The organism is Spiroplasma endosymbiont of Cleonymus obscurus, assembly GCF_964273375.1.
Classification (GTDB): domain Bacteria; phylum Bacillota_I; class Bacilli_A; order Mycoplasmatales; family VBWQ01; genus Spiroplasma_E.
The window spans coordinates 749,729-807,399 of sequence record NZ_CAXWWA010000002.1; the positions used below are offsets into that span (position 1 = coordinate 749,729).

Consider the following 57,671-nt stretch of genomic DNA (forward strand, 5'->3'; position numbering starts at 1 on the left):
AGAAGTAATTGGTAAATATCATCCTCATGGTGATACAGCGGTTTATGCTGCTATGTGTAGAATGGCACAAGAGTGAAAGGTAGCATGACCATTAGTACAAATGCATGGTAATAAAGGTTCAATTGATGGTGATAATCCTGCTGCGATGCGATATACAGAAGCGCGTTTATCATTAATTTCAGAATTATTATTGAAGGATATTAAGAAAAATACTGTTAGTTTAATTAAAAATTTTGATGAATCAGAAACAGAACCAACAGTTTTACCTGCCTATTTTCCAAATTTATTAGTAAATGGTGCTTCTGGAATTGCTGTTGGAATGGCAACTAATATTCCACCTCATAATTTACAAGAAGTAATTAATGCAATTGTCATGAGAATTAATAATCCACAATGTAATTTAAGCGAATTAATGCGTGTTATTAAGGGTCCTGACTTTCCAACCGGAGGAATTATTCAAGGTATTAAAGGTATTAAAGAAGCTTATCGTTCTGGTAAAGGGCGAATTGCAATTCGTGCTAAAACTCATATTAATAATGAAGGTGAAATTCCACAAATAATTATTACCGAAATTCCATTTGAAGTTATTAAACAAGATTTGATTAAAAAAATTGATGATGTTAAAACATTAGCAAAAATTCATGGTATTAAAGAAGTACGTGATGAAACGGATCGTTTTGGTTTACGAATAGTTATTGATTTAGTAGAAGATAGTAAACCGCAAGAAATTTTAAATTATTTATTTAAAAATACCAATTTACAAATTTATTATAACTTTAATTTAGTAGCAATCGCTAACAAAAAACCAGTACAAATGAATTTAATTAATATGTTAGATTTTTATATTAATCATCAAATTGATGTTGTTACTAAGCGTTCACAATATGACTTAGCACAATTAGAACGAAGATTAGAGATTGTTAATGGTTTAGTTATTGCATTAAGTGAAGTTGATAAAGTAATTAAAATTATTAGAACATCAACTGACCGTATGCAAGCAAAATTAAATTTAATATCAGCTTTTAATTTTACTGATATTCAAGCAGAAGCAATTGTACAATTGCGTTTATATCGTTTAACTGCTACTGATATTCAATCATTAGTTTTAGAAAAAGCAGATATTGAAAGTAAAATTATTGTTTTACAAGAAATTCTTAATAATGAAAATTCACTACGTCAAGTTATTATTACTGAGTTAGAACAAATTAATTCTCATTTTTCTGGATTAAGAAAATCACAAATTCAAGGTGAAATTTCTGAAATTACAATTGATGAAAAAGCAACATTGCGACAAGAAAATGTATTTGTTAGTATTAGTTATGATGGTTGAATTAAGGTAATAAGTAGTAAAGTATTTTTACAAAATCTTGATTATCAAGATTTTGGACGTAAGCCAAATGATGTTATTATTGGTGGAGCAATGTTCAATAATTTTAATAATTTATTATTTTTTACAAATAAAGGTAATTATTTTTTAATACCAATTTTTAAATTAGAAGAAAATAAATGAAAAGATAATGGTATTCATGTTAATACGTTATGTAAACTTGAAGGAAATGAAAAAATTATTAGTGTTGCGCAAGTTAATAGTTTTGAACAGCCAAATGTAAATATAGTAGTCGCTACTAGATATGGTTTAATTAAAAGAATGCCACTTTTAGAGTTAGCAACTACTAGATTTAATAAAACCGCCAAATATGTTAAGTTAAAAGAGAACGATAGTGTTATTAGTGTTAATAGTACTACCGGTCATGATTTTATTGTTATTAGTACTCGCAAGGGTATGACTTTAAAATATTTAGAAACGAAAGTTCCATTATTAACTAAAACTGCAACAGGTGTTAAAGCTTTGAAAATTAATTCTGAAGAAGATGAAGTGGTAGGAATGGCTTGTGGTAATAGTAATGATATTTATGCAATGTTAACATCAGTTGGAACAATTAAACGAATGTTATTCAATACTATTGAACAAACTTCACGAACAACAAAAGGTAATAAAGTAATAAAAGTTCCTAAAAGTAAAAGTATTAGTATTATTAAAACCTTCTTATCACCAGCAACATCTTTTATTAATATATTAACGAAAAAAGAAAAATGATTAGTGATTAAAGCAAGTGACATTAATCTTAGCAAGGTAAATGAAGGAACTGGCAAAGTAGTTGCTGATGATATTATTGCTGGTGGTAATAATTTAGTGATTGATTTAAAAACTGATGTTATTGATGCTGATATATCATCAATATCAGAAAATTTTAATACAAAAGAAAGCAACAATGGTATTTAAAATAAACTTTTTTATTGAAAATTATGAACTTTTTTAAAGAATTAGTTTTTTGATTTTCATAATATAAATTTAAATAATAATTTTAGTTAAGAGTGAATAGGATAGGACTTATATCAATGCTATAATTATTATAGTAGTGATTTAAGGAGGAAGTATAGATGACAAATAATATTATTAAATATCAATCTCTAATTAATGGTGAGTTGTATGAAAATGGTAATTGAATATCAGTTATTAACCCCACTACTAATAAAATAGCAGGCCAAGTTCCTGCCTTAACTAAAGTTGAAATTAAAAAAGTATATGAATTTGCAAAATTTGCTCAAAAAAATTGAGAACAAATGCCTATTTTAAAAAGAATTTCTTTTTTAAATTTTTGAAAACAATTAATTATTCGCGATAAATTAATACTTGCTGAATTAATGACCAATGAAATTGCTAAAGGCACAAAAGCGGCTTGCAGTGAAATTGATAGAACAGTTGAATATATTGAATATACTTTACAAGAAGCATTACGTCTTCATCCTGAATCTTATACAGGTGATAGTTGAGGAAGTATGAACAAATTAGCTATTTTTGAATACGTACCAAAAGGAATTGTTCTTGCTATTTCCCCTTTTAATTATCCGATAAATTTATCAGTCTCTAAAATATTTCCAGCACTTGTGACCGGTAATAGTGTTGTTTTTAAACCTGCAACACAAGGATCATTGGTGGGATTACACTTAGCTAAATTAGCCAAAGAAGCTAACATTCCTAATGGTGTTTTTAATGCTATAAGTGGTAAAGGTAGTGAAATTGGTGATAGTTTAGTTGAAAATGAAGCAATTAATGTTATTTCTTTTACTGGTAGTGCTGTTGTTGGTAATCGTATTTCACAGAAATCTTTAAAAGCTGATTTGATTTTAGAATTAGGAGGTAAAGATCCAGCAATAGTGCTTAATGATGCTGATCTTGAAGATACAGCAACCAAAATCATTAAAGGTGCATTTAGTTATTCAGGACAACGATGTACTGCTATTAAGAGAGTGTTAATACAAAGAACAATTAGTAGCAAATTAATTCCAATTTTAAAAGAAAAAGTTGAAAAATTAACTGTTGGTTTGCCCACAGATGATTGTGATATTACTCCTGTTATTGATCAACCAACAGTTGATAATGCTAAAAAATTAATTAAAGATGCTTTAGATAAAGGAGCCAATTGTTTAATTGGTAATAAATTTAAAGAAAATTTAATGTGACCAACTATTATTACTGACGTAACAACAAAAATGAATTTAGCATGAGAAGAACCTTTTGCACCATTGTTGCCGATTATTATTTTTGATGAAGTAAAAGAAGCAATTAATATTACAAATGATTCACAATATGGTTTACAAGCTTCTGTTTTTACTACTAATATTAATAGTGCAATGAGTATTGGTAAATTATTAGAAGTTGGAAGTGTTAATATTAATGATCAGTCACAACGTGGTCCCGATCACTTTTCTTTTGTTGGTGTTAAGGATTCAGGTCTTGGCGTACAAGGTATTCGTCCTTCGTTACTTGCTTTTACTAGACCAAAAGGGATTGTTATTAATTGAAAAACAAAAATTTAAAAGAAAAAATAAAACTTATTTTAATAAAAAAATAAGTTTTATTTTTTTATTAAAATAGTGATAAGATAAAAATGTAATAAATTTTTGTCCTTGTTAATTAGATTTTTATTTTTTTAACATTCTTATATAAAAAGCATAATAAAAATATTACATATCATTGTAACTTTTATTTTAAAAAGTAAGTTATTAAAATAGTGCCGAGGATAAAGTACTGTTACATGAAATGCAAAAAATATGGAGGTAAATATGGCAAAACGAAAAATTGTCCTTGTTGGATGTGGAGCTGTTGGTAGTAGTTTTATTTACAGTGCCATTAATCAAGGTTTAGCCCAAGAATATGTATTAATTGATGCTTTTGAAGGTATAGTTGAAGGTAATGCGATTGATTTTGCTGATTGTCAAGCAGCTTTAGATCATCCTTTTATTTCAATTAAGGCTGGAAATTACAGTGATTGTAAAGATGCTGATATTATTGTTATTACTGCTGGAAGACCACAAAAAGATGGTGAAACAAGATTAAATATGGTAGCAGATAATGCCAAAATTATGAAGAGCATTGCTTTAGAAATTAAAAAATCAGGATTTAAAGGTGTTACTATTATTGCATCTAATCCTGTTGATATAATGACAACTGTTTATCAAAAAATTACACAATTTGATTATCATCAAGTATTAGGTTCTGGTACAATTTTAGATACCTTACGTTTACAATATTTAATTGGAGAAAAAATTGCAGTTAATCCAAAGTCAGTTGCTGCTTATGTAATTGGTGAACATGGTGATTCTTCAATGATTCCTTGAAGTTCGGTTTCGGTAGGTAATAAAACTATTTATCAACAAATTACTGAAGGTAGAATTAAAGAAAAAGATTTAGAAGAATTAAGAAAAGAAGTAGCACAAAGAGCTTATAAAATTATTAAATTAAAACGCGCAACTTTTTATGGTATTGGTGCAGCATTGGCATTATTAGTAAGAAATATCCTTGAAGGACAAAATCACGTTTTAGTAGCGGGTGCTTATTTACAAGGAGAATATGGACAGCAAGGTTTTTATATTGGTGTACCAACAATACTTTACGAAAAAGGTTGAAAAAGAGTAGTTCAGTTACCATTAACGAAAGAAGAGCAAACGGCATTTGATAAATCTTGTGCAATTATTAAAGAAACTTTAGAACAGCTTTTGCTGCTATTAAATAAAAGATAGGAGTAGTTTATTCGTGAATACAAGTGTAGAAAATATGAATAATGAAGAAACATTAACAAGTATTGAAACTTATATTGCTGTTTATAAGTATGCATTAAAGAAAGCACAAAGTCCGTTATTAAAAACTTTTTTAATGGGTATTGCGGCCGGACTTTTTGTTGGTATTGCTTATATTGCGGCTATTTTTGGTAGTAGAGGATTAAGTGATAATGGTATTAAAAATTTAACATTTGGTTTTATTTTTACTTTAGCAATTACTATGATTGTCTTTATGGGTGGTGAACTTTTTACTTCTAATTCCATGATATTTATGCCATTAATAAAAAAACAAGTTAAGTTAACAAGAATGTTAATTAACTTACTAGTAGTATTAATTGGTAATTTTATAGGTTGTTTTATTCTTTCATTATTTACATGATGAGCAGGATTTTTTGATAATCAAGCTTTTTTGGATAATGCTGTTAGTATTTTTAATCATAAATTAGTAATGTCTTGATGAAAAGCCTTTTTTAGTGGTATATTATGTAATTTTTTAGTAGCAGGAAGTGTTTATATTTCTCATGCCACTCGTTCATCTACTGCTAAATTTTTATTAATAGGATTAGTAATTATGGTTTTTGCCTTATCTGGTTTTTCTCACGTTGTAGCAAATTCTTATGTTTGAGGATTAGGACCTTTGTTTAATATTTATGGAATTCATAGTGGATTTAATGACTTTTTACAATTTGGTTATCAAGTACAACTTCCAACCTTATTTGGTAATTTTATTGGTGGTGGTATTTTATTACCTGGTATGTATTATTTAATCTTTAGAAAAGAATTACCAAAAATAACATTATAAATATATTATTAGTTTAATATAAAAATTAATCCTTTACTTTAGTTTTAAGTAATGGATTTATTAATTTTATGAAAATAAATTAATTGTAAATAGAAGTTATTTGATAAGCATATTTTAAAATTTGTCAAATTAAAGATTTTAAAAAGGAGAATGGTTTTGATAAAAAATATTTTTTAGAAAATAGATTAGAATACTTTAATATTAATTTTTTATTTTTTATTTTTTTTTGAAAATTAAAATGTAATTAACTTCTTAAATTTAAGAAGTTAATGGGGAAAAAGGGGGTTTTCATCATGAAAGCATTATTAAAAACATTAAGTGTTTTAACACTTGCAACAACTGTTAGCAGTTTAAGTAGTATTTTAAATACTAATAATATAGGTACGAATGCTAATCAGTTACAAGATTTAAAATGTAATCTTCAACAAAATAAAGATGATATTTCTTTAATTAATTTGAATAAAAAAGGTAAATTTTATTTTTTTAATAATAATCTTGGTTTAGTGATTAATGGAAATCAATTATGATTTTTAGATAAAGATAAGAAGTTTCAAGAAATTTCTAATCCTGATCATGTAAGATTCACTGAATTCACTAATGGTCAAGGAGGAAATTACGGAATTTTAACAGAAAAATCGAGGCTTTTTAATAATCTGTGTATCTTTGTTTTGCAAAGTACTAGTTCAGATTAATTCTGTCTTCAAATTTTATCATAAAATGAGCAATTGCTGTATTTCAATTTTGAATGGGCATTGTTCATTTTTTTGTTATATTTTCAATTGCTAAGTAAAATATTTTGAAAACTGCCATATCATTTGGAAAAACTTTTTTATTTCTGATGACTTTTCGTAATTGACTATTAACAGATTCAATAGCATTTGTAGTATAAATCACTCTTTTGATTTCTGGAGGATAACTAATAAAAATCATTAAATTATCTCAATTTTTATATCAAGATTTAGCAATTTGAGGATAGTGTTTATTTCATTTACTTTCAAATGATTCTAAAGCTTGCATTGCTTGTTCTTCACTACATGCATTATAAATTGGCTTTAAATCTGTAACTAGTGATTTTCGATGTTTGTATGAAACATATTTTAAACTATTTCAGATTTGATGAACTATACATAATTGATGTTCAGTTTTAGGATAAACTGATTGTATTGCTTCTGACATGCCTGTTAAGTTGTCACTACAAGCAATAAGAATATCATTTAAGCCACGATTTTTCATTTCTGTGAAATTTGCTAATCAAAATTTAGCGCCTTCATTTTCACTAATTCATAAACCTAAAACATCTTTTTTACCTTCTAAATCAACACCTAAAGCTATATAAACTGATTTGTTAATAATGCGTTTATCTTGTCGTACTTTAACTACTATACAATCAAAATAAACAATGGGATAAATGCCTTCTAATGGTCTATTTTGTCATGCTTTGACATCATCAATCACATCATCAGTAATTTGTGACTAATAACACTTTCACTAATATCAGCACCATGATATAACTCTTGTAACTGCATTCTAATATCTGATAATGTCATACCTTTTGCATATAAGGAAAGAACTTGTTGATCAAAACCATCAAATCTTCTCTGTCTTTTTGGCACTATTACAGGAGTAAAATTACTATTACGATCTCGTGGTACATCAATCTCAATTTTACCTTGTTGAGTTATTAATTTTTTTGAACTTATACCATTACGAGCATTGTCACTATTACTATGTTGATTTTTTTCATATCCTAAATAATTTTGCATCTCAGAATTCAACATTTTTTCAACTAAACGTTTTGTTAATTCTTTATATAAACCTCCTTCTTTAAAAACTGTTGTTAAATCTTCAGTATTTTCTAATAATAAATCTACTGCTTTTGATATTGGATCATTATTATTAAAGTTATCTTTTTTAGCCATCTGTAACTCACTCTTTCTAGTCATTTAATTATATTTACTAGAATTAATTAAACATAGTTATTTTTGTAAGTTACACAGATTACTAAACATTACCGAAAAATCTACCAAAAACCTGTATTTATTAACTTCTAATGGTGTTTTAACTTCATTAAAAATAGAAATATTTAAAGAATTTAATCTTTATGGCAAGGTAACAGCAATTAGTAATACAAAATTTTTAATTGAAACAAAAATTTTAAATCACACTATACTTACTCTTGGAGAAGTAAAAGATCAAAAATTAATGCCATTAAAATTTGTTTCTTTATTTCATACAATAAAAGAAATTAACTATATTCGTGATGATGAAGTTATTATTAAGTCAGATAATGGAGACTATAGTCTTTTAATAAGTAATTCCGATTTTACTATTAATAAATTATCGTGAACAGCAAAATATTTTTTTAAAACTAATAGGGAAGTTTGAGTAATTAAAGATGATAATAATCAAGTATTAATTTATGATTATGTAAGTAATACATATTCTGAATTAGATCTTTATGGAATTGATATTATTAGATTAAATAGTAAAACATATATTTTAAAAGAAGATAGTAAAAATATTCAAATTATTGATTCATCAGGTCAAGTTATTAAAGGAAAATATAATTTTGAAATTTCTGATGATTATGATTTATTGAATATTAATAGTCAATTATTACTTTTATTTGATCGACAACAAAAAATGACAGTTAGAATAATTGAGAGAAATCTTAATTCTGAAAATGAATTAGTTGTATTAAAAACAATAAATTTAACTAATGAAATAAGTGAAATAAAATTATTAAATAATCAAGAAAATAAGGGTAAATCTTCAACTAATTTTTTCGTTAAAACATTAAATAATACAAATTATGTTCTTAATATTGATGCAAATATAAACAAAATTGAGAATTTAGAAGTTAATACTAAAAGTATTCCTGATGGAATGAATGGCGAAATTAATTGATATAATAAAACAGTTAGTATTTTTACACAGTATAAAACTGATGACTTAGAACCTGTTTAGAATCTTTTTAATAAAACTGAAATAAATGAAAGAACAACCATTTGTAAACTAGTATTTAGTTTTCTTTCACAATTTTTTCATAATCTTCTGTATTGGAATGGCAACCCTTTTTAGGACTATTTTTTGGTAGACATTTTTTCATGATATTTAACTGGAGTTAGGTAGTTTAAAGTGCTGTGGATTCGTATGTTGTTGTATCAATTGATATAATCAAATAATTCTAATTTTAATTGGATTAATGATGTAAAATTTTTATCATTAATAAATTCAGTTTTGAAAGTTTTGAAAGTTGCTTCAGCAACAGCATTATCATAAGGACAACCTTTTTTGCTTAAAGAACGGGTAATATTGAATGCTAATAAAAGTTTATCAATAGTTTTATTATTGAATTCATTACCGCGATCACTATGAAATATTTGAATATCTTTTAAACAGCGATTTGATTGCATAAATGCTTGATATACTAATGATGCATCTTTTTTAGTACACCTACACTATGTCCAATAATTTCGCGGTTAAATAGGTCGATTAATAAGCAAATATAGTTTCACTTACCATTAACTTGAACATAAGTTAAATCACTAACAATAACTTCATTTTTAAGCCTATTATTAAAGTTTCTATTCACAAGATTGCTTATTTGGCTATCATTGACTTTGTTATGATGATTTTTAAATGATAATTTAGTGTATTTTGATATTAAATTATGCTGATTCATAATTTCTTTAATTTTTTTGCGTGATAAATAAATTTCTTTATTTTCTAGACTGACTTTTAATCTTCTTGTTCCATAAACTTCTTTATTTTGTTTAAAAGCACTAATAACAGCTTCATCATACATATTATTTTTGATTTTATCTTCTTTTTTCTTTAAATTAAAATAATATGTTGATTTAGAAAGTTTTAAAAAACGACAAATTGGACGAATTTTATATTTAGATTTATTATTTGTAATAATCTCTACTTTCTGCCTATTATTAGTGCTGCTTGCTTTAAAATATCATTCTCCATTCTTAATTGTTTTAATTCTTTATTTGCTTGAATTAATTGTTTTTCTAAATCCGAAAGATTATCTTTAGTTTTAAAACTGCCTGAATTTGTAAATTGCTTAATTCATTTATAAGTAGCTGCTCTTGTAACGTTGTATTCTTTAGCAAGGCAAGATACTGATTTGCCATTTTGATATAAAAATACTATTTGTTTTTTAAATTCATCATTATATGAGTTAATATTGGCCATAATTATATTTCCTTTCTTTTAACTAATTTGTTCACTTGTCTACGTAATTAGTGTCCAATAAAGTGTAACCCATCCAAAAAAGTCATATTTTCTCCAATAGAAACAAATTCAGTACCTAAAGCAAAATCAATCACATTTACACAATCAATATTGGTAAAACCAAAGATTTTCATTACCTCCATATTGCCTTTTTTCAAAAGGGTCCTACAACCGTGCTTTACAATCCAATCAGTCTGATTGTTTTTACCATATCATTCCTTTGCAATTTTTGTAACCAAGTCAGGATGTGTTTTAGAAATATCATTTAGAACCTGTTTAAAATCTTTTAGAGAAATAGGGTAAAATGATTATATATTTTAATATAAGAGGTATATATGCGTAAAAATTATCCTAGTAATGTTAGCAAAGAGCAATTTGAAAATATAAAATCAATTTTAGAAAATACTAAAAAGAGAACTAAACCAAGAAGCTTAGATTTATATGAAGTATTTTGTGCAGTTTTATATGTATTAAAAAGTGGTTGTCAATGAAGAATGTTACCAAAAGATTTTCCAAAATGACAAATTGTATATTATTATTTTCAAGTTTGAAGTAAAAATAATGGTAAAGAACCTAGTGTATTACAATTAGTTTTAAAAAAAATTAGTCATGGCATTTCGTATCAATAATGGTAGAAAAGAACAAACTAGTTTTTGTATAATTGATTCACAAAGTGTTAAAAATACAGATACTACTAAAAACAAAGGTTATGATGCTGGTAAAAAGATTTCAGGAATAAAGCGTCATATTGCTGTTGATTCTCAAGGTTTACCACATGCAATTTACATAACCACAGCAGAAAAAACAGATCGTAACAGTGCTATAATAATGATTGAAAATGAAAAAGAGAATCTTTCTGCAGTTCAAAAAATACTAGTAGATGCTGGTTATACTGGTGAAAAATTTGCTTCTAAAATTAAAACAATTATAAATGCAAATGTTGAAGTTATAAAACGTAATGAATTACATTCTTTTGTAGTATTACCAAAAAGATGAGTTGTAGAACGAAGTTTTGCATGATTAGAAAAATGCAGAAGATTATGAAAAAATTGTGAAAAAAAATTAAATACTAGCTTACAAATGGTTGTTCTTACCTTTATTTCAATTTTATTGAAAAGATTCTAAACAGGTTCTTATATTGATATCAAGTGTTTTAAATAATATTATTTAAATAATTACCTAGTTACTGATATTTTTTATTTTTAATATTAGTAACATTTTTTCATATAAGGAAGTTTAAAAATAATTCCTTTATTTAATTGAACTAACTATTTAATTATGCAATAATATTGTATTGTATATAACTCAATTATTATTAAGGAGGCGCACAATGCGTGATGGATTAACTTTAAGATGTGAAGTTTGCAAAGAAGAAAATTATATTGCTGATCGTAATAAAAAAACTAAGCCTGAAAAATTAGAAACAAAAAAACATTGTTCTCGTTGTAATCAACATACACTACATAAAGAAAAGAAATAAGTTTTACTTATTTCTTTTCTTTAATTTGCAGTACAATATACTTAGTTATTAATTAATGATTTATTAAAAGGATTGAATTTAAAATGAAAAATTTAAATAAAAAAGAAATTATTGAAACAATATTAACCAAAAATAAAATAGATGCTATGTTATTTTATTCTCCCGAAAATCGCTTTTGATATAGTGATTTTATTTCAACGTTAGGTTATTTATTGATTAGCAAAAATGATGCAAATTTATTATTAGATGGAAGATATATTACTGAGGGAAAAGAAAATGCCAAAAATGTTAAATGCATTCAATTTAGTAATATTTTTTCTTCATTGAAAGATTTATTAAAATCACAAAAAATTAAAAAAATTGGTTTTGAAGCAGAATATATTACTATTGCTCAATTAGAAAGTTGAAAGCAAGAAATTAAAGATATTGAATTTGTTCCAATTTATGTTAGTTCACTAAGAATGATTAAAGATGAAATCGAAATTGCACGAATTGCAAAAGATTGTGCTATTGGTGATTTGGCTTTTAATGAAGTTTTAAACTTTATCCGACCTGGTGTTAGTGAAAAAGATGTTGAAGATATAATATTACGTTCATTTGTTAAAAATGGTGCAACAAAAGCATCATTTGATACTATTGTTGCTTCTGGAGAAAGAGGAGCAATGCCTCATGGTAAAGCTAGTAATAAAAAAATTGGCAATAATGAGTTAATTACTTGTGACTTTGGTTGTGTATATGAAGGTTTTTGTTCAGATATGACTAGAACTTTTGCGATTGGTAAAGTTAATCCAAAATTAATTGAAATTCATGAAATAGTTAAGTCAGCACAAATGGCAGGAATTAAGGCTGTAAAGCCGGGTATAGCTATTGGTGAAATTGATAAGATTTGTAGAGAATATATTAAAGAAAAGGGTTATGAACAATATTTTACTCATGGTACTGGTCATGGACTTGGTATTGAAATTCATGAATCACCTTGAGTTATTAAAAATGAATCTACTATTTTAGTTCCGGGAATGGTTATTACTGTTGAACCAGGTATTTATATTCCTAATTTAGGTGGTGTTAGAATTGAAGATGATATTTTAGTTACCAAAGATGGTTATCAAATTTTAACAAAATCATCTCGTGAAATTGATATTTGAAAGGAGAAAAAATAAAAATGATTAACGTTAATGATTTTAAACCAGGAATTACTTTTTTACATAATAAAACTGATATTTTAATAGTTATTGAATCAGCACATTCTAAAAGTGGACGTGGACAAGCGCATGTGAAAGTAAAAGCAAAAAATTTAAGAACACAAGCTATTATTAGTATTACTTTTACTGGTGGTGATACAGTTTATCCAGCTATTATTGATAAACGACCAGCAATTTATAGTTATGATGATGGTATGTATTCAGTTTTTATGGATAATGAAGATTATAATGAAATTAGGATTGATCAATCACGCTTATCATGAGAAAAAAAATTTTTAGTTCCTGGTAATGAAGTATCATTAAGGGTTTATAAAAATTTAGAAATATTAGGTATTGATTTACCTCCTTCGGTAGTATTAGCGGTTGTTGATGCTCCACCAGGAGTAAAGGGAAATAGTGTTTCTAATACAACAAAAACAGCTATTTTAGAAACTGGTTTACAATTACAAGTACCAATGTTTATTAATAATGGTGATAAAATTGTAGTAAGTACAGATGAAGGGAAATACAAAACTCGCGCTTAAGAAAGGTGAATATTATGGAAATACTTATTGAAGAAAGTAAAGTTGGAACATTAAAATTATCTTCGTTAATTATTAAAAAATTTATTTATATGTTATTAATTAATGATAACTATCAATTAACATTAGAAGATGTTGAAGTTCTAATGTTAGAAACAAATGATATTACTGCTATTAATAATAATATTGTTGTGCGAATAAAATTAATTGTTAATCCAAATGAAGATTTAGTAAATTTAAAAAATAAAATTAATAATTTAATTTTAAGACGTACTGAATCAGCTTTAAATTTATTTTTATTAAATATTCATATAATATTTATTGCTCAAACTAAGGAAGTAGAAATCAACAATGCAAGAACAAAAGAAGATAACCCAGCATCATAAAAGAATTGGCATGATGGAAGTATTATATCAATATTTCCTTGAAGGCCAATCACAACAATCGTTTAAACAATTTCTTTTTGAAGAAGAAGGTAAGAGTTTAATTACTGAACAATGTGAGATATTAAATAAAATAATTGATTATGAATATGATTTAATAGATTTAATCAATAATAATTTAAAACAAGGATGAGATTTTGAAAATTTAAAACCAATTGAACAAGCAATTTTAATTTTAGCAGTGTATGAAATTGTCCATACTAAAACAGATAAAAAAATTATTATTAATGAAGCTATTATTATAACTAAAGCTTATTGTCCAAATGATGCTTATAAATACATTAATGGTGTTTTAGATAAAATAAATAAGTAATTATAACTAGTATATGATTGAATTTAGTTAATAACTATATTTCTAATATAAATATATTATATTATTTTAAAGATAATTTTTTATTTTATAATCCAATATTTTTGTTCAATATAACTATTTTTTTAAAATTAATAGTTAAAAAATAAAAAAATAAAGTATAATATACTTTAATAAACTTAATAAACTTAATATAAGTTTTTACCCATTGTTTTTTTAAAGCAAATGGGTTCTTTTGTTTTTAAAAAGGAGAAGTATATATGCCATTAACTAAAGAAGAATCTTTTTTAATATTAGATAAAGAAATTAAAGAATTAGATGAAAAAATATCTTATATTGATAAAAAAAATACAGAATTAAAATTAAATATTTCATTAATCAAAGAGGAGGAATTTTTTACATTAGATGAAGAAATCAATGAATTAACTGGACAAATATTTGATGAAGAAGATAAAAATATAAAATTAATTGGAGAAATTAAAGTATTAGAAAAAAATATTAAAGTTCTAGAAAAACAAAAAAACCAAAAAAATTGAAAACTAACTTTTTTAAATGTATTTACTTTTGGTATTTTTAAATATTATAAAAATAAAAATATTGATAAGCAAATTAAAGAAATAAAAATTAATAGAGAATGTTTGAAACAAAGGATAAATAATAATAAAAATATTATTAAATTGTTAAAAATTAAAAAATTAAAAATTATTAAAAAAACTAATATTCTTTTAAAAAACTTATTTTTTGTTAACAATCGATTAATTAAAATTAATAAAGAATTTTTTCAACAGTTAGATAATTTAAAAAATCAAATAGCAAAAAAATAGTAGTTCCTATTAATAATGATTCTTCATTAGAACAAAATTCTTCTGGATATAATAGTGCTGATGATAGTGATATTGAAGTACTTTCTGAATCTGAGAAAAAAGATGATATGTTAAAAGTATCTTTAAATAAAAAAATTATTTTTAGTGAAGAAATGGAAGTAGATGTTACTGTTAATAAATTAAATTTTAATGATGATGATAGTGATATTGAAGTACTTTCTGAATCCGAGCAAGAAGATGATATATTTTTAAGTAAAGATAGTGGTTTTAATGATGATGATGGCAGTGATATTGAAGTACTTTCTAAATCAGTGGAAGAAGAGGATGCTAAAATATTTGGAAGTTGTTGTTTTAGTCAAAATTTAATAAATAATTTCGCGAAAAGTTTTTCTACAGTACCTCCTATTTTAAAAAAAGTATTTTAACTAGTTAAAATACTTTTTTTAAAACATATTAGTGAAAAAAATAAAAATAATAATTAAAAATAAAAAAGTAAGTATAATTTAGTTTATAAACTAAATATAGTTTTTAACCTATTGCTTTATTTATAAGTAAATGGGTTTTTTTAATTTTTAAAGGAGAAAAAAATGTTAATTGAAAAAATTAACATATTAAAAAAAGCAAAAGAAGACTTGGATAAAGAAATATTTTTTATTGAGAAAAAAAGTGAATAAATTGTTGAGCAAATTGAATCTTTAGAAAATAAAATTAAACGTTTAAAAAAACTAAAAAAATCAAAAAAAAATACAACTATTTTCAAATATTAATAAACAAATTAAAGAAACAGAATTAAATATAAAAGATTTAATAGAAGAAATTGATGAAAATGAAAAAAATGCACAACCATTTAAAAATTCAAAATTAAATATTTTAAAAGAAATTATTGATTTACAAGGTCAGTTATATGAAAATAAAGTTAAGAGATATAAAGAAATATTTGAACAATTAGATTTTATTTTAAAAAATAAAAACTTTGAAGAATTAGAACATTCTATATATCCATCTAAGAACCTGTTTAAAATCTTTTAGAACCTGTTTAAAATCTTTTCAATAAAATTGAAATAAAGGCAAGAACAACCATTTGTAAGCTAGTATTTAATTTTTTTTCACAATTTTTTCATAATCTTCTGCATTTTTCTAATCATGCAAAACTTCGTTCTACAACTCATCTTTTTGGTAATACTACAAAAGAATGTAATTCATTACGTTTTATAACTTCAACATTTGCATTTATAATTGTTTTAATTTTAGAAGCAAATTTTTCACCAGTATAACCAGCATCTACTAGTATTTTTTGAACTGCAGAAAGATTCTCTTTTTCATTTTCAATCATTATTATAGCACTGTTACGATCTGTTTTTTCTGCTGTGGTTATGTAAATTGCATGTGGTAAACCTTGAGAATCAACAGCAATATGACGCTTTATTCCTGAAATCTTTTTACCAGCATCATAACCTTTGTTTTTAGTAGTATCTGTATTTTTAACACTTTGTGAATCAATTATACAAAAACTAGTTTGTTCTTTTCTACCATTATTGATACGAAATGCCATGACTAATTTTTTTTAAAACTAATTGTAATACACTAGGTTCTTTACCATTATTTTTACTTCAAACTTGAAAATAATAATATACAATTTGTCATTTTGGAAAATCTTTTGGTAACATTCTTCATTGACAACCACTTTTTAATACATATAAAACTGCACAAAATACTTCATATAAATCTAAGCTTCTTGGTTTAGTTCTCTTTTTAGTATTTTCTAAAATTGATTTTATATTTTCAAATTGCTCTTTGCTAACATTACTAGGATAATTTTTACGCATATATACCTCTTATCTTAAAATATATAATCATTTTACCCTATTTCTCTAAAAGATTTTAAACAGGTTCTAAGAAAAATCCTTTTGAAGAAGATGGTGATACAGAATTATTTGATAGTATTAGTTTCTCAGTAATTCAAATTAAGGATTTAGAACAAAAAATATTTGATTTTGAAGAAAAAAATAAAGAAATATTAGATAAAATTGATTTACTTGAACTTGATATTAAAAATTTAAGAGAAAAAAAAGCAGAAAAAAATTGAAAATTAACTTTTTTAAATGTATTTACTTTTGGTATTTTTAAATATTATAAAAATAAAAATATTGATAAGCAAATTAAAGAAATAAAATTGAAAACAAGAAATTTAAGAGAAGAAATAAATGAAAATGAAAAAAATATTAAACCACTTAAAGTTTTAAAATTAAATATTTTTGAAAATATTATTAATTTACAAGTCAGTTTGATTAATAAAATTACAAATGAAAAAAATGAAGAAATTTTTGATAAATTAAATTTTATTTCAGAAAATGAAATATCAAAGCAATTTGATGAAGACAATCCTTTTTCTAGTAAAAAACAATTAATTTCAAGAGTTAATAGTCAATATAGTGATCTTGGTTTTGAAACAGATATTGAAAAAAATCAATCTTGTTTTAGTTTGCCAAATGAAGATAAAGCAGAAGAAAAATTAAGTTCTTCTTTGAAATCAATAAATTCTTTATAAGAAAAAAAGATTTTAGTTAAAAATGAATTTAAAAAGTTATTATTTAAAATAACTTTTTATTTTTATATATTAAATATAATTAATTATCAATGATATTATTGGCAATTAAATATAATAAATAAGTAACATTATGTACTTATTTATTTCAATGTTATAATTATTTTAAGATTAAATTTAAAAATATATAATTAGATTGGAAGTAAAAAATGATTCCCGAATATCGATTATTTAACCATCTTTTGCTTTTAAAAAGTAATTATTTTTTTAAGCGCGAAATTAAAAAAAAATTAGGTCATTTAAAAGCAAAAGATTATCGTAATACTTATAACTTAATATTTAATAGTAATCAAAATTTAATGTTTATGAAAATAGTAAGTGTTTATTTATATTTTAATAAAATTTCTTATAAAGAATATTTAAGATTAGTTGCAAATTTTATATTAACTATTTCTGCTTTAATTCCTACTTTTAAGCGTCAAGAAAAACAGTTAGATGATTATCAAAATGCCAAGGAACTTTTATTATTACTTGGATGTAAAGACCAAATAAAAGTTTGGTTTGATGATACTTCAAAAGTAGTATTACCTGATTTTTTGGTAAATAATTCTAATTTGAAAAAAGAAAGTTTGCTCATAATTAAAAGATTGGTAAATATTAGTGGTAATATTTTTATTAATTTAACTAAGAATGAAACAAACATAAAAAATAATTATGAGTTTGGAAGTTTATTAATGTTATTTTACTTGTTGGATTTAGAAACTAGAAAAACATTGCTGACAAAAGATAGTACTGATTTAAATTTAAAAGCTTTTTTTTCATATGAAACTTTATTTACTAATAAGTTGATAATTTTAGATGAATTGGTTAAATGTGCTATGCGCTTAGAACAAACTAATTTTAATTTTTATATTAGAATAATGAATTATTCTTTGTTAGGAAATTATCAATAAATTAAGGAGAAAAAATATGAATAATTATGATATAAAAGTTGAAAATATTAAAAGTAAATTTTTAAACATTAATAAAGATATTATTATTGCTTTACCTTCTATTTATGATCAAAATATTGCTTATGAAGTTTATTTAGTTTTTGATGGTAAAGATATGTTACTTAATAGTAATAGTAATATTTTATTTGAAAATAATAGTAATTGTATTTTTATTGGTATTGGTAGTACCAATAATATGACTCGTTTTAATGATTTAGCAACTTATACCAATGATGATGTAAAAATATTAATGACAAAATATTTTCCTGAATTAAAAAAAAGTAACATTGATTTTCTTGGTGGTAATGGTAAAAATTACTTAGAATTTATTATTAATGAGGTTATACCATTTGTTATTAAAAAGTTTAATTTAAAAATTAAAAATTTAAATGCCATTGGTTGTTCTTTGGGAGCATATTTTTGTTTACAAATGTTATATTTATCAAAATTACAATTTACAAAATTATTATTATTTTCGCCAGCAATTTGATTTAATTCACAAATTATTGAAGATTTAAAAACTAAAGTTTTAAATAATAATCAACCTTTAATAGTTGAACTATGGGTAGGAAAAAAAGAACCAAAGTTTTTTGAAGGCAAATTAGTAACAAATTATGAAAGTAATACTATTGAATTAAAAAAAATATTAACTAATAGAAAAATTACTACTAATTTAGTAATTGATGAAAATGGTAGTCATGGTTTTAAATGATGAATTAAATATATTAATGAAAATCCTTTAATTCTTATTACCTAATTGAAACTATGGTTTTTCTTTTTTTCTAAAAATATTATTAATTTTTAGAATTAAAATAATACTTGCAAAAAATAATACAATAGTATTAGTTGTAATAATAGCAGGTTGATTAGACAATATTGCAAAAATAATTCATGTTATTGCTGATAGTACAAAAATAATATACATATATAATGATAATGATTTTGTATCTCTGGTGCGAATTATTTTAAAACTTTGAGGAATTAAAACAATACTAGTTAAAATTGCTCCAATCCAAGATAAAATATTACTATTACTATTAAGTAACATATCTTTCTCTCCTAAATTCTTAGAACCTGTTTAGAATCTTTTTAATAAAACTGAAATAAATGAAAGAACAACCATTTGTAAACTAGTATTTAGTTTTCTTTCACAATTTTTTCATAATCTTCTGTATTTTTCTAATCAAGCAAAGCTTCGTTCTACAATTCATCTTTTTGGTAATACTACAAAAGTATGTAATTCATTGCGTTTTATCACTTCAACATTTGCATTTATGATTGTTTTGATTTCAGAAGCAAATTTTTCACCAGTATAACCAGCATCTACTATTATTTTTTGAACTGCAGAAAGATTTTCTTTTTCATTTTCAATCATTATTATAGCGCTATTACGATCTGTTTTTTCTGCCGTGGTTATGTAAATTGCATGTGGTAAACCTTGAGAATCAACAACAATATGACGTTTTATGCCTGAAATCTTTTTACCAGCATCATAACCTTTATTTTCAGTAGTATCTGTATTTTTAACACTTTGCGAATCAATTATACAAAAACTAGTTTGTTCTTTGCGATTATTGTTGATACGAACTTTTTTAACTAATTTTTTTTAAAATTAATTGCAATACACTAGGTTCTTTACCATTATTTTTACTTCAAATTTGAAAATAATAATATACAGTTTGTCATTTTGGAAAATTTTTTGGTAACATTCTTCATTGACAACCACTTTTTAATACATATAAAATTGCACAAAATATTTCATATAAATCTAAACTTCTTGGTTTTGTTTTCTTTTTACTATTTTCTAAAATTGATTTTATGTTTTCAAATTGTTCTTTGGTGACATGACTTGGATAATTTTTATGCATATATACCTCTTATTTTAAAATATATAATCATTTTACATTATTTTCGAAAAGATTCTAAACAGGTTCTTACTATATTTTAGTATTCTAAATGTTATTATAAGATATTAATGGTTAAGTTGATAGTAAAAATAATAATTTTAAGTATAATTATTTTAATTAAATTAAATTAAGTATCACAATTGTTTTGTGTTTGCTTTTATATTTTTTTATGTTAAGATTTGTTTGTTATTAAAAAATATAAAATTGGTTTTTAAAAACCTAGAATTCAGGAATTTTATATATGGATATTCAACAAGATTTTTATGTTAAAAAGATTTTTTATGCTTGTTATGTAAAAAATATAGTATTACCTATTTCTTTTTTAAATAATATTGGAAATGTTAGTGGTAAATCTTATATTGGTAATAAACAAAAATTAAGAAATAATACTGTTCGTACTAAAAATAATTTAATTCAAAAAGCCTTACATAATTTTTATGATAGTAAAATGTTGAGTTTTGTTACTTTAACTTATAAAGATAATATACAAGATATTAAAAAAGCAAAGAAAGATATTCGTTTATTTTTTCTTAAATTAAAGAAATGATGAAATGACCCTAAACGTTTTGAACATTTAGGGGAGTTAAAATATTTTTATGTTTATGAGTATCAATCTCGTGGTGCTATTCATTTTCATATAATTTTTAATAGAAAGATACATAAGAGTATGTTATTAGAATGATGAACTCACGGTTTTAATGATTTAAAAGTCGTTAAAAAAGGTACAAATGAATTTGTTATTAAATATTTAGGAAAATATGTTACAAAAGCAATGGATGATGTTAAATCTATAAATCAGACAGATGTAGGTGTAAGAGCGTATGCTTTTAGTCGTAATTGTAAAAATCCTATTATAGTTCGTGGAATTAAAAAAATAACAATTGGAGATATAATTAAAGCAAGTTTTAATGCAACAAATGTATTTTATTTTAAAACTCAAAGAGATAGTAATGGTGATACTGTTATGATTGGTGGTATTATTGAAAGTACTGTTGTTAATGATTATTTTAAAGACTATGAAGATTATGAACGATATGTATATTTAAGTGCTTTATCGTATAAAGAATATTTGCGGACTAGTGAAATTGGTTATTTAATTCAAAGAGATAAAGATGTTTTGACTTGGTCAGAGAAAATTTTTGGTAATAAAGTTGAGAAAATTGATTTTAAGAAAAGAGTTTTACATTAGAAAAAAAACTAATTTTTTCTATAATTTTACTTGTATATATATATATATATATATATAATGGTTAATGGCACTAATAATTACCTGAATTCTTATTAGTGCTTTTTTTTATTTGATTTTTATTTTTTTGTGTTATACTTAATTTGTAAGTATAGGTTTACCCTACTATGCTTAACTTATTAAATTTTTAATTTAATGAATTCAGGAGGTTAAGTATTTTTTTATGTTTAAAGTACAGTTAGTTAATATTGAAAAAGGGCGTATTATTCCCGATAAAAATAATAAAGGTCAAACATTGAAGTTTGATGTTTTGAAGTTTGTAGAAATAAATAAACAAACGAGTGTACCAACTGGTCAAACACGTGATAAATGATATAATCTGGAATTTGCTAGTGATTTTAATAATTGTTTATCTACTGTTGATTTAAAAGTTGGTAATTTTTATTCACTTGAACTTGATTTAAGCGGTAATATTAAAAAACTTTCTAATTGAAAATAGTTATTTATTAAAAGGGTAATTTTAAATAGTTATTAATATGTTAGGAGTTAATTAAATTATGGCTAAAAATGATAATTGTTCATGTGAACAAGCATTTCATTTAGCGATTTATATGTGTAAACTTTGTGACCAAGTTATTTGTCCTAAAAGAGTTTTGCAAAACTTATATACTAGAAAATATTATTGTCCAAATTGTATATTAGATATTGCTTTAAATAAATCAATGAGACAACAAGAAAGTAAGTTAAATTATGAGACATAAGTGTAGTGATTGGACTTATGAGCGAGTATATGGTTGTGAAATGTGTTACAGAGTTGCTAATGAAATGGAACGAATAAGAAAAGAGAATAAAAGAAAAAAGTAAAAATTAAATAAGCTCCTTATTAGTATATAAAGTAAGGAATTTTATTTATGCCTAATGAATTAGAGCAAACTAGTAATTATACTTTAACTAAAATTTTAAGAACTGGATTAAGTCCAATAAGTGCTATGGTAGGTGTTAGTGCTTATTATGGTCAATATTTAAAAGACCCAATTTTAGGTTCTATTAATTCTTTGTTATTTAGTAAAAAGTTAGGAATTGATATATGGAATATTAATCAAAGACCAACTACTAAAAATAAAGTTATTAATAGTTATAAAAAGATATTTTTAGGTTTAGGAACAATTGGTTTAATTAATTATGCTAAGTTTGTTCAGTATGTAGATAAGTCTGTGTCTTTATTTAGAGATGAGCCTTGTTTTTGGCCACCTTGCCCTACTGAACCACCTAAACCAACGTATCCACCATTTACAACTGTTAAACCGATAATTGATGTTCCTTTTGTAGATTGAGATACTTATATATCTTTAAATAGTTTTGGTATAGCGAATGTTATTAGTGGTTTAACTGAGTTAATACCTAATAGATTTGAAACTATACGTAAAATAGCAAATATGGGTACTGGTGGATGTTTGATTAGTAGTGGTGTTGCTATGGGTATTAATAATAATTTTAATAATTATTTTGCTATTCCTACGATTATTGCTGGTGCAAGTGAGATTATTAATACTTTATTATTGCCATTGGGAAGTACACATAATAATACTGAATTACAAGAAGTATTTACAGATGAAAGAGCAAGATTGATTAATGGCAGTGTTAATGATTATCAAAGTACAGATGACGGTATGGTTGATGTTGATTTAAATGATGATAGTATGTCAGAGATTAATTTAGATAGAGCAAGTTTAAATTGGGATTATTCTTATGCTTATACACTAGGTGGTGTTTAAAGTGAAAATATATATGTGATGAATTTTAAAATTTATGGCATTAACTGGATGTATTACATTTAGTATATTTTTAGGATTAATTCCTAGCATTATAGTTTTAGGAATTGTTGCAATTAAACCAGTATCTATCTTAATTGGTATTGTTGTGGGTTATATTGGTATTCCATGAAATAATATTAAAAATAAAATAACAAATTGAGTTTTTAAGAGAAAAGAAAATAAATTTATTAAAAAGAATGATTTAAAAGTTGAAAGAAAAAGATATGAAAAACAAAAATTAGAAAGAAAATTTCAAAATTTAAATAATCAAGTAAAAGAATTAAAACAAACATTAGAATTTCAAAGTAAATTATTAGAAATTAATAATGAAAATTTAAGAAATAATGAACAAAATAAAACTATAAGAACATTTATTTTATAAGGAGTGAATTAATTTTATGAAAAAAGATAAATGAAAAAATATGCCAAGACAAAAGTTGCATAAGAAAAAAGTAAAAATAAATTTTGACCAAAGATTAAGTGAAAATATGAGTTTTGATAGTTTTTTAGGAGGTAGAAAATAATGGTTAAATGAATAGTTGTGATAATTGCTGTTCTTGGTACTTCTTGGGCTTTTAAAGGTACTATTAAAAAGTTAGTTTGAAAATTTAAACATAGAAAACATAATGTAGTTGACCCAGATTGTTGATATTGTAAAGAACAAAAGCGTAAAGAAAGAGCAAGAAAAGAGTTAGAGGAGGGAGGTGATTAGTATGCCAAAAGGATTAAGTGCTTTAATAGAAATGATTGGAGGTATTGGCCAAAAATTATTAGAATCTTTTAGTTATGTTTTTAACTAAGTATTTGCGGGTGATTCTATAATGACAAATTGACCGGTATTAATTCCAATATTTATGATGGTCTTAGTATTTATTAAAGAATTTATTGGACATATTATTCGTGGATTTAGATAGAAAAAATTAAAGTTGTTTTTAGGAGGTAATAGTTATGATTAAATTATTTTTTGCAATAATTTTTGTTTTTCCTTTATTAGGTAAACTTTTACCTTCTTTAAATAATATTGTGCAAAATATTTTGCAAAGTTATATTACTGATTTTTCTGGTTTACATAATTTGTCTTTGGTTATTAAAAGTTTTATTTTTGGTGATAGTTCACAACAAATAGTTTCAATGCCAGCACCATTGTTAGCAATTATTTTAGTACTTTTTACTTTTTCATTAATTTTAAAATTATTAAAAATAATATAGGAGTAGTTTATTATGGGTGTTGCTTTTATTTCAAAAGTTTTAGAACTATTTGGACAAATTTTTATGAAATTTTGAAATTTGCCAATGGCAGATTTAGGTTTTAATTTGGGAACTTTTGTTGTTTTTATTCTTTTAATAAAGTTTGCTATGTCAGTTTTTTTAAATATTGACATTCAGCCAGTTTCTACATCGGGGACTGTAAAGCAAAGTTATAGAAATATTAAAGGTAGTTCAAAATTTGTTGGTAAAAAAATTGCTAAGGTTCATAGTAAACGTATTGATAAATTAAAAGAAAAAAATAAAAAACAAGGTAAGTTTAAAGGTGGTGCTGGTGGTAATAAATTTACTGGAACATCTAGTGGTTGAGGAGTTGGTAATTAATTATGAGTGATTTTGTGAATAGTATATTGCATTTAATTTTTATATTTTCTAGTAATGATATTGGTATATTTTTAAATCAAACTAATATTACTGATGAAGTTTATATTTTGTTTAATTTGACTTTTTGGTTGGTATTAGGTGTATTTTTTAATTTTATTTATCGTAGTATTAAATTTATTTTTAGGTCATTGTTTGGGTAGGTGTTAAGTATGAGTGTTTGAGATATTTACAATAAAATACATCAATGTATAGTTGATTATTGAACTATGTTTATAGGAAGTCCAGTTGACCAATTTACTACTATTTTATGAAATTTAGTAGTTTATGGAACGCAGTTTTTTATTGGATTTATTATATTTTATGGTTTATGATGAGTTTTAAGATGTTTGTTTGGTAAATAATTATGTGATTTAAATTTGCTAAATTGTTTTTTGTTGTAAATACTTCTGTTCAAGCACCAACTAGTTTAATTGCTTCAAATGACCCTAATGTTGTTAATTATGTTATTACAAAAGAAATGGTTAAACATGTTAAGTATCATAATTTTGATGATTGAGCAACAATACCATGAAATTCTGCTTATTTTGACATTGACCAACCGGATTTAAAATTAGTTAGTGGTGAATATATTGGTAATCAGGGTACTTATATATGTTCTTATTATAGTGATACAGTTGGTGTTCCAAAACAACAGATAAATATGGGGTCTGGCGTTTATACTTTTAATAGAAAACAATTGGATGAATTTTCACGTATTATGTTTAATCATAATTATGTTTCAGAAAAGAATACTAATCATTTGAATTTTGTTAATAACGATAGGAGAGTTATAAATTTTCAAACACAGTTAAATTTTGAAATTGATAAACCTTTGAGTTTTTATATTCAAGGATTTATGTTTTATTTTGAATATGAACGTTTTAAAACTTTTACTGCTAATTTTACTTTTAGTTTTTTAGATTATGTTGGTAATACAAAGTATGTTTTTAAAGGTAAAGTGGATAATGATATTTATCAACAAGATTTATATAATTTTGTTACTTTGCCTATTCGTGTACCAAATTTAAAACATTTAACAGTATTTTTTGACGTTCACGGTGATTCATATTCTTATATGTCACCACAGTTAAATCTTGGTCAAGTTAATATTTTTTCAAGTGAAAATATAACGCCAGTGCCAGCAAATAGTCCTTTTAATCCCGAATATGAAAGACCAAGTTGATATGATGTCTTTGGACATTTACGTAATGCTTTTAGATGAGTACTTTATGGTGTTGTTGGTAAAGTTTTACCAGTTGAACCATTAAGACAATTTCTTTTTACAACAGATAGTTTATTATGACATATTTTTTCAGATACGATTAGTACTGCTTTAAATGTTGATGTTGTTAGTGGAATAGAAAATATTATACCTTTATGATTATTTGTTAGAGCAATTAGTTTAATTATAGGTTAGGAGTTTATTATGCCTTGATATGGTTATGTGTTATTAGTTATAGGTTTGATTATAATTATTTATCCAATTTTTATAACTATTCGTAATGTTAAAATTTTAAAACGAGTTGGTAGTTATATTATTTCAGCACCTCCAAGAACTGGCAAATCTGCCCTTGCTTGTTGTTTAGCACAAACTCATAAGAAACGAGTAGTTAGAGAGTCCTTTCCCTATTAAGTTAAAGACTGGTTATTCTTATTTGGTTAATTATAACGATGTTTTTACTTTTAATCAGTTAGCAAGTAATTATGCTTTTGAGGAACAAGATTTAATAATTTTAGATGAATTAGCATTAAAAATAAATTCTAATGATTTAGGAGTACAGTTTAAAAATCAACAAGAAAGTTTAGGACAATTTTGTAAGTTAATAGGTCACATGTTTAATGGTACAATGTATTTGATTGAACAACACCCCGATAGAATACCAAAACAAGCAAGAGAAAAAGTAGAATATATAGTTCAAGTTAAAAGAATGCGTGTTTTATTATTTTTTGTTGTATTTAATATTAATTTATATACTAATATTGAGGATTATAATAAAGTAGTATTTTCACGTCGTAGAACAAAGAAAATGATTAAAAAAGGTATTATGCCTCCAAGTTATAGTGGTGAAGCAATGGCTATGACTTTATTTTTTCCTAGACATTGGTTAAAGAGGTATAATTCACGTGCTTTACATTATGTGTATGAACTTAAAAGTGAATTGTCACCTAAGAAATACCTTAAAGAAGCAAGTAGTATTGATATGAATTATAATGATATTAAGTCTGCTGGTTTGGATAAATTGGATAATATTTTAAAGAAAAAAGATAAACCTAAAAATAAAGATAAATAAAAATGATTATAGTCCCAGTGAACCTACTGGGACTATAATTTGGGTGAGCCACGTAGTGGCGAGGGACGCGAAGTCCCTATATACTTGATAAATTAATATATGGGAGGAAAAATGAGCAGAAATAATAGTATTATAAAGTTTAATGAGAATGAATTAAAAATTATTAAAGAAAATATACATTCAATTTATAACAAGATTTTAAATACTTCCTTTAAGCGAATGTTTATAAGCAATGTATATAAAATTATTGCTTATATTATTTTGGCATTAGGTTTTTTTACTATTATGTTAGGGATAATTTTTCTGAGTAGTTTATTACCTGAAAAAGTGTCTAGCACATTTTATTTAGTAATAGTTATTATTGGTATTATTTATGTTGGAACATTGTTAGTAACAGTTGGACAAACTTTTTCTAAAAAAATAAAACGAGAATTTTTAGAATATAATATTAATTATTTAAAAATGGCAGTTAATTCTACTTTTAAAGCAGTTGAAATTACTAATGTTACTAATAATTTTACCATTGTACCACAAAAATTCTTAGTTATTGGTAGTGATTTTAATCATCGTGTTTGAACTGAAAAAGTTATTATTGGTAGTATTAATGATAAAAATTTTAATTGTGGAACAACTTTAGAAAAGATTACTAGAACTTACAAGACAGGAAAAACTACAACTACTAGTACTACATATAATCGATATCTTTATTTTACGTGTTTAATTGATATGCAAGATGTAATAACAACGATTGTTCCTGAAACATTAGGTTCAAGAATTATGGGTTCAAATCGTGGTGATCAACTTGAATCAGCAGCATTTGAAAAGTTATTTGCTCTTGATTATAGTGATCCAATTAAGTTAAGAAAGTTATTAGTGCCGAAAGTAATGAGCAAAATGGTTGATTTAGCAAATACACAAGAAAAAATACCACGTATTTATGTTAATAAAAATCAAGTCACTCTAATGCTTCCTTATATGAATATTGGTTCTGATAATAGTTCTACTGCTAATTTATTAAATTTAGTTATTGCTAATAGTGAAGAAAAATTATTAGAAAATGTTGTTGAAATGTTAAATTTTACATTAGATATTATAATAAACTCTTATCAATGAGTAGTAAGTTTAGATTTAAGTAAGGAATTATTATTTAAATAATTAAAAAATATTAAAAGTGATTGGGATTCCCAATCACTTTTAAATTTAGATTATTAATCTTGTCATTTTAATTTGCGAGCAGCAATTCCCATAAAAATTGCTAGTATTATTAAACTAATACCTCCATATAAATACATTTCTCATGTCATTTTAAATGTTCCATTTCAACATTCAAAGTAAGGCAAAGTAGAGTATTTAAATGGTGAGAAATAACTAATAATATTTAATACTTTACTACTTGTAATTCAATCAATAGGCATAATTGAGCCACTTAAGTAAGCAACAGGTAAATATAATACGTTGGCAACAGCAATAAATGAAGTAATAGTCTTAAATAGTGATGCTAACATTATTCCTAAACCAATAGTAGTAATAAAAATAATAATAATTCATGGAATAGAAGCACCAATTTGAGTAGGAAGAGCAATAACACTTCAGCCATACGTACCACCAAAGTAAATGCCCCCTCATAATAATGTTCATAAGAAAGAAATTATTGAAGCAAATACACCGATGATAATTACAGCAGTAACAAAAAATAAAGGATGAATATTAGTTGCACCAATTCTTTTTAGTAATACAGATAATTTAAATTCAATAATTGTTTGAGGAATAATAAATATTCCAACTGAAATAATATTAACAATCGCAATACCAGCAATCATTTGTTTAACAGCAGTAATGGTGCTAGCAACATCAGCACCAGTATGCCGTATTGATTCTCCTTGAATTCCCAAAATTAGAATTGGATAAACAATTAGAAAAAATGGGACAAAGAAGCCTTTTAGATAATATTTAAACATTAAATTCAATAACGGTATTTGTTTAGAAGGGCGTGTTTTTGCGGCATTTACAATTTTGTTTGGATCTTGCTGACCTTTTTTCTTAGATAATGCTTCTTTTTCTGCAGCAATAGTAGGTTTTTTATATTTTTGAAATTGTTGAGATGTATAGTTATGAACTGAACCATATTCTTTAACGACTTCTTTAACAGTCCGTTTTTCAATAATGTCACCATCATGCATATAAATGATACGTGTACAGAAATGTTCAATTTCACTCATGTTATGAGTAACTAAAATCATTGCTACATTTTTTTCAACAATATTTTTTTGTAAAAAATCAAATATTTCTTCCTTAACTTCAATATCTAAACCAGTTGATACTTCATCTAAAATAACCAAGTCAGGTTTATGAATAACACTTAATAATATATTAAGTCGTTGTTGTTGACCACCAGATAGAAACATAATATTTTTATTTTTAGCAGCTGATAATTGATAGGTATTTAATAATTCATTTAATTGACCAACATTGATTTCGATATTAAATGTTTCTAAATAATAAGTAAGCATATCCATAACAGTAATCCCTGGTGGATATTTTGATTCTTGAAATTGAAAACCAATAACAATGCCTTCTTTTTTTTCAATAACTCCTGAAGTTGCATGTCTAATACCAGCAATAATTTCTGTTAGTGTTGACTTACCACTACCATTTGCACCAATGATTCCAATTCGCTCACCAGCTTTAATTTGAATATTTATTTTATTTAAAACCGTTTTATCACCGTATACTTTAACAATGTCAGTAGCATTAATTAGAAAGTCACTATTTTTAACTCTTTTTTCATGTGTTGTTTCTGTTAAATTTGTTTTTGTTTCTTTTTCTAACATTTTTTATTTCCTCTCCTTTCAATCTAAACTACTATTTTCACTATCTAAATTTGGTTCTAATAAATCATTATATATCATCTTGGTGCTGTTAACAATTAAAATATGAGTAAATAATTTTTATTTTAGTTAAGTAATATTATTAATATTTTTTAAATATGTTTTTAAAAGTTATCTTTTTATAAAAAATTGAATTAATAGTATTATTTATAACACTATTTTAAAATAGTGTATTATTACGATAATATTAAAAGAATATAAATTTTTAACCCTTTACTTTATTTTTGAAAGTAAGTGGTTTTTTTATCTCTAAAAAGAAAGGACAGTATATTATATTTATTATAGTAAAAATTGTCTTAAAAATTAATCAAATATTTTAGAAAGGAGAAAAAAATGAAACCTTTTTGACCAAGAAAAGATAAAACAAATATTAATAATAATGAAGAAAAATCTAAATTAATTTTTTTAGAAAATAAAAGTACACACATTTCTATTTTAAGTTATTTTGGTTTTAATGATTTTAATCATGAGACTTATTTTACTGATTTTGTTGCTGAAAATAATGCTAATTTATATAATACTCCATTGGATATTAATAATGAAACTATTAAACAATATTTAATTAAACAAGAATTTTATAGAAAGAATTGAAATTCTATTTTTAAATTAAGCAAATTAGGAATTAGTGGTTATTTAATTTATATTGCTAATGATGATTTATATTTTCAAGTAGTAGATATACAACAAAGAATTTATGATATTACTGGTAAATTAATTCAATGTACTATTTTTTATGATAGTTATCAACAAAATGCACAAACAGTAAGATTATTTGAAGTTTATAAATTAAATAATGAACAAGTAACTATTAATCGTGCAATTTATAGTATTAGTGATAATAAAAAACAATTTCCTTTACCTTTTAAAGAATATAGTAATAATCCTAATTTAGAACAAGAACAAACATTAAATATTAATTATATTCCAATAGCAATTATGAGAAATAAAGCAAATGAGTTAGCAGATTGTAATAAAGTAATGGATAAAATTAAAGCATTAGATGTTATTTATGAACAAATTGTTTTAGATACTATTTTAAATTCACCAAAGTTTATTTTTGACCAAACTTATGGTAATGCTAAATCTACAATGGATGAAGCCGTAAGAACATTAGTTACTAACAACTATATTTGAAAAACTACTGGTGATAATAATGAAAAAAGTGAAAATATTAATATGACAAGTAGTAATTTTAAAGGTAAAAATTTAACTGATATATATGATTGAAATATTAATGAAATATTTAAACGTTGTGGTATTCATATACCAAGTCAAAAGAAATCAGCACAACAATCGGTTCCCGAAAGTACAGCGGTAAATATTTCAACTATTAATTATATTGAACAAAAATTATGACAATTTAATATTGATATTCTTAAATTTATTCAAATATTAGTACGTTTAGATAAAGATTTATTAAATAGTAAAACATTTAATATTAATGATGAACAAGAAATTAATAACTTAACAGTTAAATTAAAATTATTTAATCCAGAAAATAACCAATTAATAGGAGAAAACAATGGAAAACAACAACAAACCACAAACGAAGTTTCCACAGAAACAAACTAAACTTAATCAAGCAGAAATAGAAAATGATTATTTAATTGATAATATTCCTTATGATTTTACTAATATGATGAGTGCTACTAGTGACCCTGATATTAATAGAGCATACGATGAATTTAAAAAAAGAAAAATTTATATTTATGAAATTGAACGTTTATTTAAAAATAATGAAAATAATAGTTTAAGATTTTCAGCAAATACTATTAAAATAGGTTTTATTGATATTGATAAAGTATTAAAAACTACTGCTGTTGAAACATCTGATTTTACTATGCAATTAAATCAAAGAGCAAGTACTAATATTAATGACAATACAATTGAATATAGTATGACTGATATTAAAAATTTAATATTTCAAGAAATAAATTTATTAAATCAATTTAAGTTATATGCAGTTAGTATAAATGAACCATTAACTGAAAATAATATTGATAATTTATATATTATTAATAATTATTCAGAACCTTATCAAAATCCAAAAACTAGAAGTACTAAAAGTATTACTATTATTAAAATTAAAGACTTTAAAACAAGAGATGGTTATCCAATTATTATTAAATTACAAAAACCACTAGATAAAGACACCAAAGTTATTGGTTTAAAAATTAAAGCACCTAGAAGCATGATTTTTGGCAATATAAAGGTACTTGGTGAAGTCGACAATATGGGGGGGGAGGTATACCCCCAAAGTTATTTGTCAAAGATAAGATAGCATTTCCGCTATTATCAATGCCTATTGAAACTCAACCAAAAGTTAGAATATTACAACAATGATTTAGTGAACAAATATTACCTTGAAATTTAGCAAAACAATTTATAGGGCAAGAAAAATCAGTTTTAGATTTAATTGCTATTGGTGGTGGTAGAGAAACAAGAAAAGAAATTATTAATAATGCAAGAGTAACTAATGCTAAAATTGGTTATGATGTTTCTAAAAATTCAAAAGTATGACCATTATCTGATGAACTAGAATTAAAAGATAAAAAATTAGAGTCATGATTTTTAGTAAGTGACTATAATTTATTTATTTCTACAACAAATAAATTTCATGATGTTGAACTAGAAATAAAAGATAGACCACCAATTGATAGTTTACAAAAAGTATTATTAGATATGTTAACTTATACATATACTTATAATAGAAACTTTGATGGTGCATCATTAAGTAATGTTTTAAAAGAAATGAATGATTTAGATAAAATTCGTGCTAAGTTTGAAGGACAAAAACCAAATGAAGTTATTACTAATTTATTTAAACAATGAGAATTAGATTATCCTAACTATACAAATTTACCACAAGTTAAAATATTAAAACAAATAGTTATAATGCTATCAAAAAATATTTATTCAACCATGTCTATTAATAACGGTTTAAATGATGACTAGAGGCTTTTATGTAATCTGTGTATCTTTGTTTTACAAAGTACTAGTTTAGATTAATTCTATCTTCAAATTTTATCATAAAATGAGCAATTGCTGTATTTCAATTTTGAATGGGCATTGTTCATTTTTTTGTTATATTTTCAATTGCTAAATAAAATATTTTAAAAACTGCCATATCATTAGGAAAAACTTTTTTATTTCTGATAATTTTTCGTAATTGACTATTTACAGATTCAATAGCATTTGTTGTATAAATCACTCTTTTAATTTCTGCAGGATAACTAATAAAAACCATTAAATTATCTCAATTTTTATATCAAGATTTAGCAATTTGAGGATAGTGTTTATTTCACTTATTTTCAAAGGATTCTAAAGCCTGCATTGCTTGTTCTTCACTACATGCAGTATAAATTGGTTTTAAATCTGCAACTAGAGATTTTCTATGCTTATATGAGACATATTTCAAACTATTTCTAATTTGATGAACTATGCATAATTGATGTTCTGTTTTAAGATAAACTGATTGTATTGCTTCTGACATGCCTGTTAAATTATCACTGCAGGCAATAAGAATATCATTTAAGCCACGATTTTTCATTTCTGTGAAATTTGCTAATCAAAATTTAGCGCCTTCATTTTCACTAATTCATAAACCTAAAACATCTTTTTTACCTTCTAAATCAACACCTAAAGCTATATAAACTGATTTGTTAATAATGCGTTTATCTTGTCGTACTTTAACTACTATACAATCAAAATAAACAATGGGATAAATGCCTTCTAATGGTCTATTTTGTCATGCTTTGACATCATCAATCACATCATCAGTAATTTGACTAATAATACTTTCACTAATATCAGCACCCTGATATAACTCTTGTAACTGCATTCTAATATCTGATAATGTCATACCTTTTGCATATAAGGAAAGAACTTGTTGATCAAAACCATCAAATCTTCTCTGTCTTTTTGGCACTATTACAGGAGTAAAATTACTATTACGATCTCGTGGTACATCAATCTCAATTTTACCTTGTTGAGTTATTAATTTTTTTGAACTTATACCATTACGAGCATTGTCACTATTACTATGTTGATTTTTTTCATATCCTAAATAATTTTGCATCTCAGAATTCAACATTTTTTCAACTAAACGTTTTGTTAATTCTTTATATAAACCCCCTTCTTTAAAAACTGTTGTTAAATCTTCAGTATTTTCTAATAATAAATCTACTGCTTTTGATATTGGATCATTATTATTAAAGTTATCTTTTTTAGCCATCTGTAACTCACTCTTTCTAGTCATTTAATTATATTTACTAGAATTAATTAAACATAGTTATTTTTGTAAGTTACACAGATTACTAAACATTACCGATGACCTATAAATTATTATTACCTTATTATTTTGAATTAAAATCAAATCCTATACATTCTACACCTGATAAGATTTGACAATCTCCCAGATAATTTTTATAATTCTATAGTATTGCAAAACTTTGATGTAATGTTATCATTTTGGTCTTCTCAAACAATATTTATTGTTAATATTTGATTTTTATTTTCTTTAATTTATCATCAAAAAGAGCAGACAAATAGATTCACTAATATTTATAGTCAAATTAATTTAACACAATATACATAACTATTACTGCCCTTATTTTTTGAGCGGGGATATTTATTGATAGTGTTTCAAAGTTAGATTTAGAACTTAATTGATTTTGAAAATTGAATAATTTATCTTTATTTTGTTCCTTTTTAGATCATTTAGTATCACCAATATTGATGATTATTTTTTTAATTTTAACGTTTAGAAAAAATAAATTTAATATCAATATTAAAAAACAATTTATATTAGTAGTTATTTATCCAATTATTTATCTAACTTATATTTATATTAGAGCCGGTATTTTACAAGCAAATGATGTTAAAAATTTTATTTATCCTTATAATATTCTCAACTTTAATTATTCAATTATTGGAATTCCATTATGAATTAATAGTATCTTAGTTATAATGTTAATTATTAGTACTATTATTAGTACTACATTATTTTATTTGTGAATTAATAAATTTTATTATAAAACAATTAAAGAACAAATAATAATGCAAATAAAGTAATATTTCTGCTAAATCTTAACAATAAATATTAAGCTGATTCATGGTAAAATATAAATATATATTTTAATATTTTAAAATAGGTGAGGTAAGATGGCATTCTTAAAAAGAATCGAAGCATATGGTTTTAAGTCATTTGCAGAACCTTTAACAATAGAATTTGATACTAATATTGTAGGTATTGTTGGCCCTAATGGTTCTGGGAAGTCTAATATTAATGATGCTATTCGTTGAGTTTTAGGTGAACAATCAGTTAAATCATTACGTGGTGAAAATAGTGAAGATATAATTTTTAATGGTGCTAAAGGAAAACAGCCATTAAATAGTGCTCAAGTTACTTTAGTTTTTGATAATACTAATAAAATATTTAAAGTTGATTTTAATGAAGTACAAATTACTAGAAAAACTTTTCGTAATAGTTCAGAAAATCAATATTACATTAATAAAGCTCGTGTTCGTTTAAAAGATGTACAAGAAATTATTATGGGTACAGGTTTAACTAAAGGTTCACTTGCAATTATTAGTCAAGGTAATGTTTCACGATTTGCTGATTCTAAGCCAGAAGAAAGAAGAACTTTATTTGAAGAGGCTGCGGGTGTTTCAAAATACAAAAAGAGGAAAGAAGAGTCATTACGTAAATTAGAGCGTACTAATGAAAATTTAGTTCGAGTTAATGATATTATTAGTGAAATAAGTAGAAAAATTGAACCATTAGCAAAACAAGCACAGAAAGCTAAAACTTATGTTGAATTACGTGATAATTTAAAAAAATATGAAATTACTATTATTGTTAAAGATTTGGAGACATATCATAATCAATTAAAACTTACAACATTCAGTATAAATGATAATGAAATTTTACAACAACAACTTAATTTAAATATTAGTAAGAATGAACAACAATTAAAATTTTTAAAAAATAAAAGTTATGATTTAGATAAAAACATTAATAGTTTAGAAATGAATTTATCTAATGTTAATAGTTTATTGCAAGTTTTAGAACAACAAAAATCGTTAATGAAAACAAAACAAAGTGAAATAAAAGATCAAACAGAAGTTGAAAAATTAAAAAATGAAATTGAAACTTTGCTTACTATTATTGAACAAAAAACTTTTTTACAAAAAAAAGAACAAGAAAATTTTGATAAAATTAATAATTTATTTGAAGAACTAAATGTTCAACATCAAGATTTAATTTTAGGACAAAATAATATTCATCGTGGTTTAGGTGAAAAAAAAGCACAATTAGAATCGGTAATTAATTATCAACAACGACAAAATCAAAAATATTTGGGTGTTCAAACAATTTTAAATAATAAAGATAAACTATATGGCATCATTGGAGTAGTGAGTGATTTAATTTCGGTGCCCGATCTTTATAGTGAAGCGATTGTTAAAGTATTGGGCAATACTTTAAAAAACATTGTTACGGCGACTAACAAAGATGCAACCAAGGCTGTTGAATTTTTAAAACAAAATAAAGCGGGAATTGCCACTTTTTTACCTTTAAATTCAATTCAAGTTCGAACAGCGACTAAAGAAGATAAAATTATTGTTAATAGTAAATCAGGTTATTTAAGTTTTGCTCATCATTTAGTTACAGCAGTTGATAATAGAATTCAGCCGATTATTAATTTTCTTTTAGGTCGTACTATTATTTGTGAAGACTTAGAAAGCGCAAGAGTTATTTCACAATTAATTGCTGCTAAATACCAATGTGTAACTTTAGATGGTCAATTAATTAAAGCTGGTGGTGCTATTGTTGGAGGTTATCAACATCAAAATAGTATTAATGTTTTTAAAGAAAAGTTAATAGTTTCTGAATTAAAAGAAGAAATTAAATCATTAGAACAACAATTAGTTAATATAAATGTCCAAAGAACAAGTATTGAAAGCGAATTAAATAATTATCAAGGTCAAAAGTTGACAATTACTTTAACAATAAATAAACTGATTAGTGAAATTAGTGAAATCACTAATCAATCACAATTATTAACTACTCAATATCAAACATTAACTGGTAAAAAATTAGATATTGATACTACAAACCAATTAAATGATATTTTTATTCAATATGAAAATTCTAAATATGATCAAGCAACAATAAAAAGTCAACTACAATTAATTCGTAAACAGAAACATCAATTATTAGAACAAATGCAAAATTTAGAAAATGAATTATATAGTTTAAATCAAGAACATTTTATGACTAGTGATAAATTAAATAATCAAAAGCTTGAACAAGTAAAAATGGAGTCAAAAGTAGAACAACATTTAAGACGTTTAGTTGAAACTTATAATTTAACTTATGAATATGCTAGAGAACATTATAGTGAACCATTAGCAGATGAACAACAAGCACGTAATTTGGTACAACAATTACGTAGTGAAATTGAAGATTTAGGATTTGTAAATATTAATGCTATTGAAGAATTTGAAAATGAAAATGAACGTTATTTACGTTTAAAAACTAAACATGATGAATTACAATTAGCATCACAATCGTTGTTAACAGCCATTGATGAAATGGATAATGTTATGGTAACGCAATTTGATGAAACAATCAAAGCTATTAATATGGTATTGCCCGAAACATTTCAAACTTTATTTGGTGGAGGAACTTGTAGTTTACGATATACATCACCTGATGATATTTTAAATACAGGTGTGGAAGTGCTTGCTAATCCTCCTGGTAAAAGAATTAGTAATTTAAACTTATTATCAGGTGGTGAAAAATCATTAGTTGCATTAGCAGTATTATTTGCTATTTTAAAAGTCAAGCCGTTGCCATTGACAATATTAGATGAGGTTGAAGCACCATTGGATCCAGCAAATTTAGAGCGTTTTGCTAGATATGTTCGTAGTTTTTCACAATATACACAATTTATTATTGTTACTCATCGTCCAGGCACAATGGAAAATTGTGATGTATTATATGGGACAACTATGCAAAATCAAGGAATTACGAAAATGGTAGCCATTAAATTAGCAGATGCTAAAAAAATTATTGAAAGCGATAAATCAGTGAAAAATGTTAATTATGTCGTTTAAACTTTATGTTATATTAAAAATAAATTTATTAAAAACAGACCTATTTCATAGGTCTGTTTTTAATAAATTTAAGTATTATTATTTTTTTATTGTGATGAAACATTAACGATTCATGTTGGTGTTAAACCAACCATATCAATAACAACTCCATTACCATTATCATAGTCAGAAATTTGTCATATGTATCATTGTGCAATTAATATTGCTGCAACTGCACCAATTATTGGAGCTAATGCTGGTAAGGCAACACCTAGGACAGCAGAGACTGCTCCTATTCCCAAACCAATCGCATTATTTAATTTTTATGTAATGTATCATGATTTAATCCAATAACATGGTAAGCAAAATAATATTGACAATAGTTTTCGCCGCCTGCATATGTTGCTACGTTATTTTTTGTTAAATATTTTCAAACGTTATTTTCAGCAGTAATATTAGATAAATCAACATTACTTACTTTTTTTATATCTTGGTTTAAAATAGTATTAACAGCTTCTGTTTTTTGATTAGTCTTTAAGTTACTACTTAAATTTCCTACAGTTGTACCAAGTGTTAAAACACTTAGGGCAGTAATTAAATTTTTCATTTTAAACACCTTCTTTATATATATGTAATAAATTAAAAGGATATTTTGGATTAATAATAGTTTCTATAAATTTTAGGAATGATAATATTAATCCAAAACTTGGAAATATTTTCTATCCATCTTAATATTAACACTTTAAGTATTAATATACAAGGCAAGAAAAATCAGTAATATATTAATTAATATATTGTTATAATATTATTTTTAAATTTTGGTAATTTATTAGGATTAGTAATTCCTGAATAATTTGCAAAGTTACTATGTTCTCTTACTTTATTTACATTTCATTTTGAAAGGTCTTGGTTAAATTTTTTAGCACCATAAAACATAAAATTCATATATACTGCATTAGAAGTAATTCAATTTGAAATGTTTTGATTGATGAGGTTGCACCATAAAACATAAGACTAAAACGGTTTATATTAGAACCTGTTTAAAATCTTTTTAATAAAATTTAACTAAAACAAGGAATAATAATTTATAAGTAGGTATTTAATTAACATTTTATTTTCTTTTTCATTTTTTCGTTAAAAAGATTTTATCATTTGATGACTTATCGACTAAAAATCTATTTTTTATTATAAAATAACTATCATAATGTTCTTCTTATTAAAAATTAATCAAAAAAGATTTTAAACAGGTTCTTAGATACATTTCATGTTGAAAGGTCTTGATTGAATGAAGTTGCATTTGCAAACATAACAAAAGTACTTTTTACATTAGAAACATTTCAATTAGTAATATTACTATTAAATGAAGTGGCTCCATTAAATGTAAAATTCATATTTGTTATATTGGAAGTATCTCATGTTGAAAGGTCTTGATTGATGAGGTTGCACCTGTAAACATATTTTTTAAAGATGTGATTTCTGGTGGTAATTTGTCAGGTACTTTTTCAATTGTTCTTGGCATTCTAACAACTTGAATTTCTCCTAATATATTTTTATAAAATCCAATTTGAATAATTTCTTTACTATTTATCTTTGATAAGTCTTTTTCACTAGTTGTTATTTGTTTGCCATCTTTGTCAATATAAATTGTGTCTTGTTGAGTTTTATTTTGAATATAGTTAGTTGTAATATTATTTTTTTGTATAGTTGAGTTTAAGAAACTTGCTAAATTTCCTGTGGTTGTTGCAAATGTTAAAAGACTTACTGCTGTTAATAATGTTTTCATTATGAAAACCCCCTTTTTATTTTTTCCAATAACTTCTTAAATTTAAGAAGTTAACTACATTTTAGTGTTTTTAAAAATAAATGCAATTAACTATTTTTGTATATTTGTATTAATAACAAATTATGAAATACTACAATAACTATTATCTTTGTTTGTTGAATTTTGTTTATTTTGTGTATCATTAGCATTTATTTTATTAACATCTAATTTGTTCACTTGTCTACGTAATTAGTGTCCAATAAAGTGTAACCCATCCAATTTTTTTCTCTTTCTTTTAATAAATCTTGTGTGTAATATATATTAACTATTTCAGTTATTGATGGCATAATTTTAATTCCCCTTTATTTTTTTAAAATTAAAAATTCAATTACTTTAAAACTAAAGTTAATTATAAACTTATATTATGTAAGTTTATAATTGAATTATATATTTAAAATATATATTTTAAATATATTTTTGTACAAAATTAAAATTTAAATCTAAGTTATTAAACTTATTTCATTAGTTGTTATAATTGAAATATATTTAATATAATTTAGAGGGGTATTTATTATGGATTTTTATATTATACTTTGAATATTTTTAATATCATTAACTATTAATTTTATTTTCTTTATGATATCTTTTATTTTTAAAACTGCTATTTTAACTGATATTATTTATTGTTTAAGTTTTATTTGTTTAAGTGTGATCATCGTTGCGTGAAAGCAAAATTTTAGTCCTGTCCAAATTTCGTTGTTTGTTCTTTATAATATTTGAGCTCTAAGATTAGGTAGTTTTTTATTATTAAAAATTATTAAACATAAGGTTGAATATCGTTTTGATAAAATTATTATTAATTTTTGAAAATTTAGTATTTTTTCAATTTTACAAGGAATTTCAGTTTTTATGATTAGTATTCCTACGGTTTTTGCATTAAGTCTTGATATTGTTTATTTTAATAGTACATTTAATAATTACTTACTTATTTTTATTATGCTTGCTATTTTATTTTTAGTTATTGAGACAATTGCAGATTGACAAAAGTTTAGATTTTCCTTAAAGAAAAAACATGATTTTTTTTTATTAATTATGGTTTATGAAAAGATTGTCGTCACCCTAATTATTTAGCAGAAATTGGGTTTTGATATATGATGACAGCATTGTTTATTTGTGATTTATTATTTAAAAATATTAATAGTGATATAAATTATTTATTTCATTTATTATGATTATTAAGTCCGTTGTATTTTAATGTTGTAGTAATTAATATTACCGACATACCAATATGAGAAGTAAAACAATGACAAAGGTTTCACTCTAATGAAGATTATTACAAATATTTAAATGAAACTAGTTGTGTAATGTGTTATATCGGTAAAAAAGTTCCAATTAATAAAGTGAAAAAATTAATATATAAAAAATAAGAACATATGTTCTTATTTTTTATATATTAATTTATTAAATTCTTTTTATTGCACTATTAACAAAATCTTCATTTGGATCAAATTTAGTTTCGTTATTAATATTTCATAATTTTTCTTGCTCTGTTTTAGTAACTTTATTAGGCATTTGTATATCAAGAATAACATGTAAGTCACCACGTTTACTACTATTAGGGTAATAGAATCCCTGATTTTTTAAAGTAATTTTGTCACCGTATTGTAGTCCTAATGGTAATTTATGTTTAATTATTCCTTCAAAGGTAGGAATCATAATAATATTTCCCAAAATAATATCTAAGTAAGATACTGGTAATTTAATATACATATCACTACCTTGACGATCTAAGAAAGCGTGTCGCTTAATATTAATACCAACAAATAAATCGCCTTGAGTACCACCATTATGACCAATTTTACCTTTACCTTTAATTCTAATTTGTTGACCATCAAAAATACTGCGAGGAATATCAAATTCTAATTTTTGATTTTCAATATAATAGCGATGTCCTTTGCATTTTAAACATTTTTGACGAATAATTTTACCAAGTCCTTGACATTGGTTGCAAACACCTTGATGTCTAAACATACCTAATGGTGATTGTTGAACATATTCAAGAACTCCTTTACCTTTACATTTATCACATGTACTAATATCATTAGGAGTTCTAGCACCAGTTTCTTTACAATCCTTACAAGCAACATCAATGTTAATACTAATGGTCATTTTTTTGCCAAAGAATACATCACGATAACTAATTTCAACTTTTGTTAGGATATTATCACCTGGTGTTTTACCATTATAGCGTTGTTGTTGTCTTCTATTACCACCAAATAAGTCACCAAATGCCGAACTAAAGTCACCGAAACCACCAAAGCCACCGAAACCAGAAGAACTACCAACTCCGGGCATATCATGACCAAATTGATCATATTTTGCTCTTTCATTAGTATCAGATAAAACTTGATAAGCTTCACTTATTTCTTTAAATCGAGCTTCATCACCACCACTTGGTGAATCGGGATGATATTTTTTTGCAAGCGTACGAAACGCTTTCTTAATTTCATCTGGAGTAGAATTACGTGAAACTCCTAGAATTTCATAATAATCACGTTTTTTACTTGCCATTTTGTCCACCTCTAATTATTTTATTTAGTTGTTGCGTCAACATCAATAACATCATCATTTTTATTATCATCTTTTTTAATATGATCTGTTGGTTCTTGTTTTTGTTGGTTCATAAATTGTTGTGCAGCAGCAAATGCTTGTTTTAATTGTTCTAGTTTTTCTTTTAAATCATCATATTTTTTTTCATCTAGTGATTTTTGTAAGTCATCACGTAGTTTTTTCATTTCAGCAATTTGTGGATTTTCTGCTTCGCCTTCTTTTGCTGATTTAGTAACTTCAGCAGTCATTTTATCAATATCATAAATATAGGCTTGTGCTTGATTAGATAATTCAATTTCTTCTTTATGTTTTTCATCGTTTTCACGATTCTTTTCAGCATCTTGTACCATTTTTTCAATTTCGTCTTTACTTAAAGTACCACTATTGCTAATAGTAATTTTTTGTTCTTTATTAGTTTTTAGATCTTTAGCACTAACAGATACAATACCATTAACATCGATATCAAAAGTAACTTCAATTTGTGGAACACCTCTTGGTGCTGGTTCGATACCACTTAATTGGAAACGACCCAGTGAATGATTATCTTTGGCTAGTGGACGTTCTCCTTGTAAAACACTAATATCAACAGCGGGTTGATTATCTTCAGCAGTTGAAAAAACTTGTGACTTTTTAGTAGGAACAGTAGTATTACGAGAGATTAATGGCGTCATTACTCCTCCTAAAGTTTCAATACCTAATGATAAAGGAGTTACATCTAATAGTAAAACGTCAGTAACATCACCCGATAATACTCCTCCTTGAATAGCAGCACCTAAAGCTACTACTTCATCAGGGTTAACACCACGATGTGGTTCTTTACCAATTTCGTTTTTAATAACTTCTTGCACAGCTGGGATTCTTGTTGAACCACCAACTAAAATAACTTCATCAATTTCATTTTTGCTTAATTTAGCTTCTTTTAAGGCATCACGAACAGGAGCAATAGTTCTTTCAACTAGTGATTTTGTTAGTTCATTAAATTTGGCACGTGTTAATTTTTCATTTAAATGTAATGGACCTGAGGCATTCATTGAAATAAATGGTAATGAAATATCAGCTTGTACTACTCCTGATAAGTCTTTTTTTGCTTTTTCAGCAGCATCTTTTAAACGTTGCATTGCCATTTTATCTTTTGATAAGTCAACACCATTACTTTTTTTGAATTCACTAACTAAATGTTGAACAATTAAGGCATCAAAGTCGTCACCACCAAGTTTGTTATCACCACTAGTTGATAATACTTCAAATGTTCCACCTGCTAATTCTAGAACTGAAACGTCAAATGTTCCACCACCTAAGTCAAATACTAAAATTTTGTGATCTTTATCTTGTTTGTCTAAACCATAAGCGATGGCAGCAGCAGTTGGTTCGTTAATAATTCTTTCTACTTTTAATCCTGCAATAATTCCTGCATTTTTAGTAGCTTCACGTTGTTCATTGTTAAAGTAAGCAGGAACAGTAATAACTGCTTTTGATATTTTTTTACCTAATTTTGATTCAGCAAAAGTTTTAATAGTGCGTAAAATTTCTGCAGATACTTCTTCTGGTTTACGTGTTTTAGTAGCGGCTTTAACTGTTTCTTTAGTTCCCATAATTCTTTTAATTGAACTAACAGTATTATCTGGATCAGTAATAGCTTGACGTTTAGCAACTTCACCAACCATAATTTGACCATCTTTGTAAGCAACAACTGATGGTGTTGTTCTTCCACCTTCGGCATTTTCAATAACTTTTGGCTTATCACCTTCCATTACGGCAACACATGAATTAGTTGTTCCTAGATCGATTCCTAAAATGATTTCTTTATTTGTTGTTTTATTTGTAGACATAATATTTTCACTCCTTAATTTTTCTTTGTTTCTGTTTTTTCTTCTTTAGTTTGAAAAACTTTAACTTTAGTAGTGCTAATGACACGATTATGCAATTCATAACCATTAGCTATAACTTCAACAATAGTATTATTTTTTACATTTTGATAAGCATTGTTTGTATTATCATTAATAATTTCTACTGCCTCATGTTGGTGAGAATTAAATTGATCTCCAACTTTAGCAGTAATTTCTTTTAAACCTTCTTTACCAAGTGCTTTAATTAATTCTTCATAGATAAATTTAAAACCAACTAGGAAATTTTGAACAGCTGCATTATCAGTTTTAAAGTTTAGTGCTCGTTGGAAATTTAATAAAGTATGAACTAAATCTTTAATAATTTTTTGGTTAGCATATTTAATGTGTTCTTTATTTTGAATTTCTAATTCTTTAATGGTATTTAATCTAGTAGCTAGCATTAATTGCTTTTGTTGTGAATTAATTTTATTAAGTTCTGTTGTTAATTCTTTAATTTTTGTTTCTAATTCGATTTCTTTATTTAATGATATTTTTTCTTCTTCGACACTTACTGGTGTTTCAGTAACAGGAGTTGAAATAGTTGTAGCTTTAGTTTCTGTTGCTGATACTTTATCAATGTTATCTTTTTTAGCTTTTGTCATTTTATCATCTCATTTCTATTTAAAGTTTTTAATCAATGTTTGATTAATCCAATTTAGAATTTCAGTTAGTTTTTCATATTCTAAACGTTTAGGTCCAACAATTGCAATTTGTCCTTGTTCACCATCATGAACTTTAAAAGTAGTAGTAATCATTGCCATATCGTTATTTTCATTACCCAGTTCTTCACCAATTTTAATTTGTAGTTGATTATTATTTAATTCATCAAAATACATTCATGGTGATTGTGATTCAATGAATTTAATAATTGTTTTAACCTTATTAATATCATTAAATTCAGGATTTTCTAACATATATTGAACACCGTGTGTTGTTGATAGTGGTCGTGAGAAATTAATTAAAGTGTTAACAAATCCTTGAATAATATATTCTGATTTTTGTACTTGTTGTTCAAGGATTGGTTTTAATAAATTTACTTTCTCACTAATTTCACTAATTTTAGTACCAATTAATCTGGTGTTAAAAATATCAATGGCAATTGATAAATCGGTTAATGATGTTTCTTGAATATTAAACATTTTGTTTTGAACATGACCATTACTAGTAATACAAATTGTTAAAGCATTATCATTACTAATCGGTATTAATTCAATTTTTTTTAAAGTATCTTCATTAATATTAGGACCAGTAACAATACTAATCAAATTAGTCATTTCACTTAAAATACTACTAGTTTTATTTAATACTTCGGTAATTACTAAGTTACGGTTATTAAATACTTCTGCTATTTTTTTCTTCAAGATTTCTAGTTCTTGATGTTCACCCATATTCATTAAATTATCAACATAATAGCGATAACCTTTTGTTGAAGGAATACGACCACTAGAGCTATGTGCTTTTTCTAATAATCCTAATGTTTCTAATTCAACACATTCATTACGAATAGTAGCACTAGAAAAATTAATATTGTTATTATTTTCTAAAATAGTTTTGCTACCAATTGGTAATCCTGTTTTAATATATTTTTCAACAATGATTTTTAAAATTTGTGATTGTCTGTTACTTAACATTGTTCACCACCTTTTTTAGCATTCATTAACATTGAATGCCAATACTTATATAATTATAACTGAGAGTGTAATAATATCAAGACTTAATTGAATTTTATTTTTTTACTGAGAATAAACATATTGTCTTTATTGATAGTAATTACCATTCGTTTGTGGGGTATTAGTTCTTCTTTAATAATAGCTTGTGCGATAATAGTTTCAATATAGTGTTGAATATAGCGTTTAATCGGTCGTGCGCCATATTCTTCATCATAAGCATCTTTTAGTATTTTATTAACTACTTTTGATTCATAAGATAATTGTAAATTTTTTTCTTGTCTTAATCGCAATAATAAAGTATCTAATTCTTTAATAATAATTTCTGTTATTACTTTTTTACTTAATGGATTGAAGATAACAATTTCATCAATTCGATTAATAAATTCTGGTCGAAATGATTTTTTTAAGATATTTACTTGCTCTTTGCTGTTATCTTTACCACTTAATAGTTCTTGTGAACCAAGATTTGAAGTCATAATAATTATTGTGTTTTTAAAGTCAATTAAGAGACCATGACTGTCTGTAATTCTACCTTCATCAAGAATTTGTAATAAAATATTTAATACTTCAGGATGGGCTTTTTCGATTTCATCAAAAAGAATGATACTATAAGGATTTCTTCTTACTTTTTCGGTTAATTGTCCACCGTTTTCATAACCAACATAGCCAGGAGGTGAACCTAGTAATTTGCTAACTGCGTGTTTTTCCATAAATTCTGACATATCAATACGAACCATATTTTTTTCGCTATCAAATAAAATATCAGCTAAGGTTCTAGCAACTTCAGTTTTTCCAACACCGGTTGGACCCAAGAAAATAAATGAACCAATTGGGCGATTGGGATCTTTAATGTCAGCACGAGCTCTAATTAAAGCATCGCTTACCAACTGTAGGGCATTACTTTGACCTTTAATTCTCGTATTTAAAGTTAAGGGTAATTTTAATAATTTTTCTTTTTCAGTTGCTAATAAACGAGTAACAGGAATACCAGTTCATTTTGCAACAACTTTTGCAATATCTTCACTAGTAACATCTTCACGTAGTAAAGGATTATCTTTTTTTATATTTTCACTATCTTTAAGTTCTTTTTCTAAGTTGGGAATAATACTATATTGTAGTTCACCAGCTTTTGTAAAATTACCTGATAATTGATACAATTCTAATTCTGATTTAGCATTTTCTAATTTATTTTTTAAACTAGTAATATGGTCTAATGCTGACTTTTCTTTGATTCATTTATCTTCTAATTGTTGTAAAGTATTTTTTTTAGTTTTTAATTGTTTATCGACTTCAATTAGTCTTGTTTGCGAGTTTTCATCTTTTTCTTTGCTTAAGGCTGCTTGTTCAATTTTTAATTGTAAGACTTTTCTTCTTATATCATCTAAATCACTAGGAACCGAAGCAATTTCAGTTTTAATACTAGCACAAGCTTCATCAATTAAGTCAATTGCTTTATCAGGTAAGTAACGATCATTAATATATTTATTAGATAGATACACAGCTTCTCTTAATGCACTATCATGAATTTTTACACCATGATAAGCTTCAAAACGTTCTTTTAAACCACGTAAGATAGCAGTTGTATCTTCTGTTGTTGGTTCTTTAATAATCATCTTACGAAATCTTCGTTCAAGGGCTGCATCTTTTTCAATGTATTGACGATATTCGTCAAGTGTTGTGGCACCAATACAACGTAGTTCACCACGTGCTAACATTGGTTTTAGTAAATTAGAAGCATCCATTGAACCTTGTGTTCTACCAGCACCAACAATTAAATGTAGTTCATCAATAAATAAAATAATTTTTCCATTAGAATTTTTAATTTGGTTAATAACCGCTTTTAATCGTTCTTCAAACTCACCTTGGAATTTAGCGCCAGCAATTAGTGCTCCCATATCTAGTTCATAAATAATTTTATCTTTTAAGTTACTAGGAACATCACCACGAACAATACGTTGGGCTAAACCTTCAATAATAGCAGTCTTACCAATACCAGGTAAACCGATTAAGACGGGGTTGTTTTTAGTTTTTCGTGAGAGTATTTCTTCTACTTTACGAATATCTTCATCACGTCCAATAATAGGATCCATTTTTCCTGTTTTAGCTTGTACAATTAGATTACGAGCAAATTTATCAAGAATTTTAGGATCATTACTATAGTTAGGGATTTCATTTAATTGCATAATGTCACTCCTCTTTTTAGCACTATAATTACTTGATTGCTAATCATATTAATATACTAACAAATAAAATTAGCAGTTTCAAGTAGTAACTGCTAATTTTATATTTAATTGAATTAGGGATAAGTATTTTCAATTAAAGAAACTTAATATAATATTAATATTTGTGATAGATCTTGTAGGTATTTTAGATCTTAAATATATATTTCTCGTGTAAATAATATATATCATATTTTTAAAAGAATTGATATACTAATTACATAATTGCTAGATAAAAATAAATAATAGTAATTTAATAACTTTTAAATATTAAATTTATAAGGAAATATTATGAAACAATTTAAACAAAAATTAATTTTATTACTTAGTGCTAGCAGTTTATTAGTAACCTCAGTATTAAGTATTAGTTTTAATAATAAAAATCATCAAACTAGTAATAGTAAAGTTAGCGGCTTTCATATTACTGTTAAGTCATCAAATCGTAACTTAGTTAATAGTATTAAATCTTGAAATAATGATTCACAATATTTATATAATAATGTTAAAAGTACACCATTAAATGTTAATTTTGATAGTTATGATCAAATTATTAATAATGATTGAACACATAGTAATATTGAAACCAATGATATTATTAATGATCAAGGTTATAGTCAATTAAAAAGTATTATTAATGATAATAGTAGTTATTTTAAAAATGCACAAGGTTTTCTTACTGCGGGTGCTTTTGGTCATACTTTTAATGAAAAAAGTAATAATTTAATTTTACAATATCATCAAACAATTAAAGAAAGTATTGATGCAGGACTTTTTGCAACAATATATGAAGCAAGTGACATTAATACTTTAATGGAAGTTCCATATAATTTACAACCAAGTACTAATTTTCAAAAATCTAATTTTGAAACGCGTGCTAAAATATTTCCAATTGGACCATTTGCAAATACTAAGGATAGTTTTAGTAATGAAATATTTGTTTTTTATGTGCATCCTCCTTTTAAAAAATCAGGATTAGAAATTTCTATTAATAATGAAAACAGAGAAATGAAAAAAAATGTTAAAACTAATAGTAATAAAACTTTTGACTATGCTATTTTAAACCAAGATTATAGTAAAAATAAGCCCACTATATATAATGTTAAATGAAACGATAGTGATGGTAGTACTGTTTTAAGACAAGAAACACTTACTATTAATAGTTCTATGCCAGACATTCAAGTTATTAATGAAAAAGAAGTTAATTCTTCATTAATTCATCAATATTTTATTAATGATGAAAAAAATAGTAATTTACAAATGATTGCTTTTAGTCAAATTAAATCAGAAGCTGTTATTACTGCTAATGTTAGTGAAGATAAATGAATATATCAGCGTGTTGATGATAATCTTGTTCCACAAGAAGAAAAGGTAACACCTATTTCAAATCAACCATTAAAAACATATCAATCTGAAGAACATACTATTTATTTATTACAAAGAATAGTAAATGATAAAGTTGATAGTTCTTCAAGACAATATTTAAATATTTATAATATTAATCCTTTATCAACTAAGCTTTCTGGTTTTACTAATTTTGCTAATAGTCAATCTGGTATTGATTTTAATCAGTATTTACAAGAAACCACTAATATAGATTGTGCAATTGATGTACTAAATCCAGGTCAATTACGTTATTGATTATTGTTTTATGAGCACGATTTAATTACTCATTTATATGCTAATGTTAAACATGATGAAAAAAATAAAAATAACCCTTTTGCCTTACCAGAAATAAAACTAAAAACGACAACTTTAATTATGGATGGGTTACACTTTATTGGACACTAATTACGTAGACAAGTGAACAAATTAGTTAAAAGAAAGGAAATATAATTATGGTCAATATTAACTCATATAATGATGAATTTAAAAAACAAATAGTATCTTTATATCAAAATGGCAAATCAGTATCTTGCCTTGCTAAAGAATACAACGTTACAAGAGCAGCTACTTATAAATGAATTAAGCAATTTACAAATTCAGGCAGTTTTAAAACTAAAGATAATCTTTCGGATTTAGAAAAACAATTAATTCAAGCAAATAAAGAATTAAAACAATTAAGAATGGAGAATGATATTTTAAAGCAAGCAGCACTAATAATAGGCAGAAAGTAGAGATTATTACAAATAATAAATCTAAATATAAAATTCGTCCAATTTGTCGTTTTTTAAAACTTTCTAAATCAACATATTATTTTAATTTAAAGAAAAAAGAAGATAAAATCAAAAATAATATGTATGATGAAGCTGTTATTAGTGCTTTTAAACAAAATAAAGAAGTTTATGGAACAAGAAGATTAAAAGTCAGTCTAGAAAATAAAGAAATTTATTTATCACGCAAAAAAATTAAAGAAATTATGAATCAGCATAATTTAATATCAAAATACACTAAATTATCATTTAAAAATCATCATAACAAAGTCAATGATAGCCAAATAAGCAATCTTGTGAATAGAAACTTTAATAATAGGCTTAAAAATGAAGTTATTGTTAGTGATTTAACTTATGTTCAAGTTAATGGTAAGTGAAACTATATTTGCTTATTAATCGACCTATTTAACCGCGAAATTATTGGACATAGTGTGTAGGTACTAAAAAAGATGCATCATTAGTATATCAAGCATTTATGCAATCAAATCGCTGTTTAAAAGATATTCAAATATTTCATAGTGATCGCGGTAATGAATTCAATAATAAAACTATTGATAAACTTTTATTAGCATTCAATATTACCCGTTCTTTAAGCAAAAAAGGTTGTCCTTATGATAATGCTGTTGCTGAAGCAACTTTCAAAACTTTCAAAACTGAATTTATTAATGATAAAAATTTTACATCATTAATCCAATTAAAATTAGAATTATTTGATTATATCAATTGATACAACAACATACGAATCCACAGCACTTTAAACTACCTAACTCCAGTTAAATATCATGAAAAAATGTCTACCAAAAAATAGTCCTAAAAAGGGTTGCCATTCCAGAATTATATTATAGAAGAGGATAAGTATGGAAAATAAAAACCAAGAAGTTAATTTTGAAAATAATAGTGAAAATACATTTCCAAGAACTAAGTTTTTGATAAGTGTTGGCTATTTAATAATACAAGTATTAATTCCAGGAATTATTCTTTTTTTTACTACTAGTACTGATTTTACTTTTACTTTTAAATTACCTTTTTGAATAATGGTACTTTCTAGTTTAAATTTAATCATATTTACTTTTATTATAACCTTTATTACATATAAGTTAAAATTACATCAATTAGATCAATTTACATATAGTATTCCATTTGCTTTTGTTTTATCATTATTTTATTTGTCAGGATACTTTTTAACTCCTCAACAAATTTTAATACGTTTTATTATTTCAATCGCTGGTGCTGTTATTGGTATTTTTTTAACGAGTATTATTTTATTATTAGTATTAAGAAAAAAACAAAAAAAAATCATATATTAAGTTATAATAAGTGATATAAATCTAAAAAAATAAAACGAAAAAAAGGCGCGTAATATATGTTACACACCTTTTTAAATATATGTTTTTTATTTACTGTATAAAAATTATTCAATATCTAATTCTCATACATTTGTAATTGTTCCAGCAAATAGTTTTTTATCAACTATTAATGATGAATATACTGAAGCATTTAATTCATATTTGTTTTTTACTTGACTAAAGCTTGAATCATGTTCATAAACATTATTATTATCAGTGGTAGCATATATTTTGTTATTTAAATCTTCTATTGATAAAGAAAAAATTTTACCATCTTTCAAATTAATTTTTTCTGTTATTTCATTTTTGATTAAATCATACTGATAAATTTTGTCTTCTGTTGCTAATATTAATTCAGTATCAGATAGTGCTTTAATATCAAAAATAATATTACTTTTATTTTTAAAATCATATTTTAATTTATGGGTTTTAGTTTCTAAATCAATTTCTCATAATTTTCCTTCACTAGTGCCAGCGTATATTTTATTTTCTGTAATTTTAACTAGGGCATTTACATCACCTCAATCGTCAAAACGATATTTTTTAGTATTACCAGTATTAATATCTAATTCATAAACATTACCAATACCAGTACCAACATATAACTTATCTTTTGAACCTTCAATTAAAGTTTTAGAATCATACTTATCACCAAATCCAATGAATTTCTTTTCTGCAGTTTCAGTTTCTAAATCAATTTCTCAAATTGTATTTGTTATTGTACCAACATATACTTTACCATTTGATGCTTTAATTAAACTATTTATACGTTCTTCATTTAATTGATATTTATTGATTTTTGTATTATTAGTAAAATCAATCTCTCAAATATTTCCGTTCTCTGTTGCAGCAAATATTATACTATCTGAGATTTGAAGAAATTTATTTATTTTTCCATCATTTAATTTATATTTATTAGAAATTTGACCTTCACCTATGATAATTGTTAGAACCTGTTTAAAATCTTTTAGAGAAATAGGGTAAAATGATTATATATTTTAAGATAAGAGGTATATATGCGTAAAAATTATCCTAGTAATGTTAGCAAAGAGCAATTTGAAAATATAAAATCAATTTTAGAAAATACTAAAAAGAGAACTAAACCAAGAAGCTTAGATTTATATGAAGTATTTTGTGCAGTTTTATATGTATTAAAAAGTGGTTGTCAATGAAGAATGTTACCAAAAGATTTTCCAAAATGACAAATTGTATATTATTATTTTCAAGTTTGAAGTAAAAATAATGGTAAAGAACCTAGTGTATTACAATTAGTTTTAAAAAAAATTAGTCATGGCATTTCGTATCAATAATGGTAGAAAAGAACAAACTAGTTTTTGTATAATTGATTCACAAAGTGTTAAAAATACAGATACTACTGAAAATAAAGGTTATGATGCTGGTAAAAAGATTTCAGGAATAAAGCGTCATATTGCTGTTGATTCTCAAGGTTTACCACATGCAATTTACATAACCACAGCAGAAAAAACAGATCGTAACAGTGCTATAATAATGATTGAAAATGAAAAAGAGAATCTTTCTGCAGTTCAAAAAATACTAGTAGATGCTGGTTATACTGGTGGAAAATTTGCTTCTAAAATTAAAACAATTATAAATGCAAATGTTGAAGTTATAAAACGTAATGAATTACATTCTTTTGTAGTATTACCAAAAAGATGAGTTGTAGAACGAAGTTTTTCATGATTAGAAAAATGCAGAAGATTATGAAAAAATTGTGAAAAAAAATTAAATACTAGCTTACAAATGGTTGTTCTTGCCTTTATTTCAATTTTATTGAAAAGATTTTAAACAGGTTCTTAGATTAGTAGTTAAATTTTTAAATGAATCATAATTATAATTAATTTTTGCATCAATAGAACCACTAACTGTGAAGTCTTCATCTTTTAAATCAATTTCTTTATTATTAGTAATTTTGTTTAATGAAAATAAATTATTTTTAAAAGAATTTTTAATTTCAGAAATTAATGAATTTTTAATAAATTCAGCATTAATTGAATCATTTAATTCCATTACTGAACTTTGAAAATTAACTTTTTTTGTATATTTTGTTTCATTAATAGCATCAACAATTTTTTCAGAAGAAGCATTAATATTAATTATTAATAAAGTTTCTTTATTTTTAATTTCTCCATAATTAAAAATGATTTTAGCATTAATTGTACCTCATTTATCTAAATCTTCTTGTTTTAAATCTTCTCCATTATTAATAATTTTATTAAATTTAAAATCTTCGAATTTAAAAGCATTTTTAATATCATTATTTTTTATTTCATTTTTAATAAATTCAGATTTATTAATTTTTTTATTGATAGATTCTAAGCTATCTTTCATTGTTATATTAACTGTATATGTAGTTTCACTAATAGCATCAACAATTTGTTTATCTGAATATTTTACACTGATTTTTAAATCAACAAATTGATTTTTAATTTTTCCATAATTATAATTAATTTTTGCATTAATAAGTCCTATTTTTTTAAAATCATTATTATTAATTTCTTCATTTTTTTCATTTATAATTTTATTTAATGAAAATAAATCATTATTAAAATTTTTTTGATTAATTTCATCTAATGAATTTTTAATAAATTCTGAACTAATGTTTGTTTTTAATTCATCTATAGTACTATTAATTATAATATTATCAAGTGAATAATTAGTTTGATTAATTGCATTTACTATTTTTTGATCATTATTTTTTTGTTTTTCTTTTATTGCACATGATGCAATACTTAAAGACATTGGTAATACAACAGTTAATACACCAACTGTTGCTAGCATTTTTTTGTAACTTAATTTTCTTTTCATCTTTCATCACTCCAAAGTGTTATTATATTTCTTTTATATTTGAATTTCAACACTTAAAAAGGAATGAGTTAAATTGAATATCAATTATATTTTCATTCCTAAATAATGTTTTAATGTTTTAATTTACTATTGATCAGTTTACATTAGTTTTAATTTATATTGATTTGTTGAAGATTTTTTTTGTGAATTTAGTGAATTTGCTTCTTTTTTTATTGAAGAAAAATCTTGAATTTTATTTACTTTTTTCTTGATTTTATATCCTTGTTTCAATATTTGATATTCTGGTCTAGATTTTACATAATTACTACCTTTATCAACAATATATTTGCCACCTTTAGCAATTACAATACCACCAGCAGTTGCTTCTAATGTATTCATTAATGATGCTTCTGGATTTAATATTGCATTTAATACACCAGCACCAGCACCACAAATTAATGATGTTCCAACTTTAGTTTTATTTTTATCTTTATGTTTTATGGATTTTTTAATTTGATAACCCGCTATTCCTCCGGCTACAGCACCAATCGCAATGTCGGTAACAGGTAGTGGATTTGTTCATGAAAGACCATCAATTGCTCCTAATCCAGCACCCAATCCACCAAAAATCATTGGTAAATAATCAATTGTTTCATTAACGATATTTTTATCTTTAGCCATTTCTTTTAATCTTCCTTTCTAAAAACAAAAAAACTCATTTACTTTTTAACAAGTAATGAGTTAAAAACTTATATTAAGTTTAGAAAAATAATATCATAATTTTAATAATAATTATAAAAAAATATTAATTACATAATTCAGTGTAGATTAATTATAGTTACATTAATTATTAAATATTAAAGATATATTTTTTATTTTCTTTTTTTAGTAATTTTTATATTTAAATTATGTGTATAATTCTAAATTTTGTATTGCTTTTAATAAAAAATACTTTATAATATTAAAGACTGTTTATGCAGTTTCAACCGCTCTACTTTAGGTTAACAAGTGATTTATTCCACCTATAAGGCGAGTCTAAACTGGAGGTAATAAGAAAAATGTTTGTAGTTATTCAAACAGGAGGAAAACAAATTAATGTTTCCTATGGTCAAGAAATTTTTGTTGAAAAACTTGTTGGCAAAGCTAAAGATAAAATTATTTTTGACAAAATATTGATGATTGATCAACAATTCGGTAAACCTTTCCTAAAAGGTGCTGAAGTTCATGGTGAGATTATTAAACAAGATAAATCAAAAAAGATTCGAGTGTTTAAATATAAACCTAAGAAAAATTCAAAAACAATGTATGGACACCGTCAGCCATATACAAAGGTATTAATTACTGATATTTTACTTGCTGGTAAAAGTCTTGTTGATAAGAAGGCAGAACAATCAAAACCAGTAATTAAAGATGAAGTAAAAAAAGAAGTAATTTCTGAAGTAGTAACTCCTATTATTAAAGAGCCAAAATCAGTAGTTAGTAAAGTAAAAAAAGAACTTACAAAAGAAAAAGTTGTTAAAACTAAATCAGTTGTTAAGGATAATATTACAGAACCAGATAACACTAAAACTGTTGTTAGTGAAGGTAATTTAAAAACTATTTTTGATCATAAAAATATGACTGTTAAAGTTGTTAAAGATGATGATGAAAATAATAAAAAATAATTTAAGGTAATATCAAATTATGGTTAAAGTTACTTATAATTACCAAAATAGTAACATTGTAGAAGTTATAATTACTGGTCATGCTAATTTTTCAAAAATTGGAAATGATATTGTTTGTGCAGGGATTTCAGCCATTGTTATTGGTACATTAAATGCACTTCATGAACTTGATAATAATCAAGTTCAAGTAATTAATAATACTGCTGGATTAGTTAAACTTAAAGTTGCTAGTTTCACTAATAATAGTCAAATCATTTTAAAAACAATGCTTTGACAATTAAAAACTATTAAAGAACAATATCCAAAATATATTAACATAAAGGAGGTGTAATTATGTTTTATAAATTAAATTTACAATTATTTGCTTCAAAAAAAGGAGTGGGTTCAACTCGTAATGGTCGTGATTCACATTCTAAACGTTTAGGTGCTAAAATTGGTGATGGACAAAGTTTAAAAGAGGGAACAATTATTTATCGTCAACGTGGAACTAAAATTCACCCTGGTGAAAATGTAGGACGTGGTGGTGATGATACCTTATTTGCTTTAAAATCAGGAATTGTTAAGTATACTATTTTTAAAAAAAATAAAACACGAGTTTCAGTTATACTTGATAAAAAGTAAAAATAAATTTTTAATAATAAAAACCTATTTTCAATGCTATCATATTTTGAAGATAGGTTTTGTTTGTTTATTTTATGTTTAATGATATGATAGGAGAAAATAATGAAACATATTACTTTAATAATTACTGGTAGTATTGCAGCAAACAAAGCCTTAATTTTATTAAAACAATTAAAAAAAGAATTTTTAGTTGATATTATTTGTACTAAAAGTTCTTTACATTTTCTAGAAGATAAAACATTTTCTTATTATTCTGAAATGTTTGAACAAGAATCATATGTTAAAGGAGATTTAATTACTCACACTAATTTAGCAATTAAAACAAATTTAATTGTTGTTTATCCTGCTACTATGAGTTTTATTAGTAAAGCAAATTTAGCAATTGCTGATAGTTTAGCATTATCAGTATTTTTAGCTTCCAAAGCAGAAAAGATATTATTTCCAGCAATGAATCATAATATGTATCACAATCAAAGTTTTCAAAAAAATTTATTAGAATTATCTAATTTTGAAAATATTACTATTATTCCTCCAGATTCAGGAATGTTAGCCTGTAAGATGATTGGTGATGGACGGGTTAAAAGTTCAGATAATGCATTAACAATAATTAAAGATTTTTTTAAAAAAAGTATTGA

At 24.6% G+C, this 57,671-nt stretch carries 64 protein-coding genes, 6 pseudogenes and 1 other annotated feature (2 of these 71 running past the window's edge); of the genes and pseudogenes, 47 read left to right on the forward strand and 23 right to left on the reverse strand.

Annotation, left to right across the window (positions count from 1 at the left end):
- The 5 genes from parC to ACI2WJ_RS04885 form a co-directional block, all read left to right on the forward strand.
- Positions 1–2,284: the 3' portion of a DNA topoisomerase IV subunit A gene (gene parC / locus ACI2WJ_RS04865; RefSeq protein ID WP_400255005.1), read on the forward strand. Its footprint begins 230 nt before the window's first position; only the last 2,284 of its 2,514 coding nucleotides appear in the window; the start codon falls outside the window, past its left edge; the stop codon is at positions 2,282–2,284.
- Between the two features lie 158 nt (positions 2,285–2,442).
- Complete coding sequence (locus ACI2WJ_RS04870; protein WP_400255006.1) at positions 2,443–3,882, forward strand: NADP-dependent glyceraldehyde-3-phosphate dehydrogenase; 1,440 nt, start codon at positions 2,443–2,445, stop codon at positions 3,880–3,882.
- 246 nt (positions 3,883–4,128) lie between these two features.
- Complete coding sequence (locus ACI2WJ_RS04875) at positions 4,129–5,085, forward strand: L-lactate dehydrogenase (protein ID WP_400255007.1); 957 nt, start codon at positions 4,129–4,131, stop codon at positions 5,083–5,085.
- A 34-nt stretch (positions 5,086–5,119) separates the two neighbouring features.
- The gene (locus ACI2WJ_RS04880; RefSeq protein ID WP_400255008.1) at positions 5,120–5,926 is read left to right on the forward strand and encodes a formate/nitrite transporter family protein; all 807 of its coding nucleotides are present in this window, start codon (positions 5,120–5,122) and stop codon (positions 5,924–5,926) included.
- Positions 5,927–6,219: 293 nt separating this feature from the next.
- Complete coding sequence (locus ACI2WJ_RS04885) at positions 6,220–6,618, forward strand: hypothetical protein (RefSeq protein WP_400255009.1); 399 nt, start codon at positions 6,220–6,222, stop codon at positions 6,616–6,618.
- Here the strand turns inward: ACI2WJ_RS04885 and ACI2WJ_RS04890 are convergent.
- Positions 6,605–7,845, reverse strand: a pseudogene (locus ACI2WJ_RS04890) (IS256 family transposase). The gene ACI2WJ_RS04885 and the pseudogene ACI2WJ_RS04890 overlap by 14 nt on opposite strands.
- A gap of 283 nt (positions 7,846–8,128) precedes the next feature.
- On the opposite strand from ACI2WJ_RS04890, the gene ACI2WJ_RS04895 reads away from it, so the two are divergent.
- On the forward strand, positions 8,129–8,893 hold the full coding sequence (locus ACI2WJ_RS04895; protein ID WP_400255010.1) for a hypothetical protein: 765 nt from the start codon (positions 8,129–8,131) through the stop codon (positions 8,891–8,893).
- On the opposite strand, the pseudogene ACI2WJ_RS04900 reads toward ACI2WJ_RS04895, so the two are convergent.
- The 3 pseudogenes from ACI2WJ_RS04900 to ACI2WJ_RS04910 form a co-directional block, all read right to left on the reverse strand.
- Positions 8,890–8,982: pseudogene (locus ACI2WJ_RS04900) on the reverse strand (IS5/IS1182 family transposase); the annotation flags it as partial. The gene ACI2WJ_RS04895 and the pseudogene ACI2WJ_RS04900 overlap by 4 nt on opposite strands.
- A 27-nt stretch (positions 8,983–9,009) precedes the next feature.
- Positions 9,010–10,132 (reverse strand): annotated as a pseudogene (locus tag ACI2WJ_RS04905) (IS3 family transposase).
- 77 nt (positions 10,133–10,209) lie between these two features.
- A pseudogene (locus ACI2WJ_RS04910) lies at positions 10,210–10,440 on the reverse strand (hypothetical protein); the annotation flags it as partial.
- 66 nt (positions 10,441–10,506) lie between these two features.
- On the opposite strand from ACI2WJ_RS04910, the gene ACI2WJ_RS04915 reads away from it, so the two are divergent.
- The 8 genes from ACI2WJ_RS04915 to ACI2WJ_RS04950 all read left to right on the forward strand — a co-directional run bounded on the left by ACI2WJ_RS04915 (position 10,507) and on the right by ACI2WJ_RS04950 (position 15,376).
- A protein-coding gene (locus ACI2WJ_RS04915) for an IS5 family transposase (RefSeq protein WP_400254935.1) occupies positions 10,507–11,296 on the forward strand; the annotation gives its coding sequence in 2 pieces (ribosomal slippage) (positions 10,507–10,767 and positions 10,769–11,296; 789 coding nt in all).
- Between the two features lie 205 nt (positions 11,297–11,501).
- Positions 11,502–11,651 carry a 50S ribosomal protein L33 gene (gene rpmG, locus ACI2WJ_RS04920; RefSeq protein WP_174481164.1) on the forward strand — a complete coding sequence of 50 codons (150 nt, stop codon included), beginning with the start codon at positions 11,502–11,504 and terminating at the stop codon, positions 11,649–11,651.
- An 83-nt stretch (positions 11,652–11,734) separates the two neighbouring features.
- Positions 11,735–12,811, forward strand: coding sequence for a M24 family metallopeptidase (locus ACI2WJ_RS04925; protein WP_400255011.1), 1,077 nt, complete (start codon positions 11,735–11,737; stop codon positions 12,809–12,811).
- 2 nt (positions 12,812–12,813) lie between these two features.
- Entirely contained in the window at positions 12,814–13,377 is a 564-nt protein-coding gene (gene efp, locus ACI2WJ_RS04930; RefSeq protein WP_174481165.1) for an elongation factor P, read from the forward strand.
- A gap of 14 nt (positions 13,378–13,391) precedes the next feature.
- A complete protein-coding gene (locus ACI2WJ_RS04935) occupies positions 13,392–13,760 on the forward strand; it encodes a hypothetical protein (RefSeq protein ID WP_338959220.1) in 369 nt (122 codons plus the stop codon).
- Complete coding sequence (gene nusB / locus ACI2WJ_RS04940; RefSeq protein ID WP_338959222.1) at positions 13,726–14,130, forward strand: transcription antitermination factor NusB; 405 nt, start codon at positions 13,726–13,728, stop codon at positions 14,128–14,130. Before ACI2WJ_RS04935 ends, nusB begins: the two co-directional genes overlap by 35 nt.
- 257 nt (positions 14,131–14,387) lie before the next feature.
- On the forward strand, positions 14,388–14,951 hold the full coding sequence (locus ACI2WJ_RS04945; protein WP_400255012.1) for a hypothetical protein: 564 nt from the start codon (positions 14,388–14,390) through the stop codon (positions 14,949–14,951).
- Between the two features lie 107 nt (positions 14,952–15,058).
- Positions 15,059–15,376, forward strand: coding sequence for a hypothetical protein (locus ACI2WJ_RS04950; RefSeq protein ID WP_400255013.1), 318 nt, complete (start codon positions 15,059–15,061; stop codon positions 15,374–15,376).
- Positions 15,377–15,987: 611 nt separating this feature from the next.
- Here the strand turns inward: ACI2WJ_RS04950 and ACI2WJ_RS04955 are convergent.
- Positions 15,988–16,777, reverse strand: a protein-coding gene (locus ACI2WJ_RS04955; protein WP_400254556.1) for an IS5 family transposase whose coding sequence is annotated in 2 segments (ribosomal slippage) — positions 15,988–16,515 and positions 16,517–16,777 — 789 coding nt in all. Because the reading frame shifts where the segments join, the coding sequence is not laid out codon by codon here.
- A gap of 347 nt (positions 16,778–17,124) precedes the next feature.
- On the opposite strand from ACI2WJ_RS04955, the gene ACI2WJ_RS04960 reads away from it, so the two are divergent.
- The 3 genes from ACI2WJ_RS04960 to ACI2WJ_RS04970 all read left to right on the forward strand — a co-directional run bounded on the left by ACI2WJ_RS04960 (position 17,125) and on the right by ACI2WJ_RS04970 (position 19,245).
- The gene (locus ACI2WJ_RS04960) at positions 17,125–17,499 is read left to right on the forward strand and encodes a hypothetical protein (RefSeq protein WP_400255014.1); all 375 of its coding nucleotides are present in this window, start codon (positions 17,125–17,127) and stop codon (positions 17,497–17,499) included.
- A 206-nt stretch (positions 17,500–17,705) separates the two neighbouring features.
- Positions 17,706–18,449 (forward strand): hypothetical protein, encoded by a 744-nt coding sequence (locus tag ACI2WJ_RS04965; RefSeq protein WP_338959250.1) that lies wholly within the window; start codon positions 17,706–17,708, stop codon positions 18,447–18,449.
- Positions 18,450–18,465: 16 nt separating this feature from the next.
- Positions 18,466–19,245: an alpha/beta hydrolase-fold protein gene (locus ACI2WJ_RS04970; protein ID WP_339039631.1), complete on the forward strand. Its 780-nt coding sequence runs from the start codon at positions 18,466–18,468 to the stop codon at positions 19,243–19,245.
- A gap of 6 nt (positions 19,246–19,251) precedes the next feature.
- Here the strand turns inward: ACI2WJ_RS04970 and ACI2WJ_RS04975 are convergent, their stop codons facing one another.
- Positions 19,252–19,536 carry a SemiSWEET family sugar transporter gene (locus ACI2WJ_RS04975; protein ID WP_400255015.1) on the reverse strand — a complete coding sequence of 95 codons (285 nt, stop codon included), beginning with the start codon at positions 19,534–19,536 and terminating at the stop codon, positions 19,252–19,254.
- A gap of 30 nt (positions 19,537–19,566) precedes the next feature.
- A protein-coding gene (locus ACI2WJ_RS04980; RefSeq protein WP_400254448.1) for an IS5 family transposase occupies positions 19,567–20,356 on the reverse strand; the annotation gives its coding sequence in 2 pieces (ribosomal slippage) (positions 19,567–20,094 and positions 20,096–20,356; 789 coding nt in all).
- A gap of 280 nt (positions 20,357–20,636) precedes the next feature.
- Between ACI2WJ_RS04980 and ACI2WJ_RS04985 the strand changes: the two genes are divergently transcribed.
- The 14 genes from ACI2WJ_RS04985 (at position 20,637) to ACI2WJ_RS05050 (ending at position 28,470) form a co-directional block, all read left to right on the forward strand.
- A complete protein-coding gene (locus ACI2WJ_RS04985; RefSeq protein WP_400255016.1) occupies positions 20,637–21,584 on the forward strand; it encodes a rolling circle replication-associated protein in 948 nt (315 codons plus the stop codon).
- Between the two features lie 220 nt (positions 21,585–21,804).
- Positions 21,805–22,080 (forward strand): hypothetical protein, encoded by a 276-nt coding sequence (locus ACI2WJ_RS04990; RefSeq protein ID WP_400255017.1) that lies wholly within the window; start codon positions 21,805–21,807, stop codon positions 22,078–22,080.
- A gap of 58 nt (positions 22,081–22,138) precedes the next feature.
- Complete coding sequence (locus ACI2WJ_RS04995) at positions 22,139–22,342, forward strand: hypothetical protein (RefSeq protein WP_339049248.1); 204 nt, start codon at positions 22,139–22,141, stop codon at positions 22,340–22,342.
- Positions 22,343–22,492: 150 nt separating this feature from the next.
- Positions 22,493–23,356: a hypothetical protein gene (locus tag ACI2WJ_RS05000; protein ID WP_400255018.1), complete on the forward strand. Its 864-nt coding sequence runs from the start codon at positions 22,493–22,495 to the stop codon at positions 23,354–23,356.
- A 1-nt stretch (position 23,357) separates the two neighbouring features.
- Positions 23,358–23,777: a hypothetical protein gene (locus ACI2WJ_RS05005; protein ID WP_174480868.1), complete on the forward strand. Its 420-nt coding sequence runs from the start codon at positions 23,358–23,360 to the stop codon at positions 23,775–23,777.
- 16 nt (positions 23,778–23,793) lie between these two features.
- The gene (locus ACI2WJ_RS05010; RefSeq protein WP_400255019.1) at positions 23,794–23,919 is read left to right on the forward strand and encodes a hypothetical protein; all 126 of its coding nucleotides are present in this window, start codon (positions 23,794–23,796) and stop codon (positions 23,917–23,919) included.
- The gene (locus tag ACI2WJ_RS05015; protein WP_338960158.1) at positions 23,919–24,107 is read left to right on the forward strand and encodes a hypothetical protein; all 189 of its coding nucleotides are present in this window, start codon (positions 23,919–23,921) and stop codon (positions 24,105–24,107) included. Before ACI2WJ_RS05010 ends, ACI2WJ_RS05015 begins: the two co-directional genes overlap by 1 nt.
- A 236-nt stretch (positions 24,108–24,343) precedes the next feature.
- Positions 24,344–24,604 carry a hypothetical protein gene (locus ACI2WJ_RS05020; RefSeq protein WP_338956747.1) on the forward strand — a complete coding sequence of 87 codons (261 nt, stop codon included), beginning with the start codon at positions 24,344–24,346 and terminating at the stop codon, positions 24,602–24,604.
- A gap of 12 nt (positions 24,605–24,616) precedes the next feature.
- Entirely contained in the window at positions 24,617–24,985 is a 369-nt protein-coding gene (locus ACI2WJ_RS05025) for a hypothetical protein (protein ID WP_338956929.1), read from the forward strand.
- A gap of 209 nt (positions 24,986–25,194) precedes the next feature.
- Positions 25,195–25,386 (forward strand): hypothetical protein, encoded by a 192-nt coding sequence (locus ACI2WJ_RS05030; RefSeq protein ID WP_338956933.1) that lies wholly within the window; start codon positions 25,195–25,197, stop codon positions 25,384–25,386.
- A 2-nt stretch (positions 25,387–25,388) separates the two neighbouring features.
- On the forward strand, positions 25,389–26,441 hold the full coding sequence (locus ACI2WJ_RS05035) for a hypothetical protein (RefSeq protein WP_400255020.1): 1,053 nt from the start codon (positions 25,389–25,391) through the stop codon (positions 26,439–26,441).
- A 9-nt stretch (positions 26,442–26,450) separates the two neighbouring features.
- The gene (locus ACI2WJ_RS05040) at positions 26,451–26,657 is read left to right on the forward strand and encodes a hypothetical protein (RefSeq protein ID WP_400255021.1); all 207 of its coding nucleotides are present in this window, start codon (positions 26,451–26,453) and stop codon (positions 26,655–26,657) included.
- Between the two features lie 22 nt (positions 26,658–26,679).
- Positions 26,680–27,315 carry a hypothetical protein gene (locus ACI2WJ_RS05045; protein ID WP_400255022.1) on the forward strand — a complete coding sequence of 212 codons (636 nt, stop codon included), beginning with the start codon at positions 26,680–26,682 and terminating at the stop codon, positions 27,313–27,315.
- Between the two features lie 111 nt (positions 27,316–27,426).
- Complete coding sequence (locus ACI2WJ_RS05050; protein ID WP_400255023.1) at positions 27,427–28,470, forward strand: DUF3137 domain-containing protein; 1,044 nt, start codon at positions 27,427–27,429, stop codon at positions 28,468–28,470.
- A gap of 53 nt (positions 28,471–28,523) precedes the next feature.
- On the opposite strand, the gene ACI2WJ_RS05055 is transcribed toward ACI2WJ_RS05050, so the two are convergent.
- Positions 28,524–30,146, reverse strand: coding sequence for an ABC transporter ATP-binding protein/permease (locus ACI2WJ_RS05055; protein WP_400255024.1), 1,623 nt, complete (start codon positions 30,144–30,146; stop codon positions 28,524–28,526).
- Positions 30,147–30,536: 390 nt separating this feature from the next.
- Between ACI2WJ_RS05055 and ACI2WJ_RS05060 the strand changes: the two genes are divergently transcribed.
- The 3 genes from ACI2WJ_RS05060 to ACI2WJ_RS05070 are packed head-to-tail and all read left to right on the forward strand — an operon-like array spanning position 30,537 to position 33,158.
- Complete coding sequence (locus tag ACI2WJ_RS05060; RefSeq protein ID WP_400255025.1) at positions 30,537–31,775, forward strand: hypothetical protein; 1,239 nt, start codon at positions 30,537–30,539, stop codon at positions 31,773–31,775.
- On the forward strand, positions 31,726–32,484 hold the full coding sequence (locus tag ACI2WJ_RS05065) for a hypothetical protein (RefSeq protein ID WP_400255026.1): 759 nt from the start codon (positions 31,726–31,728) through the stop codon (positions 32,482–32,484). The genes ACI2WJ_RS05060 and ACI2WJ_RS05065 overlap by 50 nt, the downstream gene beginning before the upstream one ends.
- Before the next feature lie 17 nt (positions 32,485–32,501).
- Entirely contained in the window at positions 32,502–33,158 is a 657-nt protein-coding gene (locus ACI2WJ_RS05070; RefSeq protein WP_400255027.1) for a hypothetical protein, read from the forward strand.
- A 40-nt stretch (positions 33,159–33,198) separates the two neighbouring features.
- Here the strand turns inward: ACI2WJ_RS05070 and ACI2WJ_RS05075 are convergent, their stop codons facing one another.
- Positions 33,199–34,437: an IS256 family transposase gene (locus tag ACI2WJ_RS05075; RefSeq protein WP_400255244.1), complete on the reverse strand. Its 1,239-nt coding sequence runs from the start codon at positions 34,435–34,437 to the stop codon at positions 33,199–33,201.
- A gap of 503 nt (positions 34,438–34,940) precedes the next feature.
- On the opposite strand from ACI2WJ_RS05075, the gene ACI2WJ_RS05080 reads away from it, so the two are divergent.
- Entirely contained in the window at positions 34,941–35,276 is a 336-nt protein-coding gene (locus ACI2WJ_RS05080) for a hypothetical protein (RefSeq protein WP_400255028.1), read from the forward strand.
- A gap of 90 nt (positions 35,277–35,366) precedes the next feature.
- Complete coding sequence (locus ACI2WJ_RS05085; RefSeq protein ID WP_400255029.1) at positions 35,367–38,324, forward strand: AAA family ATPase; 2,958 nt, start codon at positions 35,367–35,369, stop codon at positions 38,322–38,324.
- Between the two features lie 86 nt (positions 38,325–38,410).
- On the opposite strand, the gene ACI2WJ_RS05090 is transcribed toward ACI2WJ_RS05085, so the two are convergent.
- From ACI2WJ_RS05090 to ACI2WJ_RS05115, 6 genes are all read right to left on the reverse strand, one after another.
- On the reverse strand, positions 38,411–38,605 hold the full coding sequence (locus ACI2WJ_RS05090) for a hypothetical protein (RefSeq protein WP_400255030.1): 195 nt from the start codon (positions 38,603–38,605) through the stop codon (positions 38,411–38,413).
- Positions 38,606–38,619: 14 nt separating this feature from the next.
- Positions 38,620–38,910, reverse strand: a complete 291-nt coding sequence (locus ACI2WJ_RS05095) for a hypothetical protein (RefSeq protein WP_400255031.1) — start codon at positions 38,908–38,910, stop codon at positions 38,620–38,622.
- A gap of 179 nt (positions 38,911–39,089) precedes the next feature.
- The gene (locus ACI2WJ_RS05100) at positions 39,090–39,248 is read right to left on the reverse strand and encodes a BspA family leucine-rich repeat surface protein (protein WP_400255032.1); all 159 of its coding nucleotides are present in this window, start codon (positions 39,246–39,248) and stop codon (positions 39,090–39,092) included.
- Between the two features lie 278 nt (positions 39,249–39,526).
- Positions 39,527–39,694: a BspA family leucine-rich repeat surface protein gene (locus tag ACI2WJ_RS05105; protein ID WP_400255033.1), complete on the reverse strand. Its 168-nt coding sequence runs from the start codon at positions 39,692–39,694 to the stop codon at positions 39,527–39,529.
- Positions 39,695–39,699: 5 nt separating this feature from the next.
- Complete coding sequence (locus ACI2WJ_RS05110; protein ID WP_400255034.1) at positions 39,700–40,086, reverse strand: hypothetical protein; 387 nt, start codon at positions 40,084–40,086, stop codon at positions 39,700–39,702.
- Between the two features lie 203 nt (positions 40,087–40,289).
- Positions 40,290–40,412: a hypothetical protein gene (locus ACI2WJ_RS05115; protein ID WP_400255035.1), complete on the reverse strand. Its 123-nt coding sequence runs from the start codon at positions 40,410–40,412 to the stop codon at positions 40,290–40,292.
- 226 nt (positions 40,413–40,638) lie between these two features.
- Between ACI2WJ_RS05115 and ACI2WJ_RS05120 the strand changes: the two genes are divergently transcribed.
- Together ACI2WJ_RS05120 and ACI2WJ_RS05125 are read left to right on the forward strand one after the other, a co-directional pair.
- The gene (locus tag ACI2WJ_RS05120) at positions 40,639–41,196 is read left to right on the forward strand and encodes a DUF1295 domain-containing protein (RefSeq protein WP_400255036.1); all 558 of its coding nucleotides are present in this window, start codon (positions 40,639–40,641) and stop codon (positions 41,194–41,196) included.
- Positions 41,197–41,216: 20 nt separating this feature from the next.
- Entirely contained in the window at positions 41,217–41,492 is a 276-nt protein-coding gene (locus ACI2WJ_RS05125; protein WP_400255037.1) for a hypothetical protein, read from the forward strand.
- Between the two features lie 34 nt (positions 41,493–41,526).
- Here the strand turns inward: ACI2WJ_RS05125 and ACI2WJ_RS05130 are convergent, their stop codons facing one another.
- From ACI2WJ_RS05130 to ACI2WJ_RS05150, 5 genes are all read right to left on the reverse strand, one after another.
- Positions 41,527–42,636, reverse strand: a complete 1,110-nt coding sequence (locus ACI2WJ_RS05130) for a DnaJ C-terminal domain-containing protein (RefSeq protein ID WP_400255038.1) — start codon at positions 42,634–42,636, stop codon at positions 41,527–41,529.
- A gap of 20 nt (positions 42,637–42,656) precedes the next feature.
- Entirely contained in the window at positions 42,657–44,504 is a 1,848-nt protein-coding gene (dnaK, locus tag ACI2WJ_RS05135; RefSeq protein WP_400255039.1) for a molecular chaperone DnaK, read from the reverse strand.
- Positions 44,505–44,518: 14 nt separating this feature from the next.
- Complete coding sequence (locus ACI2WJ_RS05140; protein ID WP_400255040.1) at positions 44,519–45,163, reverse strand: nucleotide exchange factor GrpE; 645 nt, start codon at positions 45,161–45,163, stop codon at positions 44,519–44,521.
- Positions 45,164–45,178: 15 nt separating this feature from the next.
- Positions 45,179–46,192 (reverse strand): heat-inducible transcriptional repressor HrcA, encoded by a 1,014-nt coding sequence (gene hrcA / locus ACI2WJ_RS05145; protein ID WP_252320996.1) that lies wholly within the window; start codon positions 46,190–46,192, stop codon positions 45,179–45,181.
- 83 nt (positions 46,193–46,275) lie between these two features.
- Entirely contained in the window at positions 46,276–48,414 is a 2,139-nt protein-coding gene (locus ACI2WJ_RS05150) for an ATP-dependent Clp protease ATP-binding subunit (RefSeq protein ID WP_400255041.1), read from the reverse strand.
- Positions 48,415–48,741: 327 nt separating this feature from the next.
- Here ACI2WJ_RS05150 and ACI2WJ_RS05155 point away from each other — a divergent pair, with 327 nt between their 5' ends.
- The 3 genes and pseudogenes from ACI2WJ_RS05155 (at position 48,742) to ACI2WJ_RS05165 (ending at position 51,907) form a co-directional block, all read left to right on the forward strand.
- Positions 48,742–50,238 (forward strand): hypothetical protein, encoded by a 1,497-nt coding sequence (locus ACI2WJ_RS05155; RefSeq protein WP_400255042.1) that lies wholly within the window; start codon positions 48,742–48,744, stop codon positions 50,236–50,238.
- A 47-nt stretch (positions 50,239–50,285) separates the two neighbouring features.
- Positions 50,286–51,408: pseudogene (locus tag ACI2WJ_RS05160) on the forward strand (IS3 family transposase).
- 49 nt (positions 51,409–51,457) lie between these two features.
- Entirely contained in the window at positions 51,458–51,907 is a 450-nt protein-coding gene (locus ACI2WJ_RS05165) for a DxFTY motif-containing membrane protein (protein ID WP_400255043.1), read from the forward strand.
- Positions 51,908–52,011: 104 nt separating this feature from the next.
- Here the strand turns inward: ACI2WJ_RS05165 and ACI2WJ_RS05170 are convergent, their stop codons facing one another.
- The gene (locus ACI2WJ_RS05170; protein ID WP_342257574.1) at positions 52,012–52,227 is read right to left on the reverse strand and encodes a hypothetical protein; all 216 of its coding nucleotides are present in this window, start codon (positions 52,225–52,227) and stop codon (positions 52,012–52,014) included.
- 379 nt (positions 52,228–52,606) lie between these two features.
- On the opposite strand from ACI2WJ_RS05170, the gene ACI2WJ_RS05175 reads away from it, so the two are divergent.
- Complete coding sequence (locus ACI2WJ_RS05175; protein WP_400255044.1) at positions 52,607–52,930, forward strand: hypothetical protein; 324 nt, start codon at positions 52,607–52,609, stop codon at positions 52,928–52,930.
- Positions 52,931–52,962: 32 nt separating this feature from the next.
- Positions 52,963–53,752 (forward strand): IS5 family transposase gene (locus ACI2WJ_RS05180; protein ID WP_400255045.1). Its coding sequence is split into 2 segments (ribosomal slippage): positions 52,963–53,223 and positions 53,225–53,752, totalling 789 coding nucleotides; the frame shifts between segments, so codons are not numbered across the junction.
- Here ACI2WJ_RS05180 and ACI2WJ_RS05185 read toward each other — a convergent pair.
- Together ACI2WJ_RS05185 and ACI2WJ_RS05190 are read right to left on the reverse strand one after the other, a co-directional pair.
- Positions 53,735–54,772: a hypothetical protein gene (locus tag ACI2WJ_RS05185; protein ID WP_400255046.1), complete on the reverse strand. Its 1,038-nt coding sequence runs from the start codon at positions 54,770–54,772 to the stop codon at positions 53,735–53,737. The two genes, ACI2WJ_RS05180 and ACI2WJ_RS05185, sit on opposite strands and share 18 nt — an antisense overlap.
- A gap of 138 nt (positions 54,773–54,910) precedes the next feature.
- Positions 54,911–55,432 carry a hypothetical protein gene (locus ACI2WJ_RS05190; RefSeq protein ID WP_338957485.1) on the reverse strand — a complete coding sequence of 174 codons (522 nt, stop codon included), beginning with the start codon at positions 55,430–55,432 and terminating at the stop codon, positions 54,911–54,913.
- A gap of 293 nt (positions 55,433–55,725) precedes the next feature.
- Positions 55,726–55,798, forward strand: a sequence feature (ribosomal protein L21 leader region).
- 11 nt (positions 55,799–55,809) lie between these two features.
- On the opposite strand from ACI2WJ_RS05190, the pseudogene rplU reads away from it, so the two are divergent.
- From rplU to coaBC, 4 genes and pseudogenes are all read left to right on the forward strand, one after another.
- Positions 55,810–56,100, forward strand: a pseudogene (rplU, locus tag ACI2WJ_RS05195) (50S ribosomal protein L21); the annotation flags it as partial.
- A 334-nt stretch (positions 56,101–56,434) separates the two neighbouring features.
- A complete protein-coding gene (locus tag ACI2WJ_RS05200) occupies positions 56,435–56,746 on the forward strand; it encodes a ribosomal-processing cysteine protease Prp (protein WP_281748879.1) in 312 nt (103 codons plus the stop codon).
- A 2-nt stretch (positions 56,747–56,748) separates the two neighbouring features.
- Positions 56,749–57,036 (forward strand): 50S ribosomal protein L27, encoded by a 288-nt coding sequence (gene rpmA / locus ACI2WJ_RS05205; protein WP_174481212.1) that lies wholly within the window; start codon positions 56,749–56,751, stop codon positions 57,034–57,036.
- Positions 57,037–57,138: 102 nt separating this feature from the next.
- Positions 57,139–57,671, forward strand: partial view of a bifunctional phosphopantothenoylcysteine decarboxylase/phosphopantothenate--cysteine ligase CoaBC gene (coaBC, locus tag ACI2WJ_RS05210; protein WP_400255047.1) — the 5' portion only. It continues 640 nt past the right edge of the window; 533 of the gene's 1,173 nt are visible here — the first part of the coding sequence; it begins with the start codon at positions 57,139–57,141; its stop codon lies off the right edge, out of view.